The organism is Sphingomonas sp. R-74633, assembly GCF_013416555.1.
Taxonomy (GTDB): Bacteria; Pseudomonadota; Alphaproteobacteria; order Sphingomonadales; family Sphingomonadaceae; genus Sphingomonas.
On record NZ_JACCFG010000002.1, the window covers coordinates 112,689 to 165,536 of the forward strand.

Consider the following 52,848-nt stretch of genomic DNA (forward strand, 5'->3'; position numbering starts at 1 on the left):
AGCACCTTCACCATGTGCGGCAGCTTGCGGATCATGCCACGGACTTCCGGGCTGTCCTCGAGCTCGCTGACCTTGTGCATCTTGTTGAGGCCCAGGCCGATCAGCGTTGCGCGCTGATCCTTGGTGCGACGGATCGGCGAACCGATCTGCTGGATCTTGATCTTCGCCATGTCGCTTACTCCGCGATCGCGGCTGCATCCGCCTCGGCGGTCTGCGAACCACCGCGGCCGAGCAGGTCGGCGATCTTCTTGCCGCGCCGCTGGGCGACCGACTTCGGCGAAGTCTGGTCGTTCAGCGCCTCGAAGGTGGCGCGGATCATGTTGTAGGGGTTCGACGTGCCGACCGACTTGGTCACGACGTCGGCAACGCCCAGGCTCTCGAAGATGGCGCGCATCGGGCCACCTGCGATGATGCCCGTGCCCTGCGGCGCCGAACGGATGGTCACGCGGCCTGCGCCGAAATGGCCATTGCCGTCATGGTGCAGCGTGCGGCCTTCCTTGAGCGGAATGCGGACCATTGCCTTCTTGGCAGCCGCAGTCGCCTTCGAGATGGCTTCCGGCACTTCGCGTGCCTTGCCATGGCCGAAGCCTGCACGGCCCTTGCCGTCGCCCACGACGACCAGCGCCGCGAAGCCGAAGCGCTTGCCGCCCTTCACCGTCTTCGAGACGCGGTTGATGTGGACCAGCTTCTCGATCAGCTCTTCGCCGCCGTCATCCTGGGCACCGCCACGACGATCGTCGCGACGACCACGGTTGCCGTCACGGCCGCCACGGTTGTTGCCACCGCCGCCCGGACCACCACGGCCACGGCCACGGCCACGACCCTGCTGCTCCTGGGGAGCGCCGGCGCCCTGAGCTTCGAAGCCCGCGCCCTCTGCGGGCGCCTGGTTGTTTTCGTCAGCCATTCTCAGAACTCCAGCCCGCTCTCACGAGCGGCATCGGCCAGCGCCTTGACGCGGCCATGATAGAGGAAGCCACCGCGGTCGAAGACGACCTGCGTGACGCCGGCGGCCTTGGCGGCCTCGGCAACGCGCTTGCCAACTTCCTGCGCAGCCTCGATGGTCGCGCCGGTCTTGCCGCGCACGTCCTTCTCGAGGGTGGAAGCCGCTGCGACGGTCTTGCCAGCGGCATCGTCGATCACCTGGGCATAGATATGCTTGCCCGAGCGATGGATCGAAAGACGCGGACGACCACCGGCACGCGCACGAAGCGCAGAACGGTTGCGGCGGCGACGCTTCTCGAAAAGCGAGAGACCCTTGGTGCTGATCACTTCTTCTTCCCTTCCTTACGGAAGATGAACTCGCCGTCGTACTTGATGCCCTTGCCCTTGTACGGCTCAGGCTTGCGCCAGCGGCGAATCTCGGCCGCAATCTGGCCGACCTTCTGCTTGTCGATCCCCGAGATCTCGACCGTGGTCTGATCGGGGGTCTTGATCTCGATGCCTTCCGGCACGTCGATGTTCACGTCGTGCGAATAGCCGAGCTGGAGCTTGAGCACCTTGCCCTGCGACGCTGCACGATAGCCGACGCCGGTGATCAGGAGCTTCTTGGTGAAGCCCTCGGTCACGCCGGTGATCAGGTTCTGCACGAGCGTGCGCTGCATGCCCCAGAAGGCGCGCGCGCCCTTGGTCTCGTTGGCCGGCTGCACCGAGATGCTGCCGTCTTCGAGCGTGTAGCTGATCTCGTCGCGCAGGTTAAGCGACAGGGTGCCCTTGGGCCCCTTGACGCTCAGCACGCGGCCATCGATCGAGGCGGTGACGCCTGCCGGTACGGGGACCGGCTTCTTGCCGATGCGGCTCATCAGAACACCTCCGCGAGCACTTCGCCGCCGACATTCTGCTCACGCGCTTCCGCGTCGGACAGAACGCCACGAGGCGTCGAGACGATGGTGATGCCCAGGCCGTTGCGGATACGCGGAAGCTCCTGCGAGCCCGAATAGACGCGGCGGCCCGGCTTCGAGATGCGCGCGACGTGCTTGATCGCCGGCTGGCCCTCGAAATACTTCAGTTCGATGCGGATGCCCGCAGCGGGGCCCATCTGCTCTTCGCTGTAGCCACGGATGTAGCCTTCGCGCTGGAGCACATCGAGAACGCGCGCACGCAGCTTGCTCGCCGGCGTAAGGACGGAGTCCTTGCGGGCGCGCTGGCCGTTGCGGATGCGGGTGAGCATATCACCCAGGGGATCGGTCAAAGCCATCTCGTAGTCCTTACCAGCTCGACTTGGTGACGCCGGGGATCAGTCCCTTGTTGGACAGATCACGCAGAATCACGCGTGCGAGGCGGAACTTGCGGTAATAGCCGCGCGGGCGGCCGGTCAGCTCGCACCGGTTACGGATGCGGGTCGGGTTACCGTTGCGCGGGATTTCCGCCATCTTGAGACGCGCGATGAGACGCTCGGTCTCATCGAGGCTCTCGTCGTTCGCGATCGCCTTCAGCTTCGCATACTTGCCGGCGTACTTCTTCACCAGCTGCTTGCGACGCTCGTTCTTATTGATGGAACTCAGTTTCGCCATGACTTAAGTTCTCTTTCCTTTACGCGGCCTTGGCTTCGCCGTCCGCATCGAGCGGGAACGGGAAGCCGAAGAGACGGAGAAGCTCGCGAGCTTCGTCGTCGGTCTTCGCGGTGGTGGTCACGATCACGTCCATGCCGCGCACCTTGTCGATGCGGTCATAGTTGATCTCGGGGAATACGAGCTGCTCCTTCAGGCCGCAGGCATAGTTGCCACGGCCGTCGAAGCTCTTCGGGTTCAGCCCACGGAAATCGCGAACGCGCGGGAGCGCGATCGTGATGAAACGGTCGAGGAACTCGTACATGCGCTCGCGGCGAAGGGTGACCTTCGCGCCGATCGGCATGCCCTCGCGCAGCTTGAACTGCGCGATCGACTTCTTCGCCTTGGTGATCACGGGCTTCTGGCCGGCAATCAGTTCCATTTCAGAAGCGGCCTGCTCGACCTTCTTCTTGTCCTGGGTTGCTTCGCCGACGCCCATGTTGAGCACGATCTTCTCGATCTTCGGCACTTCCATGACGTTCTTATAACCGAACTTCTCGGTCATCGCCTTGGCGATCTGCTCGTCATAGAGCTTGCGCATGCGCGGCGTGTAGGAATCAGCCATTGATGACCTCCCCGGTCTTGACGGCGACACGGACCTTCTTGCCGTCACGCTCTTCGAAGCGCACGCGGGTGGCCTTGCCGTCCTTGGTCACATGCGCGACCTTCGAGATTGCCATCGGCGCTTCCGAACGCTCGAGACCGCCCTGCGGGTTGGTCTGCGAAGCCTTGCGGTGACGCACGGCGATGTTGACGCCCGACACGACGACCTTGCCGTCCTTCGGAAGCGACTTGACGACCTCACCGGTCCGTCCCTTGTCCTTGCCGGACAGGACGATGACCTGGTCGCCCTTCTTGATCTTGGCAGCAGCCATCACAGCACCTCGGGGGCGAGCGAAATGATCTTCATGAAGCCCTTCGAGCGCAGCTCGCGGACCACCGGGCCAAAGATACGGGTGCCGATCGGCTCCTCGTTCTTGTTGACCAGGACGGCAGCATTGCCGTCGAAGCGAATCACCGAGCCATCGGCGCGGCGGACGTCCTTGGCGGTGCGGACGATGACGGCACGGTGCACGTCACCCTTCTTCACCTTGCCGCGGGGAGCAGCTTCCTTGATGCTGACGACGATGACGTCGCCCACGGAGGCGAAGCGACGCTTCGATCCGCCCAGCACCTTGATGCACTGCACCCGCTTCGCGCCGCTGTTGTCAGCGACGTCGAGATTGGACTGCATCTGGATCATCGATCCGGTTCCTTCTCGTTCGGCCTACCGAGACAATGCCCGGCGGTTCCAGTTGAAAACTCTTAGGCGGCTGCGTCCGACTTGGCCGGGGTCGCGTGGGTGTTCACCCGCTCGATCACCTTCCAGGTCTTCAGCTTGGAAATCGGCGCAGTCTCTTCGATGCGCACGGTCTCGCCGGCCTTGTACTCATTGCCCTCATCATGGGCATGATACTTCTTCGAGCGACGGATGATCTTGCCGTAGAGCGGGTGCTTAACCTTACGCTCCACCAGCACGACGACCGTCTTGTCGCCCTTGTCGGAAACCACGTTCCCGGTCAGCACGCGCTTCGGCATGGTCTCTTCCTTACTTCGCAGCCGAGCGCGAGCGCTCGTTCTGCAGCGTCTTGATGCGGGCGATGTCCTTGCGGACCTGCGTCACGCGGGCCGGCTTCTCGAGCTGGCTCGTCGCGGCCTGGAAACGCAGATTGAACGCCTCGCGCTTGAGGTTGCCCAGCTCGTCGGAGAGCTGGTCGTCGTTCTTCGTGCGAAGATCCTCGCGACGGTTCTTGAGAATGCTCATCTTGTTCAACCCTCCAGGTGCGAGGTGTCGCCGAGGCGAGCCACGACCTTGACCTTGATCGGCAGCTTCATCGCTGCGCGCTCAAAAGCTTCCGCCGCGAGCGGGCCGGGAACGCCGTCCAGCTCGAACAGGATGCGGCCCGGCTTGACGCGGGCGACCCAGAATTCCGGCGAGCCCTTGCCCGAGCCCATGCGGACTTCAGCAGGCTTCGACGAAACCGGCACGTCCGGGAAGATGCGGATCCACAAACGGCCCTGACGCTTGATGTGACGCGTGATCGCGCGGCGAGCCGCCTCGATCTGGCGCGCGGTGATCCGCTCGGGCTCCATTGCCTTCAGGCCGTACGAGCCGAAGTTGAGCGCAGTGCCACCCTTGGCGTCGCCATGGATGCGGCCCTTGAAGGCCTTGCGGAACTTGGTGCGCTTCGGTTGCAGCATTTCTCTGTCCTAACCTTTAGCGGCGGTGGTCTTCGCGCGCCGGGCGAACGCCCGTCGTCTGCGATTCCAGGTTCAGGCGATCGGTCGCCATCGGATCGTGGCCGAGGATCTCACCCTTGAAGATCCAGACCTTCACGCCGCAGACGCCATAGGCGGTGTGCGCTTCGGCCGTGGCGTGATCGATGTTCGCGCGCAGCGTGTGCAGCGGAACGCGACCTTCACGATACCATTCCGACCGGGCGATCTCAGCGCCGCCGAGACGGCCGCCGCAGTTGATCCGGATGCCCTCTGCGCCGAGACGCATCGCCGACTGCACCGCACGCTTCATGGCGCGGCGGAAGGCGATACGACGCTCGAGCTGATCGGCAATGCCCTGGGCGACGAGCTTGGCGTCGACTTCCGGCTTGCGGATCTCGACGATGTTCAGGCTCACGTCCGAGCTGGTCATCGCGCCGAGCGTCTTGCGCAGCTTCTCGATGTCGGTGCCCTTCTTGCCGATGATCACGCCGGGGCGCGCAGCATAGATGGACACGCGGCACAGCTTGGCCGGACGCTCGATCACCACCTTCGAGATCGCGGCCTGCGGCAGCGCCTTGATGATGTACTGACGGATCTTGAGATCCTCCAGCAGAAGGCGGCCGTAATCGGCGCCCTCGGCGAACCAGCGGCTGTCCCAGGTGCGGTTGATCTGAAGACGCAGACCGATCGGGTTGCTCTTGTGACCCATTATGCTTCTTCCTGCTCGCGGACGACGATGCGAAGACGGCTGAACGGCTTCAGGATGCGGGTGGACTTGCCACGGCCGCGGGTCGCGAAGCGCTTCATCGTGATCGACTTGCCGACCGAAGCCTCGGCGACGACGAGCGCGTCGACGTCGAGGTTATGGTTGTTTTCCGCATTGGCGATCGCCGAGGCGAGAACCTTGCGGGCATCGACGGCCATGGCCTTGGTCGAGAACTGAAGGATGTTCAGCGCGTCGCCGGCCTTCTTGCCGCGGATCAGGCCCGCAACGAGGTTCAGCTTCTGCGCCGAGCCGCGGATCTGCGTGGCGACGGCAAGGGCTTCCTTGTCGCCGACCTTACGGGGGGCTGCCTGCTTAGACATTAGCGCTTACCCTTCTTGTCGGCTGCGTGGCCCGGGAAGAAGCGCGTGGGAGCGAACTCGCCAAGCTTCATGCCGACCATGTCCTCGTTGACCGAGACCGGCACGAACTTGCGGCCGTTGTAGACGTTGAACGTCAGGCCGACGAAGTCCGGCAGGATCGTCGAGCGGCGCGACCAGGTCTTGATCGGACCGGCGCGGGTGCCCTGGTCCTGCGCGGTCTGCGCCTTCTTGAGCAGGTGGAGGTCCACGAAAGGACCCTTCCAAACGGAGCGAGCCATGGGTTAGCCCTTCTTCTTCGCGTGACGGCTGCGGATGATCATCTTGTCCGTCGCCTTGTTGTGGCGGGTGCGCGCACCCTTGGTCGGCTTGCCCCACGGAGTGACCGGATGACGGCCGCCCGAGGTACGGCCTTCACCACCGCCGTGCGGGTGGTCGACCGGGTTCTTCGCGACACCGCGGGTCAGCGGGCGGATGCCCTTCCAGCGGTTGCGGCCGGCCTTGCCGAGGTTGGTGTTCTGGTTGTCCGGGTTGGACACCGCACCGACCGTCGCCATGCAATTGCCGTGGATGTAGCGCTGCTCGCCCGAGTTCAGGCGAACGATCACCATGCCGCGATCACGGCCGACGACCTGCACATAGGTGCCTGCCGAACGTGCGATCTGACCGCCCTTGCCCGGCTTCATCTCCACATTGTGGACGATGGTGCCGACCGGCATCGAGCTGAGCTCCATGGCGTTGCCCGGCTTCACGTCGGTCTTCTTGCCGGCGATCACCTTGTCACCGACAGCGAGACGCTGCGGAGCGATGATGTAGGCGACGCGGTCCTTGCCCGCTTCGTCCTTGCCGTAGTTGACCAGCGCGATGAAGGCGGTGCGGTTGGGATCATACTCGATCCGCTCCACGGTGCCTTCAACGTCCCAGAGGCGACGCTTGAAGTCGATGATGCGGTAGCGCTGCTTGTGACCGCCGGCGATGCCGCGCGAGGTCACATGGCCCTTGTTGTTGCGGCCGCCGGTCTTGGTCTTGCCCTCGGTCAGACCCTTGACCGGACGACCCTTGTACAGGGCCGAGCGGTCGATCAGGATCAGGCCACGGACGCCAGGCGACGTCGGGTTATAATTCTTGAGTGCCATTACGCCTTCACCCCCTGGGTGATGTCGATCATGTCGCCGTCAGCGAGCGTGACGATCGCCTTCTTGATGTCCGAGCGCTTGTATGCGGCGCCCTTCCACTTCTTGGTCTTGCCCTTCTGGACGATCGTGTTGACGCCAGTGACCTTGACCTCGAACAGCGCCTCGACGGCAGCCTTGATCTCGGGTTTGGTGGCGTCGCCGGCGACCTTGAACACAACGGCGTTGTGCTCGGAGACCAGGGTCGACTTCTCGGTGATGTGCGGCGCGACAATCACGTCATAGTGACGGATGTCGATCGCGGCTGCCTGCTTCTTAGCCATTGAAGCGCGCCTCCAGCTTCTCGACGGCAGCGCGGGTCAGGACCAGCGTGTCGTGCTTCAGGATGTCATAGACGTTGGCGCCCACCGCGGGGAGGACGTTCACGCCGATCAGGTTGCGCGCAGCCAGGAAGCCGTTGCCGGCCTCGCCGTCGATCACCAGGGCCGTGCGGCCGGTGCCGAGCTTGGCGAACTGGTTCTTCAACTCCGCGGTCTTGGCGGTGCCGAACGCGTCGAGGACGATCAGCGAGCCTGCCTTGGCGTGGCTGCTGAGGGCCATCTTCAGGCCGAGCGCGCGGATCTTCTTGTTCAGGCCGGGGTTGAAGTCACGGACGCGGGCGCCGTGAGCCTTACCACCACCGATGAACACCGGAGCGCGGCGATCGCCGTGACGCGCCGTACCGCCGCCCTTCTGGCGACCGAACTTCTTGCCCGTGCGAGCGACGTCAGCACGCTCGCGCGTACCACGCGCGGTGGCGCGGCGCTTCTCGAGCTGCCAGGTGACGACGCGGTGCAGGATGTCAGCGCGCGGTTCGATGCCGAAAACGGCCTCGTTCAGCTCGATGTCGCCCGATGCCTTCGCGTCGAGGGTTTGAACCTTGACCTTCACGTTCAGCCCTCCTGGCCTTCGGTCGCCTCGGGAGCCTCGGTCACTTCGGCCGGGGTTTCCGCGGGGGCGGTGTCGTTGTTGTTGGCGATCGACTTGATGCCGGCCGGGAACGGCGCATCGGCATGACGGTCAACCTTGACGGCGTCCTTGACGAACAGCCAGCCGCCCTTCGAGCCAGGGACCGAGCCCTTGACGAAGATCAGGCCGCGCTCGACGTCGGTGCCGACGATCTCGAGGTTCTGCTGGGTGCGATACTTGTCACCCATGTGACCGGCCATCTTCTTGTTCTTGAAGACCTTGCCCGGATCCTGGCGCTGACCGGTCGAACCGAGCGAGCGGTGCGAAACCGAGACGCCGTGGGTGGCGCGCAGACCGCCGAAGCCCCAACGCTTCATGCCGCCCGCAAAGCCCTTGCCCTGGGTCTTGCCCTGGATGTCGACGAACTGGCCGGCGACATAGTGGTCGGCCGAAATCTCGGCGCCCACTTCGAGCAGGCCGTCCGCGTCGACGCGGAACTCGTGGACCACAGCCTTGGGCTCGACTTCGGCCTTGCCGAAGTGGCCGCGCTGCGGCTTGGCGACATTCTTGCTCTTCGCCGTGCCGGCGCCGAGCTGGACGGCAGTGTAGCCGTCACGATCCTTCTCGCGGACGGAGACGACCTGAACGCCTTCGAGTGCCAGGACGGTGACGGGCACGTGGCGGCCGTCATCCTGGAACAGGCGGGTCATCCCCAACTTCTTCGCGATCACGCCAGTGCGCATGACCAGTTGCTCCTATGCATAGGCACCCGAGGGGGAATTCCCACGGGTGCGTGCTTCAGCCCGAAAATATGATGCGAGCCCCCGTCCGGGCTGAACCCCCTCCCGAAGGAAGAGGCGACGGGGGACGCAGACCCGGTTCTCCGAAGAGGCCGGCGGTATCCCTATCGCGATGTGAGTGCGCTCGTGGCGCCCTCCGGTTCCTTGCTTTGGATCGGGATCGATCCGGTGGAGGAACTGGCGAATCCCCCTCAAGGGAATCGCGAATCTCGTGTGGAGGCGCGCCTTTACGTCAGCAGCGCTTCCCTGTCCACCCCTTCACCTGCAATCCCGTGCGGGAATGCGCCGGAAGGAGAAAGCCCCCGCTTTCGCGAGGGCCTCAACCAGCTTACGCCAGCTTGATCTCGACATCGACGCCGGCGGCGAGGTCGAGCTTCATCAGCGCGTCCACGGTCTGCGGGGTCGGCTGCACGATGTCGAGCATGCGCTTGTAGGTGCGCACTTCGAACTGCTCGCGCGACTTCTTGTCGATGTGGGGGCCACGGTTGACCGTGAACTTCTCGATCTTCGTCGGAAGCGGGATCGGGCCACGGATGAGAGCGCCGGTGCGGCGCGCAGTGTCGGCGATGTCGCCGGTCGCCTGGTCGAGCACTCGGTGATCGAACGCCTTCAGACGAATGCGGATATTCTGCGTTTCCATGGACCTACCAATGTGAAAGAGCGGGGCCCGTTGCCGAGCCTCTAGCTGTACCCAAAACTGAAGGCGCGCCTCTACAGGCAGACTCGATTCGGATCAACCCCCCGGCGCGGCGAATTTTTGCACCCGCACACGCCCAGCCGCGCAACCGCTAGAAACAATGCCCGACCGGCTGCCCATATTCGGGCAGGATGCGCAACCGGCGCTTGCCCCAATAGCTGATGTCGGTCGAGAAACGCACCTTCGCGCCCGGCTTGGTCCAGATCTCCTGATCGCCGCGGTCCTCCTGCCCGGTGCGGCAGAGCGTCCAGCCATTGGCCTTGAGCACCGGGTTCACTTCCAGCACCGCATCCTGGTCGCCGTCGCTCCACAGGGTCAGCTCGTAGAAGCCCGAGCCCTTCCCCTCCTTCATGTCGACCGCGCCGCGGAACGGGCCCTTGCCGAACAGCCTCACGCCCTCCTTGCGGCAGCGCAGGGCATTGGAGGTGTGGAAGCAGGGCGTGAAGCCCAGCTTCTCGGCAAAGGCCTGGTTGCCCATGACAGGCAGCCCCTCGGCGCCGAGATTGGGCGGCGGTGGAGTCGGGCTGCAGGCGGCGAGCAATGCGAAGACCAGCATCCCCAAGCCAACGCGCATGCCACTCTCCCCTTCCCTGCCCGCACACCCATTCGCATGCGACGGTATATTGTTACACTTGCCGGAGTCCGCCGCAACAGAAAAGCCCGGCCTCCCCTGGGGGAAGCCGGGCCTTCTGGTTTCAGTTCACGCCCGAAGGCGCGATCTTACTTCTGGATTTCAGCAACCACGCCGGCGCCGACGGTACGGCCGCCTTCACGGATCGTGAAGCGCTGGCCAACGTCCATGGCGATCGGAGCGATGAGCTTGATGCCCAGCGACACGTTGTCGCCCGGCATGACCATCTCGGTGCCTTCCGGCAGCTCGATCGTGCCGGTCACGTCCGTGGTACGGAAGTAGAACTGCGGACGATAGTTGGCGAAGAACGGCGTGTGACGGCCACCCTCGTCCTTCGACAGCACGTACACTTCCGACTTGAAGTCGGTGTGCGGCTTGATCGAACCCGGCTTGGCCAGAACCTGACCACGCTCGACTTCGTCACGGCCAACGCCGCGGATCAGCGCGCCGATGTTGTCGCCGGCCTCGCCCTGGTCGAGCAGCTTGCGGAACATTTCAACGCCGGTGACGGTCGTCTTGCGGACGGTCTCCTGGATGCCGACGATCTCGACTTCCTCACCAACCTTGACGATGCCGGTCTCGACGCGGCCGGTCACCACGGTGCCGCGGCCCGAGATCGAGAACACGTCTTCGATCGGCATCATGAACGGCTTGTCGAGCGGACGCTCCGGCTGCGGGATCGACTCGTCGACGGCCTTCATCAGCTCAAGAATGGCTTCCTGGCCGAGCTTGGCGTCCGAACCCGAGAGGGCGGCGGTAGCCGAACCACGGATGATCGGAATGTTGTCGCCGTCGAACTCGCGCTTGCTGAGCTCTTCGCGGATTTCCATCTCGACCAGCTCGAGGATTTCCTCGTCGTCGACCAGGTCGCACTTGTTGAGGAAGACCACCATGGTCGGCACGCCAACCTGGCGAGCGAGCAGGATGTGCTCCTTGGTCTGCGGCATCGGGCCGTCGGTGGCGGCGACCACGAGGATCGCGCCGTCCATCTGGGCGGCACCGGTGATCATGTTCTTCACATAGTCGGCGTGGCCCGGGCAATCGACGTGCGCATAGTGGCGCGCGGCGGTCTCATACTCGACGTGCGCGGTCGAGATGGTGATGCCGCGCTCGCGCTCTTCCGGAGCCTTGTCGATGTTCGCGAAGTCAACCGCGACGCCGCCCGAGGTCTCGGCGAGAACCTTGGTGATTGCAGCCGTCAGCGAGGTCTTGCCGTGATCGACGTGACCGATGGTGCCGATGTTGAGGTGCGGCTTGTTCCGCTCAAACTTTGCCTTCGCCATTGTTTTCCTACCTTCTGATCTCTGATTCCGCGCCGCCAGGGGATTCGCCGGAAGGCGGCCCCATAGCGGCTGTTTTCAAGTTACGCCAGCCCATCGGGCCAAGGCGTGTTAAGCCAGCTTCGCCTTCACTTCGTCGGCCACGTTCGGCGGCACTTCGTCGTAATGCGAGAACTGCATGCTGTACTGCGCGCGACCCTGCGTGAACGAGCGGAGCTGGTTCACATAGCCAAACATGTTGGCCAGCGGGACCATCGCATCGACCGTCTGCGCGTTGCCGCGCGAGTCGGTGCCCTGGATCTGACCGCGACGGCTGTTGATGTCGCCGATGACGTCGCCGAGATAATCCTCGGGGGTCACGACTTCCACCTTCATCACCGGCTCGAGCAGCTTGATGCCGGCCTTCTGCGCCGCTTCGCGCATCGCTGCGCGGGCGGTGATTTCGAACGCCAGCGCCGACGAGTCGACGTCGTGGTACGCACCGTCATAGAGCAGCACTTCGAAGTCGATGATCGGGAAGCCGACCAGCGAACCCGTCATTGCGGTCTCGCGGAAGCCCTTCTCGATCGCCGGGATATACTCCTTCGGGATGTTGCCGCCCTTGACTTCGTCCTTGAAGACGAAGCCCGAACCGCGCTCGCCCGGAGTCAGCTTGACCTTGACGCGGCCGAACTGACCGGTGCCGCCCGACTGCTTCTTGTGCGTGTAGTCGATGTCCACCGGCTTCGCGAGATACTCGCGATACGCCACCTGCGGCGCACCGACATTCGCCTCGACCTTGAACTCGCGCTTCATGCGGTCGACCAGGATCTCGAGATGGAGCTCGCCCATGCCCTTGATGATGGTCTGGCCCGATTCGTGATCGGTCGAAACGCGGAACGAGGGATCCTCGGCGGCCAGGCGGTTGAGCGCGATGCCCATCTTTTCCTGGTCGGCCTTGGTCTTCGGCTCCACCGACAGCTCGATCACCGGCTCCGGGAACTCCATGCGCTCCAGAATGATCGGGTTCGCGGTGTCGCACAGCGTGTCACCGGTCGTGGTCTCCTTGAGGCCCGCGATGGCGACGATGTCGCCGGCGCGTGCTTCATCGATGTCCTCACGCGAATTCGCGTGCATCAGGAGCATACGGCCGATCTTCTCCTTCTTGTCCTTCACCGAGTTCAGATACTGACCCTTGGTGAGGGTGCCCGAGTAGATGCGGGCGAAGGTGAGCGAGCCGACGAACGGATCGTTCATGATCTTGAACGCGAGCAGCGACAGCGGCGCGTCGTCCGAGGCCGGACGCGAATCCGGGGTCTCGCCGTCGAGCTTCACGCCCTGCACGTCCGGAATGTCGAGCGGCGAAGGCAGATAGTCGACCACGGCGTCGAGCAGGGGCTGCACGCCCTTGTTCTTGAACGCCGAACCGCAGACAATCGGCACGAACGCCATCTCGAGCGTACCCTTGCGGATCAGCTTCTTGAGGTCGGCGACCGACGGCTCGTTGCCCTCGAGATACGCTTCCATCAGCGCATCGTCCTGCTCGACGGCCATCTCGATCAGCTCGCTGCGATACTTCGCAGCCTTCTCAACCATGTCCTCGGGGATCTCGGCATATTCGAACTTCGCGCCCAGGCTCTCTTCGAGCCAGATGATCGCGCGGTTCTCGACCAGGTCGACCAGGCCCTTGAAGCCGCCTTCGATGCCGATCGGGAGATACAGCACCGCCGGACGCGCGCCCAGGCGATCGACGATCGAGTCGACGCAGAAATAGAAATTCGCGCCGGTGCGGTCGAGCTTGTTGACGAAGCACATGCGCGGAACGCCGTACTTGTCAGCCTGACGCCACACCGTCTCCGACTGCGGCTCGACGCCGGCAACGCCGTCGAAGCAAGCCACGGCACCGTCGAGCACGCGCAGCGAACGCTCGACTTCAATCGTGAAGTCGACGTGCCCGGGGGTGTCGATGATGTTGATCAGGTGCTCTTCGCCCTTGCCCTCTTCCGCGCGCCACTTGCAGGTGGTCGCAGCCGAGGTGATCGTGATGCCACGCTCCTGCTCCTGCTCCATCCAGTCCATCGTCGCGGTGCCTTCGTGCACTTCGCCGATCTTGTAGGACTTGCCGGTGTAGTAGAGGATGCGCTCGGTCGTCGTCGTCTTGCCGGCGTCGATGTGCGCCATGATGCCGATGTTGCGATAACGCTCGAGGGGATGGCTGCGGGCCATGACCTGGTTTCCTTAAGGATGTGGGGAGCCGGACGATCCGGCTCCCCGATATGTAGGAACGAAAATTTCCAGCGCCAGACGTGCCGGCGCTGGAGAAAGACTTACCAGCGGTAGTGGCTGAAGGCGCGGTTCGCTTCGGCCATGCGGTGGGTGTCTTCGCGCTTCTTCACAGCGTTGCCGCGGTTGTTCGAAGCGTCCAGCAGCTCGCCCGAGAGGCGCGCCGACATGGTGTTCTCCGAACGATTGCGCGCGGACGTGATCAGCCAGCGGATCGCAAGCGCCTGGGCACGCTCCGGACGAACCTCGACCGGAACCTGGTAGGTCGCACCGCCGACGCGGCGGCTGCGGACTTCGATGCCCGGCTTGATGTTGTTCAGCGCGTCATGGAACACACCGATCGGATCGCGCTTGGCGCGCGCTTCGACGGTTTCCATGGCCGAATAGACGATGCCCTCGGCAACGGACTTCTTACCGTCCAGCATGACCGAGTTCATGAACTTCGAGAGAACGATATCACCGAACTTGGGATCCGGCAGGATTTCGCGCTTTTCTGGGCGACGACGACGAGCCATCTTGAATTTCCTTCTAAACCTTCAGCGGGTCCGGAACCTGTCCGGGGCTTACTATGGCTGTGATTACTTCGGACGCTTGGCGCCGTACTTCGAACGCGACTGGCGACGATCCTTGACGCCCTGCGTATCGAGCACGCCGCGCAGGACGTGGTAGCGAACGCCGGGAAGATCGCGGACACGGCCGCCGCGGATCAGAACAACCGAGTGCTCCTGAAGGTTGTGACCTTCGCCCGGGATGTAGCTGATGACTTCGCGCTGGTTGGTCAGGCGAACCTTGGCAACCTTACGAAGCGCCGAGTTCGGCTTCTTCGGAGTCGTCGTATAGACGCGGGTGCAGACGCCGCGCTTCTGCGGGTTCTGCTCCATTGCAGGGACCTTCGACTTGGTCTTCTGCAGAACGCGGCCCTTACGGACCAGCTGGTTAATCGTCGGCATGAAGCCCTTCACCTTATGTTACCGGCGTGGCCGGCGGTTACTTTGCTGGAACCCTTGTTTGAGAATACGAAAAGGCCCCGGGTGTCCTCGACCCCCCGGGCCATTGCGTCTCCAGCAACGTTCAGCTCTTGCCCCAAAAGGAATCGCGACCGGACGTGCCGGTCCCTTGTGGAACGGGGGCGCCTATAGCGAGGGGGTGCGGGCGGGTCAACCGACTCCCCCGCGCAAGCCCGTGCAGGATAACAGAGCGTCAACCTCCTGCGGGCTAGAGCAGGGAAGATGGTTAGTTACGCCCCCCGCTTCAAGCCGCTCGCCGACGCGCTCGCGGCATTGTTCGCCACGCTTCTGCTCGGCGGCTTCGGGCCGAGTCTCACCGGAGTCGCCGGGCTGCTCTCCTGGGAACTGTTCGGGCTGGCGACGGTGAGCGGCGCGGGTGTGCTCGCCTGGCATCTCGCGCAGCTGACCGCCCTGCCCGCCGGACCGACCGCCCGCGCAGCGCTTCCCGCGGCGCTGATCCCGCTGGTGGTGTTCCCGCATATCGGCGCGGCCGCCCTGCTGGTGCCCGCCGCGCTCGCGCTTTCGCTGCTCCGCATCGACCGATTCGCGGCGGTGCTGACGCTGGCAGGCGCGCTTGCCGCATTGGGTCCGCTGCCGCTCTCTCCGTTCGTCGCCAGCGCAACGATGCTCGGTGCCGCGTGGCTTTGCCGCGCCCGTTGCCCCGCCGCGAACGACAATCCCTCTCTGGAACGTCTGTCCCGCTTTTGGCCGGTGCCTGCATCCCTGCATTATGCTAGAGAAATACCCAGGGATTCGGGGTCCGAAATTGGGGAGTAGCGTATGTTCAACGGCAATAATCGTGGTCGCGATCGCGACGAGCGCCCGGCAATGCCGCCCGCGCCGCCGCAGCAGAGCAGCAGCAATAGCTCGAAGCGCGGCATGTTCTCGGTGATTGGTCCGGACGTCACCGTCACGGGCAACGTCACCGCCAGCGCCGATCTGCATATCGACGGCCGCATCGAAGGCGACGTCAATTGCGGCAGCCTGGCCCAGGGTGCCGACAGCCAGGTCTTCGGCAACGTCACTGCCGAGAGCGCCCGCCTCGCCGGCGCGATCGAAGGCACGGTGCGCGTCAAGCAGCTCACCATTGAGCGCTCGGCGAAGATCACCGGCGATGTCGAATATGAGAACATCACCATCGAGAATGGTGGCCATATCGACGGTCGCCTGAAGCATATGAGCACGGTGCAGGCCGCTCCGGTCGCCGCGCCGCGCCCGGTCGAAGCAGTGAGCACCGCACCCTCGCCCTTCGCCGCGGCGGCGAACGAATAGGCTTCGGCTTCTCGAGAAACAGCAAGGGCGCGTTCTCCCTGGGAGAGCGCGCCCTTTGCTTTTGGACGGAACGTTGCCTTCTTTTTACCCCGGCGAAGAAACGGTCAGTGGCGTCAGAGGCCCTTGATCTTGTCCAGATGCGCCTGGACGACCGGCGCGATCTCGGCCGCAAAGGCCTTGAGTTCGGGCACGGTGCCGTTCTCGGCATAATCCTGCACCACCGCCAGCGTCTTCTCGTGCGCCACCACCTGCTGTGCCTTGTAGGCCGTGTCGAAGTCGGCGCCGTTGGTGTCGCGCAGTGTGGCGAGGTTGGCTTCCTGCTCGGCGCTGAGCTTGGGGTTCGGCGCGATCATCGGGGAGACCTTGGCACCCGCCGCCTTCAGCTTGGCGGTCGATTCGGTATGGCCGGTGACCATCATCCCGCCGAAATCCTTGAGCGCCTGGCTCGTCGCCTTGGTCTGGGCGAGCTTGCCGGCGGCAACTTCATAGGCATCGCTGGCGCCGGCGGTGTCGGCGAAGGTCTGGCCGGTCATCACCGCGGCACCGGTCTGGGCATTGATCCCGGTGCCGGTCGCAGCATTGGCGTCGATGCTGTTCTCGGGGATGATCGTGTCGGTGGCGACGATATTGTCGACCGTGGTCACCGGCTCGCTGCCGCCACAGGCGCCGAGCGCGAACGCCGGCCCCAGGCCGAGCGCGAAGAAATATTGTTTCATGCAGGCTCTCCTCCTGTTCTCGCAGAAGGAACGCGGGTGCACAGGCGCCGTTCCGGCGGCTATGGCGCGATGCGGCGAAGCGAGGAGAGCAGCAATGACCGGCTGTACCCAGGCGCATGAAGGTGGCTGGCGCTGCGGCGCGCTGCGCTTCCGGCTTACGGCCGCGCCCTTCCTCACCAGCGCCTGCCATTGCACCGGCTGCCAGAAGATGACCGGCAGCGCCTTCTCGCTCACTCTCACCGCCCCGGCCGAGGCCTTCGAGCTGCTACACGGCGAGCCGGTGATCGGCGGACTGCACGGCCCGGTCGCGCACCACTATCACTGCGACCGGTGCAAGAGCTGGGTCTTCACCCGCGCCGAAGGGATGGACTGGTTCGTCAACATCCGCACGACGATGCTCGATGCGCCCGACCAAGCGCCGCCCTTCATCGAGACCTGGACCCGCGAGAAGCTGGCTTGGGCGAAGACCGGTGCGGCGAAAAGCTATCCTGGCAACCCGGACTGGAATGATTGGGACGCGCTGACCGGGGAATATGCGACGCGGCGCAATCAGGGCGCGAACTCATAAAGTTCGAATGGCCGATTCCGGTGGGAAGCGGTCTGACTGCTCTTAGCGCGAAACGCGTCAGATCAGCCATTAGTCCAGTTCGGCAATCCCCTCGCGGCGCAGCATCTCAATAACCGCGGCGTCCGCCTCACGATACTTGCTGTTGCTGCGGGGAACGACCACTACTGCGTCGAACAGCGACCCATTCTCGAACCAGCCAATAGCAATGTCGATTGCGGTCTGCCCGTAGTCCAGCGCTTTCCAGTCGATCGTCTTGAGGGCGTTGCGGCGGATAAGCGCCTGCGTCTTTCGGTCGCGAACGATCTTATCGCCGGGGAGTGCTTCGAACGTCGCTCCATTCGGGAACTTGGCCCGAGATATGTCGAGTGCCCAATCAGCAGAGGAAAAAAGGCTTTCACCTCCGCATCTCTCCACCTGCGGTCTTCCTCTGACACGAGCGATGCCAATTCGGATCGGTTGATTTTCAATCCGCTGATGTTGCCGGTCAGGGTGACGTGTCGGAAGACGCTGGCGTTCAGAAATAGCGGAGCCGACCCGGTCTTTTTGAGGTTCTGCACCGAGATGTCGTCGAATACACACCCGGTCGCCTCGCAGTTCGAATGGCTGACGTTCTCAAGGCGAATATTTGAAAGCACGTTCCAGCCGCGTGGGACGCTTCGGACGTAGCATTGATTAAAGCCGCAATCGCTCGCGCTAGCGTGCGACAAGCTGAGCGGATCGCCGCGGTGCCAAAACGTGCGCCCCTCAAACCGCTGCATAATCCCTCCCTACGCCCAGCGGGACTTTTAAGCTCAAGCGTCCGCTTTCGGGTAGTGGGAAGTGGCAGCGGAACATCCGTAACTGGGGCGCTAGCGGGCATCCGCGTGGCGCTAGGCCTATTCCTTCAGCGGATCATGCCCCCAGTTCATCAGCGAATAGCGCCAGCGTGACGTGGGGATCCGATATTCGTCGTGCGGACCCTGTGCCCGGTGCCGCGCGGCGAAGCCGATCACCTTGCGCATATGGGCATAGTCGCCGCCGTCGAGATCGTCCTTGTGGGTGCGCAGGATCTGCACGATCCGCCGGCCGGATGCGTGGCCCACGCTCTCGCCGCCGTCGCGCTTGAAGCCCACCTTGCGGCTCTCCTCGGTCTCGAGCCATTCCTCGATCTCGGCCGGCGCCATGTTCACCACTTCGTGGAACTTGCGCCAAATCTCCTCATGGTCGTCACGCCCCGCCACCCGCTTCTCCGTTATCGCCATGTTACTCATGCGTAACGGTTTGACGCGGGTTTCGTTGCTGCAGGATTTTAGCCCGCCGCGGCGGCATAATCCTCGCCGACCGGCGGCAGCGCGATCCGTGCCGCGAGGCTGGTGACGCCGACCAGCAGCAATAGCGCCAGCGCGATGCGCGCGCCGCGCTTCGGAAGCGGCACTCCCGCCACCAGCGCGGCGGCGATCCCCGTCGCGAGCATCGCCCAGAGGTGATAGCGGTAATCGGCGGCGACGCTGATCACGAGGAAGGCGAGCTCGGTCAGCACCGCCGACAGCGCCAGCGTCACCGCCAGCCGGCTGCGCGCATCCTCGCGCCGCCAGGCCAGCGCCAGCACCGCCAGTGCCGCGACCAGCCAGAGGATCGGCGCGCCGAGCGGACTTTCGGCTAGGATACCCGCGACCCGCTGGAACGGTGCGGCGCGCGGCGAAGGCGAGCCGAGGCCGAGCGTGTTGGGCTCGCTATCCCATTGCGGATCGGCGAGCGGATAGCGCCACGGCACCAGCCAGCGCATCGTCGCATTCCAATGCGTGAGCCGGTGCGCGGCATAGCCGAGGGGATGGCGCGCGATCGTGCCGATCCAGGCCTCGGTGAGCTTGTGGCCGGGCGCTGCCGCCGCCAGCCCGTCCGAGACGAAATCGCAGCGGTCGCCGAGCGGGTCCCACAGCAAGGGCCGGATGCACTGCTTCGCCTCCGCCGCGCGCCACATCGACGCAGGCAGCACCGGCACCGCTTCGGGGCCCGCATGGTGCGCAATGCCCGCCAGGTCGTAGATCGGCAACGAGCGCCCGACATCGCTGGCGCTGGCGCGGAAGACGAGGTGATTGGCCAGAGGCATCGCCACCAGCACTGCGATCGTCGCTGCGAGCATCAGCGCGCCGTGCCGCACGGGCTTCCACGCGCCGCTGCCCAGCAATCCGAAGGCGAGCGGCACGGTGGCGAACACGGCATTGATCCGCACCAGCGTGGCGTAGAGCAGCAGCAGGCCGACCAGCACCGCCGCCCCGCGCGGCAACGGCCGCTCCCGCAGCCGCCACCAGCCGGCCAGCCCGGTCGCGGCGAGCAGCGCGCCCGCCATCTGCCCGTCCTTGAGTACTGCGACCTGCCATCCGGCAAAGGGCGGCCAGATTCCGAGCAGCAATATGACTCCGGCCGCAATCCACGCGCCTTGCCGGGCCAGCCCCGCCGCAATCAGGCCGAGACCGCTCCAGAATAGCAGCAGCTGCAGCAGGAACATCGGCGCCTGGCCGTGCCAGCCGGCGCCGTAGAATAGCGACCATAGCCGCGCCATCGCCGGCGGGTGCCAGTCGTCATAACTGCCCGACACGACCTGCGCATATTGGTTGAGGCTGTCGAACATCGCGATGCCCGGCCAGAACAGCGCGAGCATGGCGAGGCACAGCAATGCCGCCGCGAGCGCCGCCCGGGCAGCGGGCGACACGCGGCTCAATGCAAGGCTCCTAGGTCAGCTTGCGGCCGAACACCGGGCGCGGCGCGTCTGGATCGGGCGGGATCTCCACGCCCTGCCCCGCCGCCTTGCGCTCGAGATAGCGGGCGAGCGCTGCATCTGCGTCGAAGGCGGGCGCGTCCGCGATCTCGACAATCTTGCCATTCTTGACGACCACCGGGCCGCGCGGGGCGACCAGCGAGCGGATCAGCCAGGCGACGATCGGCACGCAGAGGATCATTCCGACCACCGCGAGCCCGATCACCGTCGGCCCCAGCCCGCCGGCGAGCGGACCGTCGCTCCAGCCTTTGAAGCCAGTGAAGTAATAGAGCATGCCCCCGATATAGAGCAGGGGCAGCAGCGACAGGATCAGCTTGATGGCGCGCACGCCAAATCTCCCACCAGTTCATGCGAACATGGCGGGAGGTTTGGCAGCAAAGCATGAACTAAATGTGGAGAGCGCGGCCGTAGGCGCTGAGCACCGCCTCGTGCATCGTCTCGCTGATCGTCGGGTGCGGGAACACCGTCTCCATCAGCTCGGCCTCGGTGGTCTCGAGCGTCTTGCCGATCGTATAGCCCTGGATCATCTCGGTCACTTCCGCACCGATCATGTGGGCGCCGAGCAGCTCGCCGGTCTTGGCGTCGAACACGGTCTTCACAAAGCCCTCGGCTTCCCCGAGCGCAATGGCCTTGCCGTTGCCGATGAAGGGGAAGTTGCCGACCTTCACTTCATAGCCGGCTTCCTTGGCCTTGGCCTCGGTGAGGCCGACCGACGCGATCTGCGGGTGGCAATAGGTGCAGCCCGGGATGTTGCGGACGTCCATCGCGTGCGGATGCTTGCCGGCGATCGCCTCGACCGCGATCACGCCCTCATGGCTCGCCTTGTGCGCGAGGAACGGCGGCGCGGTGACGTCGCCGATCGCGTAGAGGCCCGCGACGTTGGTCTTGCAGGCGGCATCGGTGACGATGTGGCCGCGCTCGGTCTTCACGCCCAGCGTCTCGAGGCCGATATTCTCGGTGTTCGGCACGATGCCGATCGCGACGATGACATGGCTGAACTCGGCCGTGGTGACCTTGCCATCCTTGTCCTTGATCGAGGCCTTCACACCCGAGCCGGTGACTTCGAGCTTGTCGACGCCGGTCGAGGTCAGGATCGTCATGCCCTGCTTCTTGAACGCCTTCTCCAGATGCGCGGAGACATCCTTGTCTTCCACCGGCACCACGCGGTCGAGCATCTCGACGATGGTCACTTCCGAGCCCATGTCGTTGTAGAAGCTGGCGAACTCGACGCCGATCGCGCCCGAGCCGATGACGAGCAGCTTGGTCGGCATCTCGGGCGGGGTCATCGCGGTCCGGTAGGTCCAGATGCGCTTGCCGTCGGTCTTGGCGAAGGGCAGGTCGCGGGCGCGGGCGCCGGTGGCGACGATGATGTTCTTCGCCTCGAGGTCGGTCTTCTTGCCGTCTTCCCCGGTGACCGTGAGCTTGCCCGGCGCGGTGAGCACGCCGGTGCCCATGTGCACGGTGATCTTGTTCTTCTTCATCAGGTGCGTGACGCCCTGATTGAGCTGCTTGGCGACGCCGCGCGAGCGCTTGACCACGGCTTCCAGGTCGGCGCTGATCTTGTCGGCGACCAGGCCATAGTCCTTGGCGTGCTGCATGTAATGGAAGATCTCGGCCGAGCGGAGCAGCGCCTTGGTGGGGATGCAACCCCAGTTGAGGCAGATGCCGCCCAGCAGCTCGCGCTCGACGATCGCCGTCTTGAGGCCCAGCTGCGCGGCGCGGATCGCCGCCACATAGCCGCCGGGGCCCGAGCCGAGCACGATCACGTCATAGGTATCAGCCAAGGGAGGAGTCCTTCATTCTGGATGATGCGAATATGGGGCGTCAGCCCGGGGTTACATCGAGCGGTCGCGGCCGCTTGTGCTCATCGACCGCGACGAAGACGAACTGCGCCTGGGTAACCATGCAGCTTTCCTCGGAGTGCCGGGCGCGGCGCCAGGACTGGACGTCGATCGTCATCGAGGTGCGCCCGACCTTGACGATATCGGCGAACACCGTGACTTCGTCGCCCACCGCGACCGGCGCGTGGAACTTCATGCCCTCGACCGCGACCGTTACCGCCCGCCCGCGCGAATGGCGCGCGGCGACCAGCCCGGCGGCAAGATCCATCTGGCCCATCAGCCAGCCGCCGAAGATGTCGCCATAGGCATTGGCATCGGCCGGCATCGTGCTGACCCGGATCGCCGGCTGCTGCTGCGGTGGCGTGGCGCCGCCCTCAACCATCCGCGCGCGGCTCCGTGCCGGCAAGCTTCGCCCGATCCTCGGCAATCGCCTTGCGCACCGGGCCCACGCCCATCAGCACCACCGCGATCATGCAGCCAAAGGCGACGATCCAGATATCCTGCGTCGCGCGCGGGTACGACCAGGCCGCCGCGGTGGCGATCAACGCCGCCACGACCAGCCCGATCACGATATGCACCACTTCGATCAGCACGCGCATCGGGTGCACTCCCACGGTCAGGCGATCATCCCGAACGGATTCTCGACCAGTTCCTTGAAGATCTTCATCATCGCGGCGCCGTCGGCCCCGTCGATCGCGCGGTGATCAAAGCTGCCGGTGGCCGACATGACGGTCGCGACCTGCAGTGCATCGTCGATCACGTACGGACGCTTCTCGCCCGCGCCGATCGCCATGATCATGCCCTGGGGCGGATTGATCACCGCTTCGAACTGCTTGATGCCGAACATGCCCATGTTCGAGAGTGACGCGGTGCCGCCCTGATATTCTTCCGGCTTCAGCTTGCCGTCACGGGCACGCGCCGCGAGATCCTTCATCTCGATCGAGATCGCCGAGACCGCCTTGTTCGCCGCGTCGCGGATGATCGGGGTGATCAGGCCGGTCGGGGTCGAGACCGCGACCGACACGTCGGAGCGGCTATATTTGATCAGCTGGTCGCCGGTGTAGGTGACGTTGCACTTGGGCGCCTGCGCAAGCGCGACGCCGAGCGCCTTGATCAGCAGGTCGTTGACCGAAAGTTTCACGCCGCGCGCCTCGAGCGCCTTGTTGAGGTCGCCGCGCAGCTTGAGCAGCGCGTCGAGGCGAATGTCGAGCGTCAGGTAGATGTGCGGGATCGTCTGCTTCGACTCGGTGAGGCGGCGCGCGATCGTCTTGCGGATGTTCGAGAGCTTCTCGGCCTCGTGCGGGATCGATTCGTCCCACCAGACCGGCTTGTGCTCCGCCGGGGCGGCCGCGGCGGCTGGAGCAGCCGAAGGCGCAGCGGCGGAAGCAGCCGGAGCGGCAGCGGCAGGCGCGGCGCCGGCCTTGGCGCCTTCGATGTCCGCCTTGACGATGCGGCCGTTCGGACCCGAGCCGGTCACGCCGGCCAGGTCGACGCCCTTCTCGGCGGCGACGCGCTTGGCGAGCGGGCTCGCCTTGACGCGATCTCCCGAAGCCGCAGCCGCCTGCGCGGGCGCAGGTGCCGGAGTCGGCGCGGGTGCCGGGGCAGCCTCCGCCTTCTTCTCTTCCGCCTTGGGAGCAGGCGCAGCGGCCGGGGCCGGCGCGGCAGCGGCGGTCGAGGCGTCCTCGCCCTCACCGGCGATAATCGCGATCACGGTGCCGACCTTCACATTGTCGGTACCCTCGGCAACGAGGATCTTGGCGATCACGCCCTCGTCGACCGCTTCGAATTCCATCGTCGCCTTGTCGGTCTCGATCTCGGCCATGAGGTCGCCGGACTTCACCGTGTCGCCCTCCTTCACAAGCCACTTGGCGAGGGTGCCCTCTTCCATCGTGGGGGAAAGCGCAGGCATCTTGATTTCGATCGACATGAAGGTTCCCGTCATTGGAGCCCGGAACAGGTTCGCGGCCCTCTTTGCGCCGCCCCCGCCCCGGGTCAAGAGACGCGCTTGCAGGAAATGACGCTACGGGGCACGTAACGCGCCAGGAAGAGGATCAATCCATGCGCACCTATCTGGTGGTGATCGACGAAAGCCCCGAGGCGGAGATTGCGCTGCGCTTCGCCGCGCGGCGTGCCGCGAAGACCGGCGGCAACGTCGAAATTCTCGCGCTGATCCCCCGGCCCGACTTCGTCCAATGGGGCGGCGTGATGGCCACGATCGAGGAAGAAGGCCGCGAACGCGCCGAAGCGCTGGTCGCCCGCGCCGCCGGCACGCTGTTCACCGAATCGGGCCTCAAGCCCTCGATCACGGTTCGGGAAGGCGATGGTCCCAAGATCGTCCGCGAGATGCTTGCCGCCAATCGCGAGATCGCCGCGCTCGTGCTCGGCGCCGCCGCGAGCGGCGCGCCGGGGCCGATGGTTGCGCACTTTGCCGGGTCGGATGCCGGTACGCTGCCGGTGCCGGTGATGATCATCCCGGGCGCGCTCGACATGGATGCGATCGATCGGCTGAGCTGAAAACCCCTCTCCCGTCGGGAGCGGGAGAGTAGATTGACCCACCTCCCGTCCCCCGTCACTCTCCCGGCATGCGCATCCTCGCTTTCGCTCCGCTCGCCCTGCTCCTCCCCGCCGCCGCCCAGGCGCAGGAGAAGCCCGATCCGGCCCATCTCAAGGCGACCGTCGACAAGCTGGTGAGCTTCGGCACCCGCCACACCCTCTCCGATCCGGAAAACCCCACGCGCGGCATCGGCGCCGCACGCCGCTGGTTCGCCGCCGAGCTCTCGAAGATCGGCGACCAGTGCAACTGCATCGAAGTCGCCAATATCGCCCGCACCTTCACCGGTCCGCGCGCGCCGAACGGCGTCGAGATCGTCGACGTCCTCGGCTTCCAGGCCGGCACCGACCCCAAGCGCGTCGTCATCGTCATGGGCCATATCGACAGCCGCGTGACCGATGTGATGAACGCCACCGCCGACGCCCCCGGCGCCAATGACGACGGTTCGGGCACCGCGCTGGTGCTCGAGGCCGCCCGCATCCTGTCGAAGCAGAAGTTCAAGGCGACGATCGTCTATGCCGCGCTCTCGGGCGAGGAGCAGGGACTGTTCGGCGGGCAGCTGCTTGCCGAGACCGCCAAGGAGCGCGGCTGGACGGTCACCGCGGTGCTCAACAACGATATCGTCGGCAACACCGTCGGCACCGACGGTCGCAAGGTCGCGGACCGGGTCCGCGTCTTCTCCGAGACCTTCAGCGAAGGCGACGAACCCGCCTCGCTCAAGGGGCTGCGCGCCGATGGCGGCGAGGATGACGGCCCCTCGCGCGCGCTTGCCAAGGCCGTCGATCAGGTCGCCGGCAAGATCCCCGGCGGGCTCGACGCCTTCCTGGTCCGCCGGCCCGATCGATTCGGCCGCGGCGGCGATCACTCGCCCTTCCTCAAGCTCGGCTATCCGGCGGTACGCTTCTCGGTCGGCGTCGAGAATTATGACGCGCAGCACCAGGACCTCGTCCCCGGCAAGGGCGATACTGCCGACAAGATGGACTTTCCCTATCTCGCCAAGGTGACGGCGATCAACGTGGCGACGATCCGCCGCCTCGCCTCTGCCCCCGCCGCGCCCGACAAGGTGACGATCGGTGGCGCGCTGTCGACCGACACCTCGGTCAAATGGGCCGCGGTCCCCGGCGCAGTGAAATATCGCATCCACTGGCGCCGCGCCGACGCGCAGGACTGGACCAACCAGCTTGACGTGACGGGCACCGAGGCGAGCCTGAAGAATGTCGTGGTGGACGACAGCTTTGTCGGAGTGTCGGCGATCGGCGCCGATGGCGCGGAGAGCCTGGTCACCTTCGGGCGACGATGAGCCCGTGCGTCATCCCGGCGGAAGCCGGGACCCGAAACCAAAAGCGGTTCAGCAGATAAACGCTGGCCCCCGGCTTTCGCCGGGGTGACGATCCCGGATCAGCGGCAGCCGCAGACGCAGCACTTGACCGGCGCACGATAGCGGCGAACCGGGGCCTTGCGGACCACGCGGCGCGGGGCCGACCGGACGTAGGTCGTGGTCGTCGCGACTTCCTCGACCACTTCCTCGGTGACCGTGGTCGTGGTGGTCGTCGTGCCGGGGATGACGATTACGGTCGTTCCCACCGGCGCACCATAATAGCTGGCGCTGCCCTGATAGCTGCCCTGGGCGCCGTAATAGGCCTGGCCCGAGCCGTAATAGCCCTGGACTTGTGCCGCCGGCGGCGCACCGATCGCGCCGGCCGGCGGCAGACTCCCCCCGGAGTATCCGTCATAATAATCGTTCGGATCGACCGGCTGGATCGGTTGGCGATAGCCGGCCCCCACGGTCGCGTTCGAATAGCTGTACGAATTGGAATAGGCGCCGCTCGAATCGGACCAGGCGCCGGCATCCGCGTCGCCCCAGCCGATGCCATCGACCGAATCCCACACGTCGCCGCGGTCGTCGACCAGCACGGCGTCATCATAATAGCGCACCCAGAAATAGCCGTAGGGCGGCGCGGCCAGACCCCAGTTCAGATAGTCAGGAATGCGGAAGCCGCTGCCCATCCAGTAATTGGGCAGATGGCCGCCACGGCCCATGCGGCGATAATTATTCCAGCCGCCGGGTGCCTGGGCACCGGCATACCAGCGGCCGTTGATCTGACCGCCCCAGCGGTTGCCATTGCCGTGCTGGCCGACATTCTGGCCGTGACCGCGCGGCGGCAGCGCGTTCCAGCGGCCATTCTGCCAGACGCGCGCGCCGGCGGTGGGCACGCCGGGGCCGGTATGGATGCGGGTCGGCGCCGGGCCAGGGATATGCGGCGGATTGGACGAGACGCGCGGGGGCATCGGCATCGGCACGCTGCGGGGTGCCATCCCGCCAGGTGCCGGGATCGGGCCGCCGCTGCCGCCCCAGGTCGGGCCGGGCGAGGTCACCTGCGCGGCCGCCGGCAGCGCTGCCAGCAGCGCCGTGGCCATCAGGGCCGGCTTCAACAGGTGACGCATCGCAAACTCCTTTGGGCCATGGCAGAGCCGCCCCGCTCTCATGGTTGCCAAAGGATTAAACCCCGCGCGTGAGCCGCGCCACTTTTGCCTATGCTTAACGGAGTCCCGTTCCGGGTCAGCCGACCAGTCTGGGACCGAGGATCCGCACCAGCGCCTCGCAACCCGCCGCGTCGCCGGCATCGAAACGTGCCGGATTGGGGCTGTCGAGGTCGAACACGCCGATCAACTCGCCCTGGACGACGATCGGCACGACCAGCTCGGAGCGGCTGTCGGCGTCGCAGGCGATATGGCCGGGAAAGGCGTGGACGTCCTCGACCAGCTGGGTCTCGCGGGTGGTCGCTGCGGCGCCGCACACGCCCTTGCCGAACGGAATGCGGATGCAGGCGGCCTTGCCCTGGAAGGGTCCCAGGACGAGCTCGTCGTTCACATTGCGGTAGAAGCCGGCCCAGTTGAGGTCGGGCAGATACTGCCAGATCAGCGCCGAGACATTCGCCATGTTGGCGATCGCGTCCGGCTCGTCGGCGGTGAGCGAATCGAGCGCGGCGGCGAGGTCGCGGTAGAGCTCGGTCTTGTCGGTGGTGGTGACGTCGAAGGTATACATGGCGGTGATGTAGGCGATCGCACCGTCCAGCGGGAGAGGCGAAAGCGACAGATTGCGAAGGCTAGTCTAGCCGGACCTTGCCACGCCCGGCCTTTACCTGCGCCCGGTCCTTCTTCTCGTCGACCCGGCGCGCCTTGGCCGCCTTGCTCGGCTTGGTCTTGATCCGCCGGGCGTCGCGCTCATGCGCCTTTTCGATCAGCTCGATCACCCGTTCGCGGGCATCGGCGCGGTTGGCCTCCTGGGTGCGGAACTTGCGCGCGGTTATCACCAGCTCGCCGTCGAGGGTGAGCTTCGAGCCCGCCAGCGTCTTGAACTTCTGCCAGGCATAGGGCGCCAGGCCGAGCTTGAACACGTCGATGCGCAGCTGGACGGCGGTGGCGACCTTGTTGACGTTCTGCCCGCCCGGCCCGGTCGAGGCGAGAAACTTCTCCTCGACGATCGCCGCGTCGGGCAGTTCAGCCACGGCCGAACCCGGCATTGTGGAAGCGCACCGGCAGCGGCGCGGTCGCGTGGATATCGTCCTTGCCTTCGCGCGGCACGGTCAGCTCGACCGCGTGAAGCATCATCGCCGGGCCGCCGCGGCCATAGACCGGGTCGCCGAGCACCGGCACGCCCAGCCCATCGGCGGCGTGGACACGGATCTGATGGGTGCGGCCGGTCTCGGGATAGAAGGCGACCAGGCTCTTGCCGTCCTTGCGCTCCATCACCTTGTAGCGCGTGATCGAGGGCTTGCCCTTGGGATCGCCGATCATCCGCCAGCCTTCTTCGCGGGTCGAGACCTTGGACAGCGCCAGTTCGATCGTGCCGCTGTCGTCCTTGGGCTCGCCGTCGAGGATGGCGAGATAGCGCTTGGCCACTGCGCCGGCCTCAAAGGCCTGGGCGAAGCGCTTCATCGCCTTGGGGTTGCGCGCGAGCAACAGGCAGCCGCTGGTGTCGCGGTCCAGCCGGTGGACAGGCAGCGGCAGGCGCTGGAAGCCGAAGGTCAACTGGTCGAGCAGATCCTCGAGGCTTTCCGAGCGGTCCCGCGGACGATCGACCGGCAGGCCCGCAGGCTTGTCGATTACCAGAGCTTCGCCATCAATGAAGAGCACGCGATCCTTGAACATCGCCCGCCCATGCCACCGCCGGCGCCGAAGCGCCAGCGGTGGGTGGGTTTCAGCTTAGCGCTGGAAGCGGATCGAGCAGGTCGACATGCGGCCCTGCACGGTCGTGCGCCAGTTGCCGGTCCACTCGCCGCGCATGTCGCGGGCCTTGTCGCGGCACTTGCGCTCGGCGTCCGACTGATTCCAGATCGGGCCGACTTCGATGTCGCGGATCACGCCGCCGGTGCCCCAGCCGCCGCCGTTGCCGGGATAGCCGCCGCCATTGCCGGGGCCACCGCCCCAGTTGCCGCCACCGCCCGGACGGCCACCGCCGGGACGACCCCAGCCGCCTTCGCCATAACCGCCATTGTCACCCCAGCCGTTATTCCGGCGCGGGTCGAGGTCGGTGATGCGATAGAGCAGGCGCGGGCCGCCGCTGCGCGGAATGCCCGAGATCACGCCGCCGCGCAGGTCGAGGCGAACGCGGGCGCCGCGCGACGGATCGTAGAGGTTGACTGCATCGCGGCTGCGATTGGTCTCGTCGAAGCGGTGGATCAGCGTGCCGTCATCGGCGAACTCGACCCAACGGCCGGGACGCGTCTCGACAAAGGCGCCGCCGCCGCTGTGGCGAACACGGCCGACATTGTTGCCGTCCACCCGCTGCATGGCGGGCGCGGCGTGCGGCTTCGCCGGAGCGGCCGACGCGGCAGTGCCGGCCAGCAGTGCGGCGGACAAGGCTAGGCAGGAAATTCTTGCGAGCATGGTTCATTCTCCCCTGGCTGCATCTTCGGGCCTTTTGACCCGATCGACACAGCTGCGCAACGATTCAGCAATGCGCATGGTTGCGTGATGATTGCGTGACCCTTTTCGCTTGAACCGCGTTTGAACGATGATGCCAGCCTCGCGAAAGGTTGGGCCGGCAGCGTGATGGGGTTGCGTATGCGTATTCCGGCCCTCGCCCTATTCCTGCTCGCGCCAATGGCGGTGCATGCCGAGGAGGATGCCCCGCCCCCGGCCGCGACCGCATCGGTCGCGCGACTGTTCAACCACCTCCCCTATGGCGAGGCCGATCCGACGGCGCTGCTGCCGGTGCCGAGCCTGCCGGGCTGCACGATGGCGCGTGAAGTGGTCGGGGATCTCGAGCGGCTGCTCAGCGCGGCGCGGGCCGAAGGCGTCGATCTGGGTGCGGCATCCTGCTTCCGCTCGGTCGCCTATCAGCGCCGGGTGTTCTGCGCCGGCGCCGGCAATTGCGACGCGGTGGCGGCACAGCGCGCCCGCTTCGTCGCGCCGCCGGGGTATAGCGAGCACGCCACCGGCTATGCGATCGACTTCGTCCAGCGCGGCGGCGACTGCCGGGCGGTCGAGCAATGCTTCTTCCTCACCCCCGGCGGTCAATGGCTGATGAAGCGCGGGCCGGAGTTCGGCTTCGAGCTTTCCTTCCCGGCCGGCAACAAGCAGGGCGTCGGCTGGGAGCCCTGGCATTGGCGCTGGACCAGCACACCGGCAGCCCGCGCGCGTTTTGCATTTGCCCAGGCGAGCTTCCCTGCGCTGCCCGCGGCACAAATAAAAACAGCGGCCGGACACGAGGTCCGGCCGCCGTCCCTGGAGACCGCGCCAGGAGGGGGAATTTACGCGGTCTCGACTTCGCGGTGGGGAGCCGCGATCTTGTTGGCCAGCTCGGCGACCTTGCGGCCCTGATAGCGGGCGCCATCCAGCTCGGCCTGGCTCGGCAGGCGGCTGCCGTCCGAGTCCGAGATGGTGGTCGCGCCGTAGGGCGAGCCGCCCTTCACTTCATCGACACCGCTCTGGCCGGCATAGCCATAGTCGAGGCCGACGATGTTGAGGCCGAAGTGGAGCAGGTTGGTGATGATCGAGAAGAGCGTCGTCTCCTGGCCGCCATGCTGGGTGGCGGTCGAAGTGAAGGCACCGCCGACCTTGCCGTTCAGCTGGCCCTGGAACCAGACGCCGCCGGCGCGATCCCAGAAGCTCGCCATCTGGCTGGCCATGCGGCCGAAGCGGGTCGGCGCACCGACGATGATACCGTCATAATTCGCCAGCTCATTGACGTCCTCGAGCACCGGATGGCTGTGATCGGCGACGAAACCGGCGGCCTGCGCCACTTCGAACGGCGCGGTCTCGGGAACGCGGCGGACATCGACGGTGGCACCCGTGCTGCGCGCGCCCTCGGCGACGGCATCGGCCATCTTCGCGAGGTGGCCATAGGACGAGTAATAGAGAACGAGGATCTTGGACATGATGCGATTCCCTTGTGTTATTCGCTATCGACCAGGACGATTTCGGCGTCCTCGATCGCGGTGATGGTGAAAGTCTTGCCGCCGCTGAGGGCGACACCGTCTCGGGCGTTCACCCGCTCGCCGTCGATCTCGATCGTGCCGACCGCGGGCACCAGATAGGCGTGCCGATTGGCACCCACTTGGTGGGTGACGCTCTCACCGGCCTTCAGCGTCGCGCCGAGGACACGGGCATCAGCCCGGATCGGCAGCGCATCGGCATCGTCGGCAAAGCCGCTCGCCAGGGTAACAAACTTGCCCGAACGATCGCCCTTGGGGAAAGGCTTGGCGCCCCAGCTCGGCTGGCCACCACGCTCGCGCGGCATGATCCAGATCTGGAAGAGCGTCGTCGTCTCGGGCTCGAGGTTGTACTCGGCATGGCGCACGCCATTGCCCGCGCTCATCACCTGGACGTCACCGGCGCCGGTGCGGCCCTTGTTGCCCATCGAATCCTGGTGCGTGATCGCGCCCTGGCGGACATAGGTGATGATCTCCATGTCCTGGTGCGGATGCGGCGGGAAGCCGGCGCCGGCGGCGATCTCGTCGTCGTTCCAGACGCGCAGCGCCCCCCAGCTCATCCGGGCCGGATCATAGTAATCGGCGAAGCTGAAATGATGCCGGGCGTTGAGCCAGCCATGGTCCGCGTGGCCGAGCGTACCAAAGGGTCGTTTGTCGATCATGGGGTGTGAACCTCCTGTGTTGAGCAGGAAGATAGGGCGCCGGATCGCAGCGTAAATGGAAACGTTGGAAACCGATCGTTTCACAATACTTCCATTCGGCGCCGAAGCTGCTAGATTGAGCGCGTCCACAGCCGAAAGCAGCCGTCATGCCGCATGCGCTTCGTCGACTTCCCCTCCGCGCCGTTCTGTTTGCCCTGCCCGTCCCCGCGCTGGCGCAGCAGGCCCCCGTTCCGGTCACCTGCCCGACCGCCGCGACGACCGATGGCGACGGGCAGAAGGATTTCGACTGGGAGATCGGATCCTGGACGACCAGGCTCAAGCGCCTCAAAAGCCCATTATCCGGGTCGACGACCTGGGTCGAATATGAAGGCACGACCGAGGTTCGTCCGGTGCTGGACGGGCGCGCCAACCTGGTCGAGCTCAAGGTTGCCGGACCGGCCGGAAGGATCGAAGGCGCGTCGCTGCGGCTCTACAATCCCAAGGCCCGCCAATGGGCGCTCCATTTCACCGGCGCCGGCACCGGCGTGCTGACCCCGGCGACGATCGGCGCCTTTCACGGCGGCTGCGGCGAATTCTACGCGCAGGACAACTGGAACGACCGCGCGATCCTGGTGCGCTTCGTGATTTCGGACATTACCGCGAACTCCGCGCGGTTCGAGCAAGCCTTCTCGGCCGATGGCGGCAAAAGCTGGGAAGTGAACTGGATCGCCACCGATACGAGGCGCAACTGATGAAGCTACCCGATTTCGAAGCCTGGGCGGTGTTCGCCGCCGTCGTCGAGCATCGCTCGTTCAGCGCCGCGGCGGACGCGCTGGCGGTTTCCAAGGCGACCGTCTCCAAGGCGATCACCCGGCTGGAAGGCCGGCTGGGCACCACGTTGTTCCACCGCACCTCGCGCCGGCTGACGCTCACCGACAGCGGCCGGAGCCTGGCCGAACATGCGCAACGCATCCTGAGCGAGGGCCAGGCGGCCGAGGAAGCCGCCTTCGAATCGGCCAGCGCGCCCGCCGGGCTGGTCCGCGTCGCGGCACCGCTGACCTTCGGCATCCAGGCGGTGGCACCGGCGCTGGCCGACTTCATGAAGCTCTATCCGGGCATCAAGGTCGAGCTGCGCCTGTCCGACGCGTTCGTCGACATTGTCGGCGAGGGGATCGACATCGCGCTGCGCATCGCCGAACTGCCCGATTCGTCGCTGCGCGCCCGGCGGCTGGGGCCGATGGTGATGCACATCGTCGGCGCGCCCGCCTATTTCGACAGGGCCGGACGCCCGCGCCATCCCGCCGACCTCGCCCACCATGCCTGTTTCGTCTACACAAATACATCCAATCCGGATGTATGGCGCTTCCGCAAGGCGGGCGGCGAGGAAGCCGCGGTCCGCGTCGACGGGCCGATCCGTACCGACAGCGGCGATGCGATGATCCCCGCATTGTGCGCCGGCCTGGGCGTCGCGCGGCTGCCCGACTTCCTGATCGCCAGCGAACTCGCCAAGGGCGATCTGGAAGAAGTGCTGGAGGAATGGTCGGGCAGCGCCGCCGCCTTGCACCTGCTCACGCCGCCCGGAACGCTCCGCCCCGCGCGGGTGGAAGCGTTAATCGAATTCCTTTCCGATCGCTTGCGAAAGACCTGTGGTGAATTCCATCTAAAGGACTCGACTCCGTAACGAATCCGAGTCCGCCCATAGGTAGATTCCCTACGACTCGTGGAGTCAGGCCGGTTAGGGAGAAATTAACCTTTTGCCTTCAGACAAGCTTAGGTTAATGAATCGTCCGAGGCATGCCTTTCAATTGGGGCAAGGCAGCCTGCGGGCAAGGGGACTTTGACGATGCGCGTGCTGTTGATCGAAGACGAGCCGAGCACTGCCAAGGCGATCGAGCTGATGCTCACGACCGAGGGCTTCAACGTCTATACGACGGACCTCGGCGAGGAGGGCTTGGACCTGGCCAAGCTCTATGATTACGACATCATTCTGCTCGACCTGAACCTGCCCGACATGCACGGGTATGACGTTCTGAAGAAGGTCCGGGTCGCCCGCGTGCAAACGCCGGTGCTGATCCTGTCGGGCATCAACGAAATGGATTCCAAGGTGCGTTCGTTCGGCTTCGGTGCCGACGATTACGTGACCAAGCCCTTCCACCGCGAAGAGCTGGTTGCGCGCATCCATGCGGTCGTCCGCCGCTCGAAGGGGCACAGCCAGTCGGTCATCCGCACCGGCAAGCTCGCCGTGAACCTCGACGCCAAGACGGTCGAAGTCGACGGTGCCCGCGTGCACCTGACCGGCAAGGAATATGCGATGCTGGAGCTGCTCTCGCTCCGCAAGGGCACGACGCTCACCAAGGAAATGTTCCTGAACCACCTTTATGGCGGCATGGACGAGCCCGAGCTCAAGATCATCGACGTGTTCATCTGCAAGCTGCGCAAGAAGCTCAGCATGGCATGTGAAGGCGACAATTACATCGAGACCGTCTGGGGCCGCGGCTATGTGCTGCGCGAGCCGGACGGCGTCGAGGAGCAGGAGCCGGTTTCGGCCGTCGCCTGATACGACAAAGCTTCAACGGGGGTTGGCGAGGCCGTGGTCCGAAAGGATCGCGGCCTTTCCCGTTTCAGCGCTTGCGGCGCGCGATCGCGTGGCGCTCGGCGGCCTCGAGCAGCGCCGCCAGATCCTCGCGGCTGACGTCGAAGCTTTCGTGCGCCGCATCGAGCGCGGCATCGATGTCCTCGGGCAGGATGCGCGGATGCGCCGGTGCCGGCGCCGGGCGGTGCGGATAGCTGTGACCGGAGAAGCGGTGGAAGGCGATGCCCGCCACCACCAGCAGCACGGCATTCACGCCGCCGGGCGTCAGTGCGAACATATAGCCCTTGGCCATGATCTCGGGCCCCGCGAGCACCGGGACCAGCGCGCAGCCGCCACCCGGCGGATGGAGGCAGCGCAGCGCCGACATGGCGAGGATCGACAGCCCCACCGCCACGCCCGCGGCCAGTACGCCGTGACCGAGTGTTTGCGCGACGAGGATGCCCGTGGCCGTCGCCACCACCGTGCCGCCGATTACCGGCCAGGGCTGGCCGAGCGGGCTCGACGGCACTGCGAAGACAATCACCGCCGAGGCGCCGAGCGATGCCGCGAGCAGCAGCGCCGCATGGCTGCCGACGAGCGGCGCAGCGAGCGCACCGGCAAAGGCGATACCAAGTCCGGCACCAAGCGCAGCGACCGCGCGCTCGCGCCAATTGGCGCCCGCGAGTTGGCGCAACCGCAACAATGTCGTCGTCATGCTACTTCTTCACATAGACCCGTGCGCCGCCGACCCAGGTTTCGAGCACCTGCGTGGCGCGCAGGTCCGCCGGCGAGGCGAGCAGCGGGTCGCGGTCGATCAGGATGAAGTCGGCGCGCATGCCGGGCGCCAGGCGGCCGATCATATTCTCCGCAAAGCCCGCCCAGGCGGCGCCGGTGGTGAAGCCCGCCCAGCCCTGTTCGCGCGTCACCGCTTCCTCGACCCGCCAGCCGCCGAACGGCTGGCCATTGGCGTCGGTGCGAGTGAACGACACGGCCCAGCCGGCCCAGGGATCGGGGCTCTCGACCGGATAGTCCGAGCCGAAGGCGATGTGCGTGCCGTCCTTGAGCATCGTCTTCCAGGCATAGGCACCGGCGAGCCGGTCCTTGCCCAGCCGCGCCTCGGCCATGTTCATGTCGCTGGTCTGGTGGACCGGCTGCATCGAGGCGATCACGCCGAGCTTGGCGAAGCGCGGCAGGTCCTTGGGATCGACGATCTGGGCATGCTCGATCCGCCAGCGGCGATCGTCCTTGTACGTGTCCGACAGCACTTCGACCGCGTCGAGCACCTGCTGGTTGGCGCGATCCCCGATCGCGTGGACCGCGATCTGGAAGCCGTCCATCGCGCCGCGGGTCATCATGTTGAGCAGCTGGTCGTCGGTGAGAAAGCCCAGCCCCTTCTGGCCCGGCGCGTCGCTGTAATCGGCCTTGAGCCAGGCGCCGCGGCTGCCGAGCGCGCCATCGGCATAGAGCTTGATCCCGCCCATGCGCAGCTTGTCGTTATAGAGCCACGGCGTCGGCCCCTGCCCGGCCACGGCAAGCGCGGCCTCGACGCCGCTGGCATAGCTCATGATCCGCACGCGGAGCTGGCCGATATCGCCCATGCGGCGGAAGGTGAGCCAGTCGTCGACCGAGGAGCCCATGTCGGCGGTGGCGGTGATGCCGAGCGAGAGCAGCCGGTCCTGTGCCGCCAGGAACGCAGCGTTGCGGTCGCGCGGCGTGGCCTTGGGGATGAACTTCTCGACCAGCGCCATGGCGCCGTCGACGAATACGCCCGACGGCGCCCCCTTGGCGTCACGCTCGATACGGCCACCATTGGTGTCCTTGTTCGCCGCGGTGACTCCGGCGACCTGGATCGCGCGGCTATTCGCCCAGGCGGCATGGCCGTCGACACGCTCGAGCCAGACCGGGCGATCGCTCACCGCCTTGTCGAGCTCCGCCGCGGTCGGGAAGCGGCCGAGCTTCCAGATCTCCTGGTTCCAGCCGCCGCCGAGGATCCACTTGGTCGGATTGGCGTCGGCATAGGCCTTGATCTTGGCCAGCGCCTCGTCGAGCGACGTGGTCTTGGAGAGATCGAGCAGCAGCAGTTGCGAGCCGAGGCCCATGACATGGCCATGCGCGTCGATCATGCCCGGAAGCAGCGTCTTGCCGCCCATGTCGAGCTTCCACTCGACCTTTTTCGGGCGCTTGTCCTCGCGCTTGAGCAGCTGGGTGACCTTACCGTCGCGGCTGAACAATATGCCGTTGAAGCGGACCACATCGCCCTTCTCGTCCAGCGTCATGCCGTTGACATTGTCGATCAGGCCGTCCGCCATGGCGGCTGCGGGGGCGAGGATGAGGGCGAGCGCGGCGAACAGCCGCAGGAGGCGCTTCAGCATGGACGCAGGGCATAGGGCTTGTTCCGCCAAGGCGCCAGATGCGCCGCCTTCATGCCCGCAGAACATGGCTTTCCCCATAGAAGCGTGGTTTCCCCTGCGGCGCAGATGGTCTAGGCGAAACGGGATATGGCCACCAAGACCCTTCCGGCGAATGCGCCGCTGCCCGTTTCGATCGACGACGTCCGTGCAGCGCAGGCGCGCATTGCGGGCCAGATCGTGCGGACGCCGACGCTGGTGAGCAAGACGCTGTCGGACCTGACCGGCGCGACGGTCTACCTGAAGTTCGAGAACCTGCAGTTCACCGCGGCGTACAAGGAGCGCGGCGCGCTCAACACGCTGCTCCAGCTCGACGAGGCGGCGCGCAGCAAGGGTGTGATCGCGGCATCGGCCGGCAACCATGCCCAAGGCCTGGCCTATCACGCCAACCGGCTCGGCATCCCGAGCACGATCGTGATGCCCAAGAACACGCCGATCGTGAAGGTCACCCAGACCGAGGGTCATGGCGCCAACGTGATCCTCGAGGGCGAGACGTTCGACGCCGCCTATGCGCACAGCCGCAAGCTGGAGGCCGAGCACGGCTTCACCTTTGTCCACCCGTTCGATGATCCCCGCGTCATCGCCGGCCAGGGCACGGTCGCGCTCGAGATGCTCGAGGACGTGCCGGAGATCGATACGCTGGTGATCCCGATCGGCGGCGGCGGCCTGATCTCGGGCTGTGCCACCGTGGCCAAGTCCGAGGGGCGCGACATCGAAGTCGTCGGCGTGCAGGCCGAGCTCTACCCCTCGATGTACAACCGCATCCACCACACCGACATGCCCTGCGCCGGCGACACGCTGGCCGAGGGCATTGCAGTGAAGCAGCCGGGCGGCATCACCTCGGGCATGGTCGAGGCGCTGGTCGACGACATCGTGCTGGTCAGCGAGCGCCGGCTGGAAGAGTCGGTGAGCCTGCTGCTCCAGATCGAGAAGACCGTGGTCGAGGGCGCCGGCGCCGCCGGCCTGGCCGCGCTGCTCGGTGAGCCGCAGCGCTTCAAGGGCAAGACCGTGGGCATCGTGCTGTGCGGCGGCAATATCGACCCGCGGCTGCTCGCCTATGTGCTGCTGCGCGACCTGGCCCGCTCGGGCCGGATGGCGCGGCTGCGCATCCGCCTGCAGGACCGGCCGGGCGCGCTCTACAAGGTGGCGCAGATCTTCGACCAGCTCTCGGTCAACATCCTCGAACTGTCGCACCAGCGCATCTTCACCAACCTGCCCGCCAAGGGCCTGAGCCTGGACGTGGAGTGCGAGACGCGCGACCGCGACCATCTCGACCGGCTGATGACTGCGCTGCGGCGTGCGCAATATGAGGTGCAGCTCGTCGAGCTGGCCTGAGCGCGCCGCGGAAAGTCACGAAAGTCACGACACTCACGCGCGGGCGCGCATGCGCACGCGCGAGGGGATCGGGAGCGATCCCGTATTTCCTTACCTTTGAAAGAGCGGCCGGGCCGTAGCCCGGCTGCCGAAGCCAAGCAGGCGAAATCCTACATTGCAAGCCAGCTTCATTCGTCACCTCGGCCTTGTGCCGGGGTCCACCGGGCGGCGAGCATTGGACAAGAGGCTCAAAGCGCGTTGCGGTCGGCTTAGTGGACCCCGGCACAAGGCCGGAGTGACGGCATGTCCGAGGATGGCCCCAAATCCCCGCGACTCAGCAGGACTCCTTCTGTTCCGCCCCAAACCGACGAAGCGAATCGCACGCGCGACGAACCGAGTCGTCGCTGGATTCACACGATTCATCGACTCCGTTATGATGCCCCCACAGAGCAAATTTCGCTTTTCCGGCAGCGTGTTACGCGGCCCGATGGTTAACGCATGCGCTCTCCCAGAGAGTGGTGAATCGTTAACCTTCTTTCATGGTAAAGCCGCTTTTCATCCTTCAAATTCCGCAGCATAGTCGCCGCATCAGGCCGGACGTAACGGCCGGCGCAAAGGGGCATCAGGGGTGACTGCACTTTCCCGTTTTCCGCGGTTCTTCGTCACCAGCCCCTCGCCTTGCCCCTATCTGCCGGGCCGGCAGGAGCGGAAGATCTTCACCGAGCTGGCAGGCCAGCATGCGGGCGAGCTGAACGACGCGCTGGGCCGCATCGGCTTTCGCCGCAGCCAGTCGGTCGCGTACCGGCCGAGCTGCGCGGGCTGCACTGCCTGCGTCTCGGTCCGCGTCGTCGCCGACGAGTTCAAGCCCAATGCCAGCCAGCGCAAGCTGCTCAAGCGCCATTCCGACCTCGAGATCACTGCCTGCAAGCCCTGGGCGACCGAGGAGCAGTTCGCGCTGCTCCACCGCTATCTGAGCGCGCGCCATCCGGGCGGCGGCATGGCGGCGATGGACGAGAATGACTATGCCGACATGGTCGAGCAGTCGCCGGTCAGCTCCTATGTGATCGAATATCGCGAGCCGTCGGTGAACGGCGAGCGCGGCCGTCTGGTCGGCGCCTGCATCACCGATCAGCAGGCCGACGGCCTGTCGATGATCTACAGCTTCTTCCTGGCCGATGACGAAGGCCGCCCGGGCCTGGGCAACTTCATCATCATGGAGCACATCCTGCGCAGCCAGGCCGCCGGCCTGCCCTATGTCTATCTCGGCTATTGGGTGAAGGGCAGCGAGCGGATGGCGTACAAGACGCGCTATCGCCCGATCGAAGTGCTCGGCCCCAATGGCTGGACGGTGCTGGAAGACGAGGACATGCAGGTGTCGATGCCGGTGCCGCAGACTGCGGCGGCATTCGCCTGAGGATCATGCTGGGGATCCCAAACTGATCCCCGGCGAAGGCCGGGGCCCAGCAGCAATGTCGTTCGAGAGTTTCTCGCGCCTAACTATCTTCGCCGCGACTGGGCCCCGGCCTCCGCCGGGGAACAGCTTTCCGCTTGGCGCCCGACCTATTCCTCCACCCCCAGCTGATCGACGTGCAGGTCCACGGCGAGTTGCTCCTGCCCCTGTCCGATCCGCATCCCGCCAGTGGCCGCGGCGCTGCTCGCGTCGAGCCCGATCGCGACGCGGACATAGCTTTCGTCGGGGCTGAGGCCCGTCGAGGGATCGAATCCGACCCAGCCGAGCCCTTCGACATAGGCTTCGGCCCAGGCGTGCGGCGCCGACTGGGCGGCATCTTCTGCGCGATAGCCCGAGACATAGCGGGCGGGGATCATCAGGCCGCGGCTGGCCGCGATGAACATCTGGGCGACGTCGCGCGAGCTGACATCCTTGCCGCCCTCGAACGCCTTGACCGCGGTGCAGCCGGCATCGGGGAGATCGGGCACACAGGGAAAGCGCGCATGAAAGGCGGCGTTGAGGCTGTGGAGCTGCTCGAGCTGGTCGCGCGCCGTCCCTACCCCGTCCGCGGCGAAGACGAACAGCGCGTCGCTCGACTTCGTCCGCGGCGTCATGCGCATGTAGTAGAGCGGCGGCAACGGCTCGGGCGCGCCGCGCACCACACCGCTCGCCTCGCTGGTCAGCACTTCGCCGGTGACGGTGATGTCGAGCGCTTCGATCGGCCCCTCGGCATAGAGCATCGTCACCGAATTGCCGTAGCCATCGGTTCCGTCGCGCAGCCGGGCGTCGCAATCGACGCCGACCAGCCAGCTCACCACCGTCTGGTCCTGCGTGTCGCACGGCGTGAGGCGCAGCATCTGGACGATGCGGGCCTGCGGCTCGCTGAACCGGTAATGTGTCTTATGCTCGATCGCGATCCGCATCAGATGAACCTGAACTGCCGCGCGACCGCGGCATTGAGCATCGAATTCTCGGCGACGAACGCCTCGAGATATTCATGCAGCCCGGAGACGATGACGTCATGCGTCCTGGTCTTCTGCATCCGCGCCATGCGGGCGCGGGCCATGCGGTCCGCCTCGCCCTGCAGGCCGGTGCGCTTGGCGAGCGCGTTGAGCAGCGTGACGACTTCCTCGACACAGGCGGCAAGGCTGCGCGGCAGCTCGAAGCGGCTGATCAGCAGGTCGATCACGTTCGCCGGCTGGAGCCCGTCATTGTAGAGCCAGCGATAGGCGTTCACCGCCGAGACGGTCTGCAGGATCGTGTTCCACTGGTCGCGGTCGACGACGCCGCCGACCTGCTCGCCTTCGGGCAGGAGGAGGTGGTATTTCACGTCGACCAGCCGCGCAGTGTTGTCCGCGCGCTCGATCGCGGCGCCGAGCTGGATCAGCAAAGTCGCCTCGTTGCGCATCATCCGGTGGATCGCGCCTTCGAAGCCGCGCGTCTCGCCCTTGACCTGTTCGAGCAGGTTGAGCGTCGGGATCGCGCCACCGGTGGAGGAGCGCTGCTGCGTCATCAGCCAGGCGCGGTTGATCGCGGTCCATGCCTCACGGGTGAGCGCAGTGCGCACGGCGCGGGCATTGTTGCGCGCCATCTCCAGGCAGCGGACGATCGAGCCGGCATGGCTCATGTCGAGCGTGAGGAAGCGCGCGACATTGGGCTGGGTCAGGTCCAGCCCGGTCTCGGCGAACGCCTCGTCGGTATAGGTCACGGCGAGCGCGCTATGCCATGCCGCCTCGCCGGCCGGGCGGGTGGAGAGCGCGTCGAGGCGGATCGTCGCCTCGACCAGCCGGGCGATGAAGTCGGCGCGCTCGAGATAGCGGCCAAGCCAGTAGAGCGCTGCGGCGGTGCGGGAGAGCATCAGCATCGCGTCATGCCCCGTCGTCGAGCAGCACGAAGCTGTCCTTGGTGCCACCGCCCTGGCTGGAGTTCACCACCAGCGAGCCCTTTTGCAGCGCCACCCGGGTGAGCCCGCCGGGCGCGACGCGCACGCCGTCGCTGCCGGTGAGGACGAAGGGGCGGAAATCGACATGGCGCGGGGCCAGGCCCTGCTCGACCAGGGTCGGCACGGTGGAGAGCGCCAGCGTCGGCTGGGCGATGTAGCGATGCGGCTCGGCGACCAGCGCGGCGCGGAAGTCGGAAATCTCCTGCCTGGTCGCGGTCGGGCCGACGAGCATGCCGTAGCCGCCCGAGCCGTCGACCAGCTTGACCACCAGCTCGGGCAAATGATCGAGGACATATTTCAGCGCCTGCGGTTCACGGCAGCGGAACGTCTCGACGTTGGGCAGTTTCGCCTCGCCACCCGAATAGAAGCGAACGATCTCGGGCATGTAGCTGTAGATCGCCTTGTCGTCGGCGATGCCGTTGCCCGGCGCGTTGAGGATCGCGACGTTGCCGGCGCGGTACGCCGCCATGAGGCCGGGCACGCCGAGCATCGAATCCGGGCGAAAGACGAGCGGATCGAGGAAATCATCGTCGATGCGGCGATAGATGACGTCGACCTTCACGCGCCCGGCAATCGTCTGCATCCAGACGACATCGTCGTCGATGACCAGGTCCGCCGCCTCGACCAGCTCGACGCCCATCGAGTCCGCCAGGAAGCTATGTTCGTAATAGGCCGAGTTGAAATGGCCGGGGGTCAGCACGACGCAGACCGGCTTGCGATTATTGCCCGGCGCGACCGACTGCATCGTCTTGAGCAGCATGTCCGGATAGCTGTCCACCGGCGCCACGCGGAAATCGCGGAACAGCTCGGGGCATAGCCGGATCATCGCCTCGCGATTCTCGAGCATGTACGAGACGCCCGAGGGCGTGCGGGCATTGTCTTCGAGCACGAAGAATTCGTCGGGCCCCGTGCGCACCAGATCGATCCCGCAGATATGCGCCCAGATGCCGTGCGGCGGACGGACGCCGTCGACTTCGGCGCGGAACTGGTCGTTTAGGTAGATCAGCTCGGGCGGGATGATCCCTTCCTTGAGGATCCGGCGCGCACCGTAAATATCCTCGAGGAAGGCGTTGATCGCCTCGACGCGCTGGACCAGCCCCTCGGAAAGCCGCGCCCATTCGCCGGCGAGGAAGACGCGCGGGACGATGTCGAACGGGATGATCCGCTCCGCCGCGTCGCTGTCGCCATAGACCGCGAAGGTGATGCCGAGCTGGCGGAACGCGGCCTCGGCGGATTGCTGGCGGCGCTGCAGTTCGGCGGCGTCGGTATCGGCCAGCCACTGCGATAGCGCAGCGAATTCGGCGCGCGGGTTTTCAGGCCCGCCATGCCCCCAGATTTCGTCGAACGCCCCGCCTGCCGCCATGCGCCTCCCAAGTGCCGGAAAGACCGACAAGTTCCATGCTGCAACGCTTTGTTGCGTTGCACAAGGCCCCGGCACGGAATCCTATTTGGCGAGATCGATCAGCGTCGCCTGGGTAAGGATCTGGGGCAGCACGCGCGGCTCTGCCTCGCCGGGCTTGTACCAGAGATAGAGCGGCACGCCGGCGCGGTTGTGCTTCTCGATGAAGCGGCCGAGCACGGGATCGCCGTCGGTCCAGTCGCCGACGAGCACGGTGACCTTGTTGTCGGCGAGCGCCTTCGCCACTGCCTCGGTCTCGATCACTGCCTTTTCGTTGACCTTGCAGGTGAGGCACCAGTCGGCGGTGAAATAGGCGAAGACCGGCTTGCCCTGCGCGGTTAGCTCGGCAAGGCGCGCTTCGCTGAACTTCTCGGCGCCGGACACCGTCTTCGTCTCGGCCGGCGCCGCGCTGACAAGGGCGATCGCACTGATAGCGAGTAGCAATAGCGGCAATGCCGGGAGCCATGCGAAGGCCTTGCCGCGGCGCTGGCGCAGGCCGGTCCACCACAGGCCGAGCATCGCGAGCAGCGTCGCGGTGAGGCCGATCGACATGCCGGCAACGCCGGCCTGGCGCCCCAACACCCAGGCGAGCGCGAGCGCGGTGAAGAACATCGGCACCGACAGGATACGGCGCAGCGTCTCCATCCAGGCGCCGGGTTTCGGCAGCAGGCGGCGGAAGGCGGGGACGAAGCCGAGCAGCAGGAACGGCAGCGCAATGCCGAGCCCGAGCCCCCCGAACACCGCCAGCGCCGCCGGCCAGGGCAGCACGAGCGCCGCACCCAATGCCGCGCCCATGAACGGGCCGGTGCACGGCGTCGCGACGAAGGCGGCAAGCGCGCCGGTGGCGAAGGCGCCGCCGGTGCCCTTCGACGCGGCACGGTTGACGAAGCCCGGTGCGGACAGCTCGAACAGGCCGGCAAGGTTGAAGGCAATGCCGGCGACGAGCAGCAGCAGCACGAGGATCACGCGCGGATCCTGGAGCTGGAACGCCCAGCCGAGCGTCGCCCCGCCGGCGCGCAGGGCGAGCAGCCCGCCGCCGAGCGCGAGGCAGACCAGCACCACGCCCGCGGTATAGGCCAGCGCCTCGCCGCGCGGATTGCCGCCCTCGGCATTGGACTTGGCCAGGCTCAGCGCCTTGAGGCTGAGGATCGGGAAGACGCAGGGCATGATGTTGAGGATCAGCCCGCCGAGCACCGCGCCGAGAAAGGCGAGCACCGCCGCGCCCCATGACGCCGCCGCGGGCGCCGCCCTCGCGGCGGTCACCTTGCCCGGCACCGCTTTGACCCAGAAGCCCTGCTTGCCGAAGGCGAGCAGCCCCTCGATCGGGCCGGCCTGCTTGCCCTGCGTCTCGATCAGCACGCGGTCGCCGTCGCGCGTCACCTTCTGGGGGGCAGCATAGTCGATGGCGTCATGCGTCGCGGAGAAGAAATAGCCCTCGCCTTCCGCCTTGGCGGCCGCGGGGAACGGGATGGACACGCGCAACGCCTTGCCGTCGATCTGATAGGTGCCCTGTACGCCGAGCGGCCTGGGCAGCGCCGCGCGCCACGTATCGAACTGGGCGCGGCGATCGGGCGTCACCATGCCGTCGCCGACCTGGAGGACCGTCGAGAGATCGGCCTTGCCCGGCACGCAGATCGCGTCGGTGCAGACGAGATAGTCGAGGTGCAGCCTGACCGGGAAATTGCCCGTGGCATCCGCCGGCACCTTCAGCGTCACCAGCGGGGCGAAGGGGCCTTCATAGACATAATTCATCAGGCCCGCGATCAGCAGCCGCTGCGGCACCGGATAGCGGAATTCACCCGTGGTGGCGCCGGATGGCAATGTCCACTCGGCCCGCGCCGGCAGCCCGGCATCGCCCGGATTGAGCCAATAGGCATGCCAGCCCTTTTCCGGCACCGAGGCGAGCGCAAGCGTGACCTCGCTGCCCGGCGCGGGCCGTTCGCTCTCGGCGATCAGGGTGATGTCGACATGCTGCTGGCCCGGCGCCTGTGCCGACGCCGTGCCTGCAAACAGGCACAGCAACAACGCCATCAATCCGAAACGAACCGCCGCCATGGAGCATCCTTGCCGAGGAAGAGCTGTTGGCCCAATAGCAGCCCGGCAGGATTTGAACACGCCGGAGGTCGCCCCCGCATATGAAACTGTTCCGCCCGATCGCAGCCATTGCCGCGCTGCTCGCCTCCACGCCCCTCGCCGCCCAGCAGGCCGCCCCGGCGCCGGTGCAGAATGTGCCGTCGCAGGCGCCGCGCGCCGCGCCCTCACTGGTGGTGGTGATTTCGGTCGACCAGTTCTCCGCCGACCTCTTCGCCGAATATCGCGGCCAGTTCAGCGCCGGCTTCGCGCGGCTGATGAGCGGCGCGGTGTTCCCGTCGGGCTATCAGAGCCATGCCGCGACCGAGACCTGCCCCGGACACTCAACGATCCTGACCGGCGATCACCCGGCGAAGACCGGCATCATCGCCAATGACTGGACCGACTTCAACGCGCCGCGCGAGGACAAGACGGTCTATTGCGCCGAGGACGAGAGCGTGCCCGGCAGCACCTCGAACAACTATACCGTGTCGGACAAGCACCTGAAGGTGCCGACGCTCGGCGAGTGGATGAAGGCAGTCGATCCGCAGAGCCGCGTCGTCGCGATCTCGGGCAAGGACCGTTCGGCGGTGATGATGGCCGGGCACAAGACCGACGAGATCTGGTGGTGGAACGGCAAGGGCTTCGTTTCCTATGCCGGCCGCGCCGAGCCGGCGATGGTCACGCGGATGAACGCCAATGTGACCAAGCGCATCGGAGAGGCGCAGGAGCCGCTCGAGCTGCCGCCCTTCTGCCAGGCGCGCAGCCGCGCCATTCCGCTGTGGAACGGCCGCACCGTGGGCGATGGCCGCTTCGCCCGCGCTGCCGGCGACAGCAGCGCCTTCCGCGCCTCGCCCGAGTTCGACGAATCGATCCTGGCGACCGCCGCCGGGCTCGCCACCGACATGAAGCTGGGCCAGTCGGGCCATACCGACCTGCTGATCGTCGGCGCCTCGGCCACCGACTATGTCGGCCATTCGAAGGGCACCGAAGGCAGCGAGATGTGCCTGCAGCTGCTCTCGCTCGACCAGACGCTCGGCAAGCTGTTTGCCGTGCTCGACAAGACGGGCGTCGACTATGAAGTGGTGCTCACCGCCGATCACGGCGGGCATGACCTGCCCGAGCGCAACGACGATCACGCCGCGCCGATGGCACAGCGCATCGAGAAGGATGTGACCGGCAGCGCGATGAGCAAGGCGATCGCCGCCAAGCTGGGCATCACCGGCACCGTGCTGACCGGCGGGCCGGCCGGCGACGTCTGGTTCGACGCCAAGCTCACCAAGGCGCAGCGCGCGGCGGTGCAGGCCGAGGCGATCAAGATGTACAGCGCACATCCGCAGGTACAGGCGGTATTCACCCGCGCCCAGGTAGCAGCGACTCCCATCGTGCACACGCCGCCGGAGACCTGGACCTTGCTCGAACGTGCCCGCGCCTCGTACAGCCCCGATCGCTCGGGCGACCTGATCGTCGCGCTGAAGCCGCGCGTCACGCCGATCCTGTCGGGCGGGCCTGGCAATGTCGCCACGCATGGCAGCTTCTGGGACTATGACCGCCGCGTGCCGATCCTGTTCTGGCGCAAGGGCATGACGGGGTTTGAACAGCCGCTTTCCGTGGAAACTGTGGATATTGCCCCGACGCTGGCCGCGCTAATCCATGTCCCCGTACCGGTCGAGATCGACGGCCGCTGCCTCGATCTGGACGCGGGAGCGGGAGACACCTGCAAGTGATGCGTTTCGGAATCCGCCGGGTCATCCTCTTCACGACCAACTTCGCCGTGATGCGCGATTTCTATCGCGACAAGATCGGGCTGGAGATCATCGAGGAAGAGAATGGCTGGGCGGATTTCGACGCCGGGCTGATCCGCCTTGCGCTGCACGAGGCCAAGTTCAAGGGCGCCGAGGGGCCGTTCAAGCTCGCTTTCTACTGCGAGGATGTCGAGGCCGGCTGTGCCGAGCTCACCCGGCGCGGCGTGAAGATGGGCAAGATCACCCGCTTCGGCCAGATCGAGCTGTGCGACGGGCAGGATCCCGACGGCAACAAGTTCCAGATCTCCAGCCGGCGCTAGCGGCGCCGTTCGAAGATGCGGATACCGGGGCCGAGATTATTCTCGCCCAGCGGCCCGACCTGCCCGGTGAAATCAGCGACAAAGGCCGGGCTCGGCGGGGCGCCGGGCGCCAGCGTGGCGGTGTTGCCTTCGATGCGCAGGCCCGTGCTCGGATAGGTCCGTCCCTCTGCCGCGACCACGATCATGCCCGAGCTGTTCTCCTTGTGCGAACCCTGGACAAAGGTGTTGCCGGCGATCAGGCCGGTGCCACCCTCGCTCATATCGATCATGTAGTTGGTCTTGCTGCCCTTCGAATCGTCGAAGCTGTTGTTGGTGATCGTCACCCGGCGGGCGCGCAGCTTGACGTAATGGCCGCCGGTGCCGCGCTCGAAGCGCGAATTGGTGACGACCACGTCGCCATCGACCGCGAGATAGATCGCATGGCTGCAATTCTCGGTCTCGCACTGGCCGAGGCCCGAGAAGCTGGTGTGATGGATGGTGATGCGGCGCACCGTCTCATGGCCACCGCCGAGAATGCCTTCTTGGCTGTCGAGAAACATCGAATTGGTGACAGTCAGGTCGCCCATCTCGATGCGGATGCCCGCGCCGTTGCCGTCATCGACCGCGAAGCCGCGAAAGACGATGCCGTCCACCGCCGAGCCGCGCCCGCGCAGCACAAAGGCGGCCTTTTCCTCGCACACCGTCTTCTCGAAGATCGCCGTGCCGGGCTGGACTGCCTTGAAGGTGATCTTGCCGCCGGTCTGGACGGTGCACTCATGATAGGTACCCGGCGCGATCAGGATGGTGGCGGTGCCGTCGCGCACCGCGTTCACGGCGTCGTCGAGATGGGCGAAGCCCTGGCCGGTCTCGGCGATGACGAAGGGCGCGCCGCGCTGCGGCTGGGCAGCCACGGGCGCGGCGAGGACGAGGGCGGCGAGGATCGGCATGCGCATGGCCGTGTCATAGGCCCGCTTGCGCAAACACCGGGTTAAAGGCCGCCGCCGCACCAGCTTACCGCAGCGTCTTGATGATGCCCGAGAAGTCGAGCCCGGCGCCTTCGCCGTCGACAAAGGCCTGGTAGAGCGCCTCGGCGCGCTTCCCCATCGGCACGTTGGCGCCGACACTCGCGGCGGCTTCGAGCGCGAGCTTGAGGTCCTTGAGCATCAGCGGGGCGGCGAACCCGCCCTGATAGTCGCGGTCGGCGGGGCTTTCGGGGCCGACGCCGGGGACCGGGCAATAGCTCGTCATCGACCAGCTCTGCGCGGTGCTGATCGAGGCGATGTCGTAGAATTTCTGCGGATCGAGCCCCAGCTTCTCCGCGAGAACGAACGCTTCGCAGGTGGCGATCATCGTCGCGGCGAGGACCAGGTTGTTGCAGGCCTTGGCAGTCTGCCCCGCCCCGCTGGCGCCGGCGTGGATCACTGCCTTGCCCATATCGGCGAGAAAGGGTTCGGCGCGGCCGAACGCCTGTTCGGTGCCGCCGACCATGAAGGTCAGCGTGCCGGCGCTGGCCGCGGCAATGCCGCCCGAGACCGGCGCATCGACCGCCATCAGGCCACGCTCGGTGGCGGCCTGGGCAACGCGGCGGGCGGTCTCGACGTCGATCGTCGAGCAATCGATCAGGATCGCGCCGGGCGAGGCATTGTCGAGCAGCACGTCGGAATAGGTCGTCTCGACGTGGCGGCCGGCGGGCAGCATCGTCACGATCGCCTCGGCCCCGGCCACCGCCTCGGCGGCGCTGGCGGCGGGCAGGCAGCCGGCGGCCTTCGCCTTGTCGAGCGCGTCCTGGTTCAGGTCGAAGGCGCGGACGTCATGCCCCGCCTTGGCGAGATTCGCGGCCATGCCGCCGCCCATATTGCCCAGGCCGATAAATGCTACGCGTGCCACTTCTCTTATCCTCTCTCATTCGTCATCCCGGCGGAAGCCGGGATCTCGTGCGGCTCTTTTCCGGCGCCGTCGCCTGAGACCCCGGCTTTCGCCGGGATGACGGTTATTTTCCGGTCCAGTTGCCCGGACGCTTCTCGACAAAGGCCGCCATGCCTTCGCTCTGGTCGGCGGTGCCGAACAGCGCGTGGAACAGCCGGCGCTCGAAGGCGACGCCCTGGGCCAGGCTGGTCTCGAAGGCAGTGTTGACCATCTCCTTGTTCGCCAGGATCGCGAGCGGCGCCATCGAGGCGATCAGCTGCGCGGTCTTCACCGCTTCCTCGACGAGTTCGGCCGCGGGAAGGATGCGGCTGACCAGCCCGGCGCGCTCGGCTTCCTGCGCGTCCATCATCCGGCCGGTGAGGCACATCTCCATCGCCTTGGCCTTGCCCACCGCGCGAGTGAGCCGCTGCGAGCCGCCCATGCCGGGCGAGACGGCGAGCTTGATCTCGGGCTGGCCGAACTTCGCATTGTCGCCCGCGAGGATGAAGTCGCACATCATCGCCAGCTCGCAGCCGCCGCCCAGCGCATAGCCGGAGACCGCGGCGATGATCGGCTTGCGCGTACGCGTGAACACGTCCCAGCCGGCGAAAAAGTCATGGCCGTACATGTCGGCAAAGCCCTGCGCCTGCATCTCCTTGATGTCCGCCCCTGCCGCGAACGCCTTCTCGCTGCCGGTGATCACGGCGCAGCCCTGCGACGGATCGGCGTCGAATGCCCTCATGGCATCGAGCAGCTCGGACAGGATCTGGCTGTTGAGCGCGTTGAGCGCCTGGGGGCGGTTGAGCGTGACGAGCGTGGCGGCGCCACGCTGTTCGACGAGGATGGTTTCGTAGGCGGTCAAGGCTTCCTCCAGGGCGCGCCGGCGGCGCCAAAAGTCACGAAAGTCACGACACTCACGCGCGGGCGTGCGCGCCTGCGCGTGAGCCTGCCAATCGGGCAGGTGCGGCGAAGGCAGTTGCGAGGATCATCGACTCGCCATGCCATGAGGCGGGGTCTGTAGGACAGCGATTCATGCCGGCGTCCACGCCTCGCCTTCGGGCAGGGGGGCAAAGATCGCGTCGACGCTCGCTTCGGTCACGCCTTCCAGCGTAGCGGGCTTCCATTGCGGCGCATTGTCCTTGTCGACGATCAGCGCGCGGACGCCCTCGATGAAGTCATGGCTTTGCGCGACGCGGCTGCCGATGGCGAATTCCTGGCGCATCTCCTCGGCGAAGCTCGCCTTGGCGCGGCCTTCGCGGACGAGGCGGAGCGAGACCTTCATCGACTGGGGCGACTTGCTGCGCAGCGTGGCGAGTTGGGCTGCGGCCCATTCGCCCGGATCGGCGGCCAGCGCGGCGACCACGCCTTCCGCCGTATCGGCGGCGAACAGCCGGTCGATCTCTTCGCGATGCGCGGCGATGCGCGGTTCGGGTGCAGGCGTCGACAGGTCGGCCAGCGTTGCATCGATCGAGGCAGGATCGGCGATGATATGCGCTTTGGCGTCGTCCAGCTGGTCGGCAGGCAGGTAGTGGCTGGCAAGGCCGAGCGCGACGCACTCGGCGCCGTCGAGCCTGTGGCCGGTGAGCGCGAGATATTCGCCCATCTTGCCCGGCAAGCGCGACAGATACCAGCCGCCGCCCACGTCGGGGAACAAGCCGATGCCGGTCTCGGGCATGGCGAACTTGGTGTTCTCGGTCGCCACCCGGTACTTCGCCGGCTGCGAGATGCCGACGCCGCCGCCCATGGTGATGCCGTCCATGAACGCCACAACCGGCTTCTCGTAGGTGAACAGCGCGTGGTTGAGCTGGTACTCGACCCGGAAGAAGTCACGCGCCTGGCTGCCGTCGCCGGCGCCGCTCTCGGCGATCATTCGGATGTCGCCGCCTGCGCAGAAGCCCCTGCCCTCGGCATGATCGATCAGCACGATCTCGACGGCGGGGTCATTGTGCCAGGCGGTCAGCACATCGAGCATCGCCGCGCACATTCCGGTGTTGAGCGCGTGGATCGCCTTGGGGCGGTTGAGCCGGATGCGGCCGGCGCGGCCTTCGATGAAACAGAGGACGTCGTCGGTCATAGTTTTTCCCCGGCGAAGGCCGGGGCCCAGCCCTTCATGAATATCGTGCGCGGCAGCGCATTCGGCGCTTCGCGCCGAGTCTGGGCCCCGGCCTTCGCCGGGGAAAAAGTAAGAGAAAGAGGACGCCTCACTGCCGCGTGAGCTCCCGGCCGACGATCATCCGCATCACCTGGTTCGTGCCTTCGAGGATCGAATGGACGCGCAGGTCGCGCCAGAAGCGCTCGATCGGATAGTCCATCAGATAGCCATAGCCGCCGAAGAGCTGGAGCGCGCGGTCGACCACGGACGACCCGGTGTCGGTGGCGAAGCGCTTGGCCATTGCGGCGAACTTGGTCTTGTCGGGCGCGCCGGCGGTCACCTTGGCCGCGGCGAGATAGAGCAGCGCGCGGGCGGCCTCGAGCTCGGTCGCCATGTCGGCGAGGACGAATTGCGTGTTCTGGAAGTCCGCGATCGGCTTGCCGAACTGCTGGCGGTCCTTGGTGTATTTGACCGCCTCGTCGAGGCAGCGCTGGGCGCCGCCGAGCGAGCAGGCGCCGATGTTGAGGCGGCCGCCGTCGAGGCCCATCATCGCGAAGCGGAAGCCCTCGCCCTCGCCGCCGACGCGGTTCTCGACCGGCACGCGGACATCCTCGAAGGTCACCTGGCGCGTCGGCTGCGAATGCCAGCCGAGCTTGCGCTCATTGGCGCCGAACGAGACGCCGGGCATGTCCTTCTCGATCACCAGGCACGAAATGCCCTTGGGGCCGTCCGCGCCGGTGCGGACCATCGTCACATAGACTTCGTTCTCGCCGGCGCCGGAGATGAACTGCTTCGAGCCGTTGACGACATAATGATCGCCGTCGAGGACAGCGCGGGTCTTCAGCGCAGCAGCGTCCGAACCCGAGCTGGGTTCGGTGAGGCAATAGCTGGCGATCCGCTCCATCGTGATCAGCGAGGGGAGATATTTGTCCTTCACCGTCTGCGACCCGAAGGTGTCGATCATCCAGCTCGCCATGTTGTGGATCGAGATGAAGGCGCTGGTCGACGGGCAGCCATAGGCCATCGCCTCCATAATCAGCGCGGCTTCCAGTCGGCCGAGGCCGATGCCGCCGCTCTCCTCCGAGACATAGATCGAGGCGAAGCCGAGCTCGGCCGCGGCGCGGATCGTGTCGCGCGGGAAGATGTGCTTCTCGTCCCATTCCGCCGCATGCGGGGTGATCGCATCGGCGGTGAACTTCTGCGCCATCTCCTGGATGGCACGCTGGTCGTCGGTAAGTTCGAACTGGGTCATTGGGCTTTCTCGTGCAGCACGCGCTCGTTGAAGAGCGGGTTGGCGATCTTGAGGTCGTTGCGGTCGTAATAACGGGGCGGAGGGATCTTCTTCTCCCAGGCCATCTGCTCGGTGAGTGTGCCGTTGGTCCACGGCACCTCGGGCATCGCGGTGCGGATCGGATCGGCATAGGCCGCGTCCGGCGTGATGATCTCCCATCCGTCGCGGCGGAGCGCATCGATCAGGTCGCCGATGAACAGGGCGGCGATGTCGGTCTCGTGGAGCAGCATGACGTGCGCGGGCGAGCGGCCGATCGTCTTGATCGCCAGCTCGTCGGCGAAGTCGGCGGCCTGGACATGGCTCTCGACATAGAGATCGCGCAAGCCCGCCATGTCGATCGGCTTGCCGTCCTTCTTCGCCGCGATCGTCAGCCCTTCGATGTTCCAGTCCGAGGCTTCGGCAGTGACATAGCCATTCTGGATATGCCGCGCGGCGAGGCCGGCGCGGATGGCGGCGACCTTGGCCTTGTCCGGCCCGCCTTCGTCGAGGAACGGGAAGCGCAGCCAGCGGCGGCTGTTGGGCTGCTTGTCGAGCCAGGCCTGGGCGAGATCGACCTGCGACAGGAACTCCTCGGTCGTGACCTTGGACAAATGCGGATGCAGCCAGGTGTGGTTGGCCAGCACATTGCCCGCCGCGACATAGTCGGCGATCCGCTTCATCGCGGCCTTGCCGGCGGCGCCATTGTCGATCCGGCCCGGATTGACGAACAAGGCGACCTGGCTGACTCCGCGCGAGCGCAGCATCGCGATCAGCTTGGTGGTCCGTTCGTCCTGGGTGAGGAACGCCCCACTGCCGCGCGGCACATCGTCAAAGGTGAACGCGATGCGCTTGGCGGCGGCCGGCGGCGTCGAGGCGCTGACACTGATCGTCTGCTTGCCCGGCACCACCAGCGCGAGCGCGATGCAGGCGATCAGCGCCTTGAGTATGAAGC

Annotated in this window: 66 protein-coding genes (2 of these 66 running past the window's edge); 13 read left to right on the forward strand and 53 right to left on the reverse strand. The window is 66.2% G+C overall.

Annotation, left to right across the window (positions count from 1 at the left end):
• The 25 genes from rpmD to rpsL all read right to left on the reverse strand — a co-directional run.
• A protein-coding gene (gene rpmD / locus HZY97_RS06625) for a 50S ribosomal protein L30 (RefSeq protein ID WP_044333362.1) crosses the window boundary here: on the reverse strand, positions 1-170 show its 5' portion. 10 nt of this gene lie to the left of the window's left edge; the window shows 170 of its 180 coding nt (coding positions 1-170); the start codon lies at positions 168-170; its stop codon lies beyond the left edge, outside the window.
• Between the two features lie 5 nt (positions 171-175).
• A complete protein-coding gene (gene rpsE / locus HZY97_RS06630; protein WP_257214941.1) occupies positions 176-904 on the reverse strand; it encodes a 30S ribosomal protein S5 in 729 nt (242 codons plus the stop codon).
• Positions 905-906: 2 nt separating this feature from the next.
• Positions 907-1,266, reverse strand: coding sequence for a 50S ribosomal protein L18 (gene rplR / locus HZY97_RS06635; RefSeq protein ID WP_180143117.1), 360 nt, complete (start codon positions 1,264-1,266; stop codon positions 907-909).
• Positions 1,266-1,799 carry a 50S ribosomal protein L6 gene (gene rplF / locus HZY97_RS06640; protein ID WP_180141912.1) on the reverse strand — a complete coding sequence of 178 codons (534 nt, stop codon included), beginning with the start codon at positions 1,797-1,799 and terminating at the stop codon, positions 1,266-1,268. The genes rplR and rplF overlap by 1 nt, the downstream gene beginning before the upstream one ends.
• Positions 1,799-2,194 carry a 30S ribosomal protein S8 gene (gene rpsH, locus HZY97_RS06645; protein ID WP_180141914.1) on the reverse strand — a complete coding sequence of 132 codons (396 nt, stop codon included), beginning with the start codon at positions 2,192-2,194 and terminating at the stop codon, positions 1,799-1,801. The genes rplF and rpsH overlap by 1 nt, the downstream gene beginning before the upstream one ends.
• 10 nt (positions 2,195-2,204) lie before the next feature.
• Entirely contained in the window at positions 2,205-2,510 is a 306-nt protein-coding gene (gene rpsN / locus HZY97_RS06650; RefSeq protein WP_180141916.1) for a 30S ribosomal protein S14, read from the reverse strand.
• 19 nt (positions 2,511-2,529) lie between these two features.
• On the reverse strand, positions 2,530-3,111 hold the full coding sequence (gene rplE, locus HZY97_RS06655) for a 50S ribosomal protein L5 (RefSeq protein WP_180141919.1): 582 nt from the start codon (positions 3,109-3,111) through the stop codon (positions 2,530-2,532).
• Positions 3,104-3,421, reverse strand: coding sequence for a 50S ribosomal protein L24 (gene rplX / locus HZY97_RS06660; RefSeq protein ID WP_180141921.1), 318 nt, complete (start codon positions 3,419-3,421; stop codon positions 3,104-3,106). Before rplX ends, rplE begins: the two co-directional genes overlap by 8 nt.
• Positions 3,421-3,789, reverse strand: a complete 369-nt coding sequence (gene rplN / locus HZY97_RS06665) for a 50S ribosomal protein L14 (protein WP_086128650.1) — start codon at positions 3,787-3,789, stop codon at positions 3,421-3,423. The genes rplX and rplN overlap by 1 nt, the downstream gene beginning before the upstream one ends.
• A gap of 62 nt (positions 3,790-3,851) precedes the next feature.
• Complete coding sequence (rpsQ, locus tag HZY97_RS06670; RefSeq protein WP_116838634.1) at positions 3,852-4,124, reverse strand: 30S ribosomal protein S17; 273 nt, start codon at positions 4,122-4,124, stop codon at positions 3,852-3,854.
• 10 nt (positions 4,125-4,134) lie between these two features.
• Entirely contained in the window at positions 4,135-4,350 is a 216-nt protein-coding gene (gene rpmC, locus HZY97_RS06675; protein WP_180141923.1) for a 50S ribosomal protein L29, read from the reverse strand.
• Positions 4,351-4,355: 5 nt separating this feature from the next.
• Positions 4,356-4,787: a 50S ribosomal protein L16 gene (gene rplP, locus HZY97_RS06680; RefSeq protein WP_086128647.1), complete on the reverse strand. Its 432-nt coding sequence runs from the start codon at positions 4,785-4,787 to the stop codon at positions 4,356-4,358.
• Between the two features lie 16 nt (positions 4,788-4,803).
• Complete coding sequence (gene rpsC, locus HZY97_RS06685) at positions 4,804-5,514, reverse strand: 30S ribosomal protein S3 (protein WP_180141925.1); 711 nt, start codon at positions 5,512-5,514, stop codon at positions 4,804-4,806.
• Positions 5,514-5,891, reverse strand: coding sequence for a 50S ribosomal protein L22 (rplV, locus tag HZY97_RS06690; RefSeq protein ID WP_116838638.1), 378 nt, complete (start codon positions 5,889-5,891; stop codon positions 5,514-5,516). The genes rpsC and rplV overlap by 1 nt, the downstream gene beginning before the upstream one ends.
• Positions 5,891-6,169 (reverse strand): 30S ribosomal protein S19, encoded by a 279-nt coding sequence (gene rpsS / locus HZY97_RS06695; RefSeq protein WP_180141927.1) that lies wholly within the window; start codon positions 6,167-6,169, stop codon positions 5,891-5,893. The genes rplV and rpsS overlap by 1 nt, the downstream gene beginning before the upstream one ends.
• 3 nt (positions 6,170-6,172) lie before the next feature.
• A complete protein-coding gene (gene rplB, locus HZY97_RS06700; RefSeq protein ID WP_180141929.1) occupies positions 6,173-7,024 on the reverse strand; it encodes a 50S ribosomal protein L2 in 852 nt (283 codons plus the stop codon).
• Positions 7,024-7,344, reverse strand: a complete 321-nt coding sequence (locus HZY97_RS06705; RefSeq protein WP_180141931.1) for a 50S ribosomal protein L23 — start codon at positions 7,342-7,344, stop codon at positions 7,024-7,026. Before HZY97_RS06705 ends, rplB begins: the two co-directional genes overlap by 1 nt.
• Positions 7,337-7,951 (reverse strand): 50S ribosomal protein L4, encoded by a 615-nt coding sequence (gene rplD / locus HZY97_RS06710; protein ID WP_180141933.1) that lies wholly within the window; start codon positions 7,949-7,951, stop codon positions 7,337-7,339. Before rplD ends, HZY97_RS06705 begins: the two co-directional genes overlap by 8 nt.
• A gap of 2 nt (positions 7,952-7,953) precedes the next feature.
• Positions 7,954-8,712: a 50S ribosomal protein L3 gene (rplC, locus tag HZY97_RS06715; RefSeq protein WP_180141935.1), complete on the reverse strand. Its 759-nt coding sequence runs from the start codon at positions 8,710-8,712 to the stop codon at positions 7,954-7,956.
• A 385-nt stretch (positions 8,713-9,097) separates the two neighbouring features.
• A complete protein-coding gene (gene rpsJ / locus HZY97_RS06720; protein ID WP_029936463.1) occupies positions 9,098-9,409 on the reverse strand; it encodes a 30S ribosomal protein S10 in 312 nt (103 codons plus the stop codon).
• 148 nt (positions 9,410-9,557) lie between these two features.
• On the reverse strand, positions 9,558-10,040 hold the full coding sequence (locus HZY97_RS06725; RefSeq protein WP_180141937.1) for a hypothetical protein: 483 nt from the start codon (positions 10,038-10,040) through the stop codon (positions 9,558-9,560).
• 146 nt (positions 10,041-10,186) lie between these two features.
• Entirely contained in the window at positions 10,187-11,380 is a 1,194-nt protein-coding gene (gene tuf, locus HZY97_RS06730) for an elongation factor Tu (RefSeq protein ID WP_180141939.1), read from the reverse strand.
• 108 nt (positions 11,381-11,488) lie between these two features.
• Entirely contained in the window at positions 11,489-13,582 is a 2,094-nt protein-coding gene (fusA, locus tag HZY97_RS06735) for an elongation factor G (RefSeq protein ID WP_180141941.1), read from the reverse strand.
• A 101-nt stretch (positions 13,583-13,683) separates the two neighbouring features.
• Complete coding sequence (gene rpsG, locus HZY97_RS06740) at positions 13,684-14,154, reverse strand: 30S ribosomal protein S7 (protein WP_116838647.1); 471 nt, start codon at positions 14,152-14,154, stop codon at positions 13,684-13,686.
• Positions 14,155-14,217: 63 nt separating this feature from the next.
• The gene (gene rpsL / locus HZY97_RS06745; RefSeq protein WP_116840096.1) at positions 14,218-14,589 is read right to left on the reverse strand and encodes a 30S ribosomal protein S12; all 372 of its coding nucleotides are present in this window, start codon (positions 14,587-14,589) and stop codon (positions 14,218-14,220) included.
• A 279-nt stretch (positions 14,590-14,868) separates the two neighbouring features.
• Here rpsL and HZY97_RS06750 point away from each other — a divergent pair, with 279 nt between their 5' ends.
• Together HZY97_RS06750 and HZY97_RS06755 are read left to right on the forward strand one after the other, a co-directional pair.
• Positions 14,869-15,423, forward strand: a complete 555-nt coding sequence (locus HZY97_RS06750) for a hypothetical protein (RefSeq protein ID WP_180141943.1) — start codon at positions 14,869-14,871, stop codon at positions 15,421-15,423.
• A gap of 3 nt (positions 15,424-15,426) precedes the next feature.
• Entirely contained in the window at positions 15,427-15,918 is a 492-nt protein-coding gene (locus HZY97_RS06755) for a polymer-forming cytoskeletal protein (protein ID WP_180141945.1), read from the forward strand.
• A gap of 113 nt (positions 15,919-16,031) precedes the next feature.
• On the opposite strand, the gene HZY97_RS06760 is transcribed toward HZY97_RS06755, so the two are convergent.
• Positions 16,032-16,634 (reverse strand): DUF4142 domain-containing protein, encoded by a 603-nt coding sequence (locus HZY97_RS06760; protein ID WP_180141957.1) that lies wholly within the window; start codon positions 16,632-16,634, stop codon positions 16,032-16,034.
• Between the two features lie 94 nt (positions 16,635-16,728).
• Here HZY97_RS06760 and HZY97_RS06765 point away from each other — a divergent pair, with 94 nt between their 5' ends.
• Positions 16,729-17,202 carry a GFA family protein gene (locus HZY97_RS06765; RefSeq protein WP_180141959.1) on the forward strand — a complete coding sequence of 158 codons (474 nt, stop codon included), beginning with the start codon at positions 16,729-16,731 and terminating at the stop codon, positions 17,200-17,202.
• 69 nt (positions 17,203-17,271) lie between these two features.
• Here HZY97_RS06765 and HZY97_RS06770 read toward each other — a convergent pair whose 3' ends face one another.
• The 8 genes from HZY97_RS06770 to HZY97_RS06805 all read right to left on the reverse strand — a co-directional run bounded on the left by HZY97_RS06770 (position 17,272) and on the right by HZY97_RS06805 (position 23,728).
• Positions 17,272-17,781: a hypothetical protein gene (locus tag HZY97_RS06770; protein WP_180141961.1), complete on the reverse strand. Its 510-nt coding sequence runs from the start codon at positions 17,779-17,781 to the stop codon at positions 17,272-17,274.
• A 296-nt stretch (positions 17,782-18,077) separates the two neighbouring features.
• A complete protein-coding gene (locus HZY97_RS06775) occupies positions 18,078-18,443 on the reverse strand; it encodes a DUF3140 domain-containing protein (RefSeq protein ID WP_180141963.1) in 366 nt (121 codons plus the stop codon).
• A 47-nt stretch (positions 18,444-18,490) separates the two neighbouring features.
• The gene (locus HZY97_RS06780) at positions 18,491-19,894 is read right to left on the reverse strand and encodes a hypothetical protein (protein ID WP_373684330.1); all 1,404 of its coding nucleotides are present in this window, start codon (positions 19,892-19,894) and stop codon (positions 18,491-18,493) included.
• A gap of 19 nt (positions 19,895-19,913) precedes the next feature.
• A complete protein-coding gene (locus tag HZY97_RS06785) occupies positions 19,914-20,288 on the reverse strand; it encodes a hypothetical protein (protein WP_180141967.1) in 375 nt (124 codons plus the stop codon).
• Between the two features lie 58 nt (positions 20,289-20,346).
• Positions 20,347-21,744 (reverse strand): dihydrolipoyl dehydrogenase, encoded by a 1,398-nt coding sequence (lpdA, locus tag HZY97_RS06790; protein ID WP_180141969.1) that lies wholly within the window; start codon positions 21,742-21,744, stop codon positions 20,347-20,349.
• A gap of 40 nt (positions 21,745-21,784) precedes the next feature.
• Positions 21,785-22,183: an acyl-CoA thioesterase gene (locus HZY97_RS06795; RefSeq protein ID WP_180141971.1), complete on the reverse strand. Its 399-nt coding sequence runs from the start codon at positions 22,181-22,183 to the stop codon at positions 21,785-21,787.
• Positions 22,176-22,400 carry a hypothetical protein gene (locus HZY97_RS06800; RefSeq protein ID WP_180141974.1) on the reverse strand — a complete coding sequence of 75 codons (225 nt, stop codon included), beginning with the start codon at positions 22,398-22,400 and terminating at the stop codon, positions 22,176-22,178. The genes HZY97_RS06795 and HZY97_RS06800 overlap by 8 nt, the downstream gene beginning before the upstream one ends.
• 17 nt (positions 22,401-22,417) lie before the next feature.
• Positions 22,418-23,728 carry a pyruvate dehydrogenase complex dihydrolipoamide acetyltransferase gene (locus tag HZY97_RS06805; protein ID WP_180141976.1) on the reverse strand — a complete coding sequence of 437 codons (1,311 nt, stop codon included), beginning with the start codon at positions 23,726-23,728 and terminating at the stop codon, positions 22,418-22,420.
• 131 nt (positions 23,729-23,859) lie between these two features.
• On the opposite strand from HZY97_RS06805, the gene HZY97_RS06810 reads away from it, so the two are divergent.
• Positions 23,860-24,315 (forward strand): universal stress protein, encoded by a 456-nt coding sequence (locus HZY97_RS06810; protein WP_180141978.1) that lies wholly within the window; start codon positions 23,860-23,862, stop codon positions 24,313-24,315.
• A 68-nt stretch (positions 24,316-24,383) separates the two neighbouring features.
• The gene (locus HZY97_RS06815; RefSeq protein WP_180141979.1) at positions 24,384-25,652 is read left to right on the forward strand and encodes a M20/M25/M40 family metallo-hydrolase; all 1,269 of its coding nucleotides are present in this window, start codon (positions 24,384-24,386) and stop codon (positions 25,650-25,652) included.
• Between the two features lie 98 nt (positions 25,653-25,750).
• Here the strand turns inward: HZY97_RS06815 and HZY97_RS06820 are convergent, their stop codons facing one another.
• The 5 genes from HZY97_RS06820 to HZY97_RS21060 all read right to left on the reverse strand — a co-directional run bounded on the left by HZY97_RS06820 (position 25,751) and on the right by HZY97_RS21060 (position 29,215).
• Positions 25,751-26,797 carry an RcnB family protein gene (locus HZY97_RS06820; protein WP_180141981.1) on the reverse strand — a complete coding sequence of 349 codons (1,047 nt, stop codon included), beginning with the start codon at positions 26,795-26,797 and terminating at the stop codon, positions 25,751-25,753.
• 115 nt (positions 26,798-26,912) lie between these two features.
• Positions 26,913-27,398, reverse strand: coding sequence for a GAF domain-containing protein (locus HZY97_RS06825; protein ID WP_180141983.1), 486 nt, complete (start codon positions 27,396-27,398; stop codon positions 26,913-26,915).
• A 61-nt stretch (positions 27,399-27,459) separates the two neighbouring features.
• Positions 27,460-27,861, reverse strand: a complete 402-nt coding sequence (gene arfB, locus HZY97_RS06830; protein ID WP_373684311.1) for an alternative ribosome rescue aminoacyl-tRNA hydrolase ArfB — start codon at positions 27,859-27,861, stop codon at positions 27,460-27,462.
• Positions 27,854-28,504 (reverse strand): RluA family pseudouridine synthase, encoded by a 651-nt coding sequence (locus HZY97_RS06835; RefSeq protein ID WP_180141987.1) that lies wholly within the window; start codon positions 28,502-28,504, stop codon positions 27,854-27,856. The genes arfB and HZY97_RS06835 overlap by 8 nt, the downstream gene beginning before the upstream one ends.
• A gap of 54 nt (positions 28,505-28,558) precedes the next feature.
• Complete coding sequence (locus tag HZY97_RS21060) at positions 28,559-29,215, reverse strand: mannan-binding protein (RefSeq protein WP_180141989.1); 657 nt, start codon at positions 29,213-29,215, stop codon at positions 28,559-28,561.
• A gap of 204 nt (positions 29,216-29,419) precedes the next feature.
• On the opposite strand from HZY97_RS21060, the gene HZY97_RS06845 reads away from it, so the two are divergent.
• On the forward strand, positions 29,420-30,178 hold the full coding sequence (locus HZY97_RS06845; protein WP_257214942.1) for a M15 family metallopeptidase: 759 nt from the start codon (positions 29,420-29,422) through the stop codon (positions 30,176-30,178).
• On the opposite strand, the gene wrbA is transcribed toward HZY97_RS06845, so the two are convergent.
• On the reverse strand, positions 30,109-30,735 hold the full coding sequence (gene wrbA / locus HZY97_RS06850) for an NAD(P)H:quinone oxidoreductase (protein ID WP_180141993.1): 627 nt from the start codon (positions 30,733-30,735) through the stop codon (positions 30,109-30,111). The two genes, HZY97_RS06845 and wrbA, sit on opposite strands and share 70 nt — an antisense overlap.
• A gap of 17 nt (positions 30,736-30,752) precedes the next feature.
• Positions 30,753-31,451 (reverse strand): pirin family protein, encoded by a 699-nt coding sequence (locus HZY97_RS06855; RefSeq protein WP_180141995.1) that lies wholly within the window; start codon positions 31,449-31,451, stop codon positions 30,753-30,755.
• Positions 31,452-31,597: 146 nt separating this feature from the next.
• Here HZY97_RS06855 and HZY97_RS06860 point away from each other — a divergent pair, with 146 nt between their 5' ends.
• From HZY97_RS06860 to ctrA, 3 genes are all read left to right on the forward strand, one after another.
• The gene (locus tag HZY97_RS06860; protein WP_180141997.1) at positions 31,598-32,182 is read left to right on the forward strand and encodes a hypothetical protein; all 585 of its coding nucleotides are present in this window, start codon (positions 31,598-31,600) and stop codon (positions 32,180-32,182) included.
• Positions 32,182-33,111, forward strand: a complete 930-nt coding sequence (locus HZY97_RS06865; RefSeq protein ID WP_180142000.1) for a LysR family transcriptional regulator — start codon at positions 32,182-32,184, stop codon at positions 33,109-33,111. The genes HZY97_RS06860 and HZY97_RS06865 overlap by 1 nt, the downstream gene beginning before the upstream one ends.
• A gap of 162 nt (positions 33,112-33,273) precedes the next feature.
• A complete protein-coding gene (gene ctrA / locus HZY97_RS06870; RefSeq protein ID WP_180142002.1) occupies positions 33,274-33,987 on the forward strand; it encodes a response regulator transcription factor CtrA in 714 nt (237 codons plus the stop codon).
• Between the two features lie 64 nt (positions 33,988-34,051).
• Here ctrA and HZY97_RS06875 read toward each other — a convergent pair whose 3' ends face one another.
• Together HZY97_RS06875 and HZY97_RS06880 are read right to left on the reverse strand one after the other, a co-directional pair.
• Positions 34,052-34,717 (reverse strand): HPP family protein, encoded by a 666-nt coding sequence (locus HZY97_RS06875; protein ID WP_180142005.1) that lies wholly within the window; start codon positions 34,715-34,717, stop codon positions 34,052-34,054.
• A gap of 1 nt (position 34,718) precedes the next feature.
• Positions 34,719-36,374, reverse strand: coding sequence for an amidohydrolase (locus tag HZY97_RS06880; protein WP_180142007.1), 1,656 nt, complete (start codon positions 36,372-36,374; stop codon positions 34,719-34,721).
• 126 nt (positions 36,375-36,500) lie between these two features.
• Between HZY97_RS06880 and HZY97_RS06885 the strand changes: the two genes are divergently transcribed.
• On the forward strand, positions 36,501-37,745 hold the full coding sequence (locus tag HZY97_RS06885) for a threonine ammonia-lyase (RefSeq protein WP_180142009.1): 1,245 nt from the start codon (positions 36,501-36,503) through the stop codon (positions 37,743-37,745).
• Between the two features lie 607 nt (positions 37,746-38,352).
• Positions 38,353-39,138, forward strand: a complete 786-nt coding sequence (locus HZY97_RS06890) for an arginyltransferase (protein ID WP_180142011.1) — start codon at positions 38,353-38,355, stop codon at positions 39,136-39,138.
• Positions 39,139-39,284: 146 nt separating this feature from the next.
• On the opposite strand, the gene HZY97_RS06895 is transcribed toward HZY97_RS06890, so the two are convergent.
• The 4 genes from HZY97_RS06895 to HZY97_RS06910 all read right to left on the reverse strand — a co-directional run bounded on the left by HZY97_RS06895 (position 39,285) and on the right by HZY97_RS06910 (position 44,570).
• Positions 39,285-40,097: a transglutaminase family protein gene (locus HZY97_RS06895; RefSeq protein WP_180142013.1), complete on the reverse strand. Its 813-nt coding sequence runs from the start codon at positions 40,095-40,097 to the stop codon at positions 39,285-39,287.
• Entirely contained in the window at positions 40,097-41,032 is a 936-nt protein-coding gene (locus HZY97_RS06900) for an alpha-E domain-containing protein (protein ID WP_180143119.1), read from the reverse strand. The genes HZY97_RS06895 and HZY97_RS06900 overlap by 1 nt, the downstream gene beginning before the upstream one ends.
• A 10-nt stretch (positions 41,033-41,042) precedes the next feature.
• Positions 41,043-42,479 (reverse strand): circularly permuted type 2 ATP-grasp protein, encoded by a 1,437-nt coding sequence (locus HZY97_RS06905; RefSeq protein WP_180142015.1) that lies wholly within the window; start codon positions 42,477-42,479, stop codon positions 41,043-41,045.
• A gap of 81 nt (positions 42,480-42,560) precedes the next feature.
• Positions 42,561-44,570, reverse strand: a complete 2,010-nt coding sequence (locus tag HZY97_RS06910) for a protein-disulfide reductase DsbD (protein ID WP_180142017.1) — start codon at positions 44,568-44,570, stop codon at positions 42,561-42,563.
• 80 nt (positions 44,571-44,650) lie between these two features.
• On the opposite strand from HZY97_RS06910, the gene HZY97_RS06915 reads away from it, so the two are divergent.
• Both HZY97_RS06915 and HZY97_RS06920 read left to right on the forward strand, forming a co-directional pair.
• Positions 44,651-46,312, forward strand: a complete 1,662-nt coding sequence (locus HZY97_RS06915; protein WP_180142018.1) for an alkaline phosphatase family protein — start codon at positions 44,651-44,653, stop codon at positions 46,310-46,312.
• Positions 46,312-46,650 (forward strand): VOC family protein, encoded by a 339-nt coding sequence (locus HZY97_RS06920; protein ID WP_180142019.1) that lies wholly within the window; start codon positions 46,312-46,314, stop codon positions 46,648-46,650. Before HZY97_RS06915 ends, HZY97_RS06920 begins: the two co-directional genes overlap by 1 nt.
• Here the strand turns inward: HZY97_RS06920 and HZY97_RS06925 are convergent.
• From HZY97_RS06925 to HZY97_RS06950, 6 genes are all read right to left on the reverse strand, one after another.
• Positions 46,647-47,576, reverse strand: a complete 930-nt coding sequence (locus HZY97_RS06925) for a right-handed parallel beta-helix repeat-containing protein (RefSeq protein ID WP_373684331.1) — start codon at positions 47,574-47,576, stop codon at positions 46,647-46,649. The two genes, HZY97_RS06920 and HZY97_RS06925, sit on opposite strands and share 4 nt — an antisense overlap.
• A gap of 64 nt (positions 47,577-47,640) precedes the next feature.
• A complete protein-coding gene (gene mmsB / locus HZY97_RS06930) occupies positions 47,641-48,516 on the reverse strand; it encodes a 3-hydroxyisobutyrate dehydrogenase (protein WP_180142021.1) in 876 nt (291 codons plus the stop codon).
• Between the two features lie 103 nt (positions 48,517-48,619).
• Complete coding sequence (locus HZY97_RS06935; RefSeq protein WP_180142022.1) at positions 48,620-49,396, reverse strand: enoyl-CoA hydratase; 777 nt, start codon at positions 49,394-49,396, stop codon at positions 48,620-48,622.
• A gap of 168 nt (positions 49,397-49,564) precedes the next feature.
• Positions 49,565-50,608 (reverse strand): enoyl-CoA hydratase/isomerase family protein, encoded by a 1,044-nt coding sequence (locus tag HZY97_RS06940; protein ID WP_180142023.1) that lies wholly within the window; start codon positions 50,606-50,608, stop codon positions 49,565-49,567.
• Between the two features lie 127 nt (positions 50,609-50,735).
• Complete coding sequence (locus HZY97_RS06945; protein ID WP_180142024.1) at positions 50,736-51,878, reverse strand: acyl-CoA dehydrogenase family protein; 1,143 nt, start codon at positions 51,876-51,878, stop codon at positions 50,736-50,738.
• Positions 51,875-52,848 carry the 3' portion of a polysaccharide deacetylase family protein gene (locus HZY97_RS06950; RefSeq protein WP_180142025.1) on the reverse strand. Its footprint extends 13 nt past the window's final position, so 974 of the gene's 987 nt are visible here — the last part of the coding sequence; the start codon falls outside the window, past its right edge — the gene reads right to left on this strand; the stop codon is at positions 51,875-51,877. The genes HZY97_RS06945 and HZY97_RS06950 overlap by 4 nt, the downstream gene beginning before the upstream one ends.

Excerpts from the sequence above, each read along its gene's own strand:
- tuf (WP_180141939.1), bottom strand. The coding sequence starts at position 11,380 with ATGGCGAAGGCAAAGTTTGAGCGGAACAAGCCGCACCTCAACATCGGC.
- rplX (WP_180141921.1), bottom strand. The coding sequence starts at position 3,421 with ATGGCTGCTGCCAAGATCAAGAAGGGCGACCAGGTCATCGTCCTGTCC.
- HZY97_RS06905 (WP_180142015.1), bottom strand. The coding sequence starts at position 42,479 with ATGGCGGCAGGCGGGGCGTTCGACGAAATCTGGGGGCATGGCGGGCCT.
- HZY97_RS06760 (WP_180141957.1), bottom strand. The coding sequence starts at position 16,634 with ATGAAACAATATTTCTTCGCGCTCGGCCTGGGGCCGGCGTTCGCGCTC.
- HZY97_RS06925 (WP_373684331.1), bottom strand. The coding sequence starts at position 47,576 with ATGCCGATCCTCGCCGCCCTCGTCCTCGCCGCGCCCGTGGCTGCCCAG.
- HZY97_RS06705 (WP_180141931.1), bottom strand. The coding sequence starts at position 7,344 with ATGGCTAAGAAGCAGGCAGCCGCGATCGACATCCGTCACTATGACGTG.
- rpsS (WP_180141927.1), bottom strand. The coding sequence starts at position 6,169 with ATGGCTCGCTCCGTTTGGAAGGGTCCTTTCGTGGACCTCCACCTGCTC.
- rpsC (WP_180141925.1), bottom strand. The coding sequence starts at position 5,514 with ATGGGTCACAAGAGCAACCCGATCGGTCTGCGTCTTCAGATCAACCGC.
- rplN (WP_086128650.1), bottom strand. The coding sequence starts at position 3,789 with ATGATCCAGATGCAGTCCAATCTCGACGTCGCTGACAACAGCGGCGCG.
- HZY97_RS06880 (WP_180142007.1), bottom strand. The coding sequence starts at position 36,374 with ATGCTGAAGCGCCTCCTGCGGCTGTTCGCCGCGCTCGCCCTCATCCTC.
- rpsQ (WP_116838634.1), bottom strand. The coding sequence starts at position 4,124 with ATGCCGAAGCGCGTGCTGACCGGGAACGTGGTTTCCGACAAGGGCGAC.
- rpsJ (WP_029936463.1), bottom strand. The coding sequence starts at position 9,409 with ATGGAAACGCAGAATATCCGCATTCGTCTGAAGGCGTTCGATCACCGA.
- HZY97_RS06900 (WP_180143119.1), bottom strand. The coding sequence starts at position 41,032 with ATGCTCTCCCGCACCGCCGCAGCGCTCTACTGGCTTGGCCGCTATCTC.
- HZY97_RS06765 (WP_180141959.1), top strand. The coding sequence starts at position 16,729 with ATGACCGGCTGTACCCAGGCGCATGAAGGTGGCTGGCGCTGCGGCGCG.
- ctrA (WP_180142002.1), top strand. The coding sequence starts at position 33,274 with ATGCGCGTGCTGTTGATCGAAGACGAGCCGAGCACTGCCAAGGCGATC.
- HZY97_RS06940 (WP_180142023.1), bottom strand. The coding sequence starts at position 50,608 with ATGACCGACGACGTCCTCTGTTTCATCGAAGGCCGCGCCGGCCGCATC.
- HZY97_RS06815 (WP_180141979.1), top strand. The coding sequence starts at position 24,384 with ATGCGCATCCTCGCTTTCGCTCCGCTCGCCCTGCTCCTCCCCGCCGCC.
- HZY97_RS06945 (WP_180142024.1), bottom strand. The coding sequence starts at position 51,878 with ATGACCCAGTTCGAACTTACCGACGACCAGCGTGCCATCCAGGAGATG.
- HZY97_RS06895 (WP_180142013.1), bottom strand. The coding sequence starts at position 40,097 with ATGCGGATCGCGATCGAGCATAAGACACATTACCGGTTCAGCGAGCCG.
- rpsH (WP_180141914.1), bottom strand. The coding sequence starts at position 2,194 with ATGGCTTTGACCGATCCCCTGGGTGATATGCTCACCCGCATCCGCAAC.
- rplE (WP_180141919.1), bottom strand. The coding sequence starts at position 3,111 with ATGGCTGATTCCTACACGCCGCGCATGCGCAAGCTCTATGACGAGCAG.
- rpsN (WP_180141916.1), bottom strand. The coding sequence starts at position 2,510 with ATGGCGAAACTGAGTTCCATCAATAAGAACGAGCGTCGCAAGCAGCTG.
- HZY97_RS06865 (WP_180142000.1), top strand. The coding sequence starts at position 32,182 with ATGAAGCTACCCGATTTCGAAGCCTGGGCGGTGTTCGCCGCCGTCGTC.
- HZY97_RS06920 (WP_180142019.1), top strand. The coding sequence starts at position 46,312 with ATGCGTTTCGGAATCCGCCGGGTCATCCTCTTCACGACCAACTTCGCC.
- HZY97_RS06755 (WP_180141945.1), top strand. The coding sequence starts at position 15,427 with ATGTTCAACGGCAATAATCGTGGTCGCGATCGCGACGAGCGCCCGGCA.
- rplC (WP_180141935.1), bottom strand. The coding sequence starts at position 8,712 with ATGCGCACTGGCGTGATCGCGAAGAAGTTGGGGATGACCCGCCTGTTC.
- HZY97_RS06825 (WP_180141983.1), bottom strand. The coding sequence starts at position 27,398 with ATGTATACCTTCGACGTCACCACCACCGACAAGACCGAGCTCTACCGC.
- HZY97_RS06800 (WP_180141974.1), bottom strand. The coding sequence starts at position 22,400 with ATGCGCGTGCTGATCGAAGTGGTGCATATCGTGATCGGGCTGGTCGTG.
- HZY97_RS06795 (WP_180141971.1), bottom strand. The coding sequence starts at position 22,183 with ATGGTTGAGGGCGGCGCCACGCCACCGCAGCAGCAGCCGGCGATCCGG.
- rpsE (WP_257214941.1), bottom strand. The coding sequence starts at position 904 with ATGGCTGACGAAAACAACCAGGCGCCCGCAGAGGGCGCGGGCTTCGAA.
- HZY97_RS06885 (WP_180142009.1), top strand. The coding sequence starts at position 36,501 with ATGGCCACCAAGACCCTTCCGGCGAATGCGCCGCTGCCCGTTTCGATC.
- HZY97_RS06910 (WP_180142017.1), bottom strand. The coding sequence starts at position 44,570 with ATGGCGGCGGTTCGTTTCGGATTGATGGCGTTGTTGCTGTGCCTGTTT.
- rpsL (WP_116840096.1), bottom strand. The coding sequence starts at position 14,589 with ATGCCGACGATTAACCAGCTGGTCCGTAAGGGCCGCGTTCTGCAGAAG.
- HZY97_RS06775 (WP_180141963.1), bottom strand. The coding sequence starts at position 18,443 with ATGGCGATAACGGAGAAGCGGGTGGCGGGGCGTGACGACCATGAGGAG.
- HZY97_RS06860 (WP_180141997.1), top strand. The coding sequence starts at position 31,598 with ATGCCGCATGCGCTTCGTCGACTTCCCCTCCGCGCCGTTCTGTTTGCC.
- fusA (WP_180141941.1), bottom strand. The coding sequence starts at position 13,582 with ATGGCCCGCAGCCATCCCCTCGAGCGTTATCGCAACATCGGCATCATG.
- rplP (WP_086128647.1), bottom strand. The coding sequence starts at position 4,787 with ATGCTGCAACCGAAGCGCACCAAGTTCCGCAAGGCCTTCAAGGGCCGC.
- rpsG (WP_116838647.1), bottom strand. The coding sequence starts at position 14,154 with ATGGCTCGTCGTCGTCGCCCAGAAAAGCGCGAAATCCTGCCGGATCCC.
- HZY97_RS06915 (WP_180142018.1), top strand. The coding sequence starts at position 44,651 with ATGAAACTGTTCCGCCCGATCGCAGCCATTGCCGCGCTGCTCGCCTCC.
- rplV (WP_116838638.1), bottom strand. The coding sequence starts at position 5,891 with ATGTCTAAGCAGGCAGCCCCCCGTAAGGTCGGCGACAAGGAAGCCCTT.
- HZY97_RS06725 (WP_180141937.1), bottom strand. The coding sequence starts at position 10,040 with ATGCGCGTTGGCTTGGGGATGCTGGTCTTCGCATTGCTCGCCGCCTGC.
- HZY97_RS06805 (WP_180141976.1), bottom strand. The coding sequence starts at position 23,728 with ATGTCGATCGAAATCAAGATGCCTGCGCTTTCCCCCACGATGGAAGAG.
- HZY97_RS06875 (WP_180142005.1), bottom strand. The coding sequence starts at position 34,717 with ATGACGACGACATTGTTGCGGTTGCGCCAACTCGCGGGCGCCAATTGG.
- HZY97_RS06845 (WP_257214942.1), top strand. The coding sequence starts at position 29,420 with ATGCGTATTCCGGCCCTCGCCCTATTCCTGCTCGCGCCAATGGCGGTG.
- rplB (WP_180141929.1), bottom strand. The coding sequence starts at position 7,024 with ATGGCACTCAAGAATTATAACCCGACGTCGCCTGGCGTCCGTGGCCTG.
- HZY97_RS06750 (WP_180141943.1), top strand. The coding sequence starts at position 14,869 with ATGGTTAGTTACGCCCCCCGCTTCAAGCCGCTCGCCGACGCGCTCGCG.
- HZY97_RS06855 (WP_180141995.1), bottom strand. The coding sequence starts at position 31,451 with ATGATCGACAAACGACCCTTTGGTACGCTCGGCCACGCGGACCATGGC.
- HZY97_RS06810 (WP_180141978.1), top strand. The coding sequence starts at position 23,860 with ATGCGCACCTATCTGGTGGTGATCGACGAAAGCCCCGAGGCGGAGATT.
- rpmC (WP_180141923.1), bottom strand. The coding sequence starts at position 4,350 with ATGAGCATTCTCAAGAACCGTCGCGAGGATCTTCGCACGAAGAACGAC.
- wrbA (WP_180141993.1), bottom strand. The coding sequence starts at position 30,735 with ATGTCCAAGATCCTCGTTCTCTATTACTCGTCCTATGGCCACCTCGCG.
- HZY97_RS06820 (WP_180141981.1), bottom strand. The coding sequence starts at position 26,797 with ATGCGTCACCTGTTGAAGCCGGCCCTGATGGCCACGGCGCTGCTGGCA.
- HZY97_RS06835 (WP_180141987.1), bottom strand. The coding sequence starts at position 28,504 with ATGTTCAAGGATCGCGTGCTCTTCATTGATGGCGAAGCTCTGGTAATC.
- rplF (WP_180141912.1), bottom strand. The coding sequence starts at position 1,799 with ATGAGCCGCATCGGCAAGAAGCCGGTCCCCGTACCGGCAGGCGTCACC.